This is a genomic window from Streptomyces sp. NPDC002076 (assembly GCF_053593835.1).
This window is the reverse complement of the sequence record NZ_JBSFDI010000009.1, coordinates 224,408-282,078: the sequence shown is the minus strand read 5'-3', so window position 1 is coordinate 282,078 and position 57,671 is coordinate 224,408. Positions and strand designations below refer to the sequence as shown.

Sequence of the window (57,671 nt, the reverse complement as noted above, 5' to 3'; positions counted from 1 at the left end):
TCGAGCACCCTCCGCCGGGAGCTGAATCACCGCAGACGGCGGCGAGGCGAGGATGTTCCACGTCGGAGACCGGCCGACGGAGATCCACCTCGCGCCGATCGAACTCGGCCCCGACCACTGAGGAAACGGCGTCGGCGGCCTGCGCATCCGCAGGCTCTGCTCACTTTTGGGCTGAATTCCCCCACTTGGCATGGCTCTCCGCCACGCAGGCGATAGGACTAGCAGTGAGTACGGCACTGTTGATCGGTGATCGAACTGTAGGGCGAATTCGCCTGGGTACTGAGCCGGCGGCCGGTGCCGCCGCGACCGCCGGTGGATTCCAGGCCTTGCGGTCTTCTCGGAGGCCATGAGCGCGCCGTGCGCGTGCATGGTCCGCCCACCCCCGGCAACGCGGGCCGTTCGGCGTGCCGTTCGCAGCGAGAGGGGACAGTCAAGACGAGAACTGAGCCCGCCGCTACGGGGGAAAGCGGCGGACCCAGCGAGCCACCACGATGGCACACCAGCAGCGGAGCTGCTGTTCGTGAAGCATAGGATGCGGCACCTCAGTTGATGCCGAGCCTGCTGAGAGCTGTGGTCCAGTCGGTGACGATGGCGTTCTGCGCGGCGGCAAGGGAGACCTTCCCGGAGCAGACGGCCGTGTGCAGCTTCGTCTCCACGGGGTCCTTCTTGTTGTTGATGCCGCTTCCTGGCCTGTGACCCGGATCGGCCGGCTCGACCCACAGGTTGCGGGCGTCGTTCGGGTCACCCCCGAGCTGCAGGGATAGGAGGTGGTCGTACTCAGAATCCTTGAGGCTGCCCTTGTAGCCGTACGAGGCGGCGTTCGCCGCCTTCTCCTTCCGCGTGATCGCCTCCGGCGGCCTGATGTTCTTGGTGTAGCCGCCCTTCCGACAGATCGTCGTGGGCAAGTTCGCCTGCGTGACCGCCGGTGAGGTCGCACCCGGCGTGCACGCCGGGTCCTCCAGAGGCTCGCCCTTCTCGTACCGGTAGTGGCAGCTACCCGCGGGCGGCTGCTGTTGCACCGTGTACGTCGTCTGCGGCCCCGCACCCACCGGGATCTTCGTCGTACCTGCTGATACGGCACTGCCCGGCGACCCTGCCGACGACGCTCCGCCCTTCCCCGATGTATCCGCCCCGGAGTGCGAGGCGGATGAACAACCTGTCAGCACCATGAACGAGAACAGCACCGGTGGCACCGCGCGGCGGATGAAACTCATAACTACCCCTTCACGGACGAGCGACAACTGCGCACATGCTCCCCCACCAAGACGCCCTCCTACCGCCCAGCATGGGCGCACGGGTGTGCGCCGGGCACGCTGAGACAGCGCGGCGTGCCCATGCGCCCCACGCCTGTTCGTTTTGGCGTCGACTGTGACCGCCACCGCCCGGCGCTGCGCACGACGGTTGGCCCTGCCGGTCCTTGAAGGGCAGCGCAGTTCAGGGCCCTGGGCCGTGAGCATCTTCGTCGATCGGGTATCGCGCCTTGCGCCGCGGCAGTTGCGATCACGGTGTCCGACGAGGCGACTACGGCACGGCCAAGGAGGTCAGTCTGGTTGGTCATCGGGGGTGTAGGTGAGGGGGTAGGTCGTGGTGTACTCGTCCACCGGTACGTTCATTTGCGCGGCGTACTCGGTCCGGGCCTGCCGGTCGGCGTCTGTGATCTCCGGGTGCATGCCGGGCGTCTGGGGAGCGCGCCAGAGCTGGACAAGGTGGCGTTCGCCGTGGTCCCCGATGCCCGGTTCGGGGTCGTCGGCGTGGCAGTACAGGCGCATCCGTACCCACTGTTCGCCCTCGTCGGAGGGCGGCACCTCGAGCGGGGGTTCGCCTTCTGGCCAGGCATCCCAGAACTCGCTCCTGATGACGGCGAGGCACAGGTCGGGGTAGTCGGCGCGCAGGCTGATTTCTTCCGGCGGCTCCCAGTCGTTGCCGTACTCGGGTGCCGGCGGGCCGTCGTGGACCTGGATGATCATATGCACGGGGCCGGTGTCGGTGGTGGGCATCACGATGGCGTTGCTGTCGGTGGCCGGGCCGCACCGCCAGCCGAACGGCATCTCCTTGGGCCAGTCGTAGTCGTCGTCGAATCCGATGAGGTAGCCGTTTTCTCCCACATCGACGGTGAACGTCGCTTCACGGACCAGCATGAGGCAAGCCTCCTTCAGCGGAGAAGGGTGCCCCCTTGCCCTGGCACAGAGGCGGGACAAGGGGGCACCCTGACTGGCGGGGAGTCTAGCGGCGCTCAGACGATGACGTAGAACGGGTCGCCGTCCATGACGTGCATCTTGCCGCGCCAGGCGGTGATGCGGCCGCCCTGGCTCCGGTTCTCCTGGATGTGCACCCAGGTGATCTCCCGCTGGTTGGCGGGCAGGTGGGTGCCGCCTTCCTTGGTCGAGGCGAACGGGTACTCGTCGCACGAGGTGCGGCCGGCGCGCTGCATGTCCGGCGGGGCCTTGGTCGGGCAGACCGCCTTGCGGTTGTTGTCCTCCTGCGTGGGGTTGATCATCCAGTGCAGGGGCTGGCCGCCGTAGGGGTCACCGTAGTGGCCGCCGCTGGACCGCAGCCTGCGGATCCCGTCGTCGATGTAGGGAATGCCGACCATGCTGACCGCGGTGGGCACTTCCGGAATAGCGCACCCGGACCGGCTGGCCCGACTGCTGCCGTAGTAGTTGTCGCACCGATAGACGACCGAGTCGTAGGAGACGCTGCCAGGGGTGTAGCCGGGCTTGGTGAAGGTGTACGTGTAGTGCGTTTTCGCCTTGCCGTTGACATGGCCCTTGGGGATCGCCCCGGTCTTGTAGTCGACGCTGCCGCTCGCCGCGCCGCTGCTGAGGATGTGACCCTGCGGGAAATGCACCGTGGCCTTCGTCCCGCCACCGGACGCAGCACCGATGTCGACGGCCACGCCCGAGCCCGCACGGGTGGTCCGCGCCTTGGAGACGGTGAACTGCTCCGACCAATTCGCGGAGTTCACCTTGAGGGTCATCTGGTGCTTGACGTCGAAGTCAACGGTGCCTTCGATTTCGGGCTTCCCGTCGATGACCTTGATGACGTCGACGTGGATAGTGACCCACTCACACTCGCTGTACCGGTTGATCGTGATCTTGTTGATCGTGCAGGTGGCATTGGACGCCGGACCGGCAGCGAGTCCGTTCACCTGGGACCGGGCCGGGCCGATGGTGACCCGCAGCTGTCCGGTACCGGACTGGTCGGCCAGGGCCGACGGAGCGGCTGTTCCCAACAGTCCCATCGCCACGGCCCCCGTGGCGAGCAGAGCTCTGATTTTCAACCTGTACCCCCTGTGTTGAAGCAGCCGACAGGGGTTCCAGCGGTCAACTCGGCGCTACCCCCGTCGCGTTGGCGGCATACAAGCACGCCGACCACACAGGGCGCATGCCTTTTTGGCCGGTTTCAGCCAAAGGTGAGCCCTAAACGAAAGGGCAGAAAACGCTGTGACCAGCAGACAACCGTGGCCACCGAATAACCCCAGCCGCAACCAGGCCGCCACGGTCGGCCTGGAAACGCTGGTCAGATCGTCGGCGCCTGACTTTCCGCCCCGAGCCCGCCAAGAATCCCCGAGAGTCTGCAACGCTGCCAAAAGCCGTACCCGGCCCCCGCACGAGCGACACGACGGAATCGGGGACGCCACGCTGTGCCTCTCACGCCCGTGACGGCCCCTGCCTATCCCCTATTCGACTCTGGCGGGCAAGGATGTGTGACCTCGTGGAGCGGCCGGCACGCGCCTGTCCCGTTACGGCCTGTCCGACGGACCTTGGCGCAGATGCAGGGGCTGGCACGCCCATCTGCGGCGTTGTCGTCACTCGCCGACGCCGAACTCACCTAGCACACCAGGGAAGACCGACGCGAGGCGTCAGATGCTCATCGAGAGCGACGACTGCGGCAACGCACCCCGCTCTTCAACCTGACGACCCCGTTCGTCACACTGACGCCGTGCCTCGAATAGCCACCGCCACCTCGTCCCGGCAGGTCCGCCACCTCACCACGATGGCGTTTTTCGGTCCGCCGGTGATCGTCGGGCTGTCGTTGCTGGCCGCCAATCCGGACTGGAGCGGGCTCGGACTGGTCCTCGGGACCTTCGCGCTGATCGCGACTCTCTCGCTGATGATCATCGCAGCGCCGAACGGGTGGTTGATCGTCGGCGGGGTGATCGTGGGGATCGCCGCGCTGTCCGGGCCGGGGCCGGTGCTGCAGGCGGAGGTGATGGCGCACGACGGGCAGCGGGTGGAGGTGCGGGTTACCTCGGTGAAGACGTACCAGGGCAAGCACGGGCCGGAGTACACCTGCCTTCTGGGGCGGGTGGACGGCAAGCCGCTCAAGCACGCCGAGCTGGGCAACGACTCCTGCGACGGGCCGATGGAAGTCGGGCAGACGGAGGACGTGCTCGTCGACCCGCACGGCTGGACGGCGCCGGAGCTGGCCGAGACGGACTACAGCGGGATCGACATCGCCGCGTGGGCCCTGCCGGTGGTACTGGTGCTCTTCGAGGTGCTGGTCTGGCTGTCCCGGCGGGTCGGGCTGCGCCGGTTCGAGGGCCGCTGATGGCGCTGCCCGCGCGGCCAGGGCGCGGGCCAGCCAGGCGTCGACGTCGGCTGGACGTACGGCCCGGCACGGCGGGTGAGCTCGTCGCGGGCGGATTCGTCGCCCTCGCGGGGCTCGGCCTGTTCCAGCGTGCGCAGATGGTGCTGCTGTCCGCGCAGGGCCTGTGCCCCAACGCTGCGGCACCGCGGCGGACGCATCGCACGTGACCACCTTGCGCAGGGAAAAGAAGCTCAGACCTCTTAGTTCACACTTCGGACCTGCTGTTTGAAGTCGTCGATGTTGTTACTCATCCGATGGACTGCATCGGCACGTGCTCGCGGGATGCGCGCCTGGAAGATGTCTCTTTCTACTTCCAGGTACGGCAGGTTCTCTTCGGTGATGTTCACTGAGTCCGGTGGCGAGAGTTGCCGGATGCGTTCGCCGAGCCCCTCTACGGCAGGGATTGCTGGTGCCAGATACCTGTCGATGACTTGGGCTACCTCGAAGCAGTCCCTGCGGCCGTCACGTTGGCGGGCGAGGAGTTGCTTGCGGATGCCTGGCAGGAAGTCGAACACGATCCGGTCGTAGGGTGCGCTGCCGGGGTCGGTCGTCCCGACGACCTGGATAAGGCCGCTGCTGAGAATTTCGGCGAGGTGTTCCGGGCCCGTGTGGGGCATGAGGTGAGTTGCGACGAGCTGCATGATGTGCCGGTTGAGCGGTGCGGCGGCCAGGAGCACGGTCAGGTGGGCAGTATCGGTGAGGGCCTTCTCCAAGAACTCCACCACGAGTTCTTCCGCGCTCGGGGGATCCGCCTCTTGCCGGGGCCGAGGAACTCGAGCAGCGGAGGCTGCGGGCGCTGCTCCAGGAAGAGGCTCTGTGTGGTCCGGCGGCTGAGCTTCAGCAGCTTGGGGGAGCACTATGGCTTGCTGGCGCACCCACTTGCTGGAGGTGAGCAGGCGGCACCACTGTTCGATCCAGCGTTTACTCATTTCCATGACCGGGATGACGACGCACTTGTCGGGCAGCGGCTCTGCCGGCAGGAGGGCTTCGACGTCCGGGACCTGGGTTTCGAAGGTGGTGTTCGGTCCCCCGAGTTCCGTAGAGCGGAGGTTGAGTGCCCGGGTGCTCAGGGCTGATCGGTCCCAGTGGGGGTGTGGCTGCACGTGGAGGACGGCCAGGGGGTGTGTGCGGGCCCAGCTTGCAAGCTGTCGCTTAAGGGGTTGGCGCTCCCAGGCTGGGCCCACTGCGTCAGTGATGACGAGGATGATCTTTTTCCGCCCTCGATCGCCGATGCCGGCGCGGCCCACCTCGACGGGATCGAAGATGGCGCGTGTGGGGTCGAAGCCCTGGCTGTGGAGGCTGACTACTGGCACGTCCGCGAAGTGGCCTAGTTTGTACGAGCTTTCGACGAAGGCGTTGATGCTCTCGTACCAGGCCGCCATGGAGGCGCCCGTGTCGATGATGAGGACCAGATCCCATGCCGGGGGTCTCACTGGCGGGTGCGGGTTGGCACCGGGGACGTTGGGAAGCGCGGGTGCGCTGGCCTGTTGCGTGGGATCCAGGGCCTCCAGGGCCCGCAGGGCACTTGCTGCTGCCGGCACTGCGGGGACGGGTGCCGGCCGCGGCCAGTCGTCCGGGGGCTCAGAGAACAGATGCGGCGGCGGGAAAGGCCTGGCAGGTAAGTGGAACAGCTGGGTCCGGTTGTCCTGAGGGGTGCTGGTGATGAGCCAGCTGCTGGCGGCGGGCGGCGTCACAGTGACCTGGCCTCACTGGGAGCCACCAATGTGTGCAAGGTGGGAAGTGTGTGATGCGGGTCGTCCCACAGCAGCGTGATGTCGCTGACGGCGTCGTCCGAGGCGGCTGAAGGACGGTGTCCGGCGCGCAGCGCGCTGATACGGTCCGGCAATTCGTGCAGTGGTCCTGCGCCGATCAGCTGCAGGGCAGCGTTCTGGAACGCTGGCGAGCAGTCCCGGCGGTGCCACAGGATGGCTGGGGCTCCACTGCGAAGTGCCGCGAGGAATTGCCGACGCCCTTTCCCGTCGCTGGGTGGGCTGTCCAGGATGACGGGATCCCGCCCGGGTGAGAGCGGTGCGGGCTCACGCTCGCTCGGCCCCGGGCGTGTCCTGGCGGCGCGCTGGTCGGTGGGCGAGATGCCCTCCTCCTCGGATGTGCCTTCCATGAGGCTTTCCCAGCGGGCGCGCCAAGCCGACTGAATGGTGGGGATCTGCAGGCGGTCCAGGCTGCGGATCAGCACCTTGCGTGCTGGGTCGACGTCCCTGCACCATTCCAGGACGGGTTCGTTGACCAACGACAGGGGAAGCCAGAACTCGATGGACCAGTTGTCCATGGTGGTGTTCTTGGTTTCCCGCACCCACTGGCGTAGTCGCTGGGCGACGGTTCGGGCGAGCTCGCTGTGGCTGACAGCCTGTGTGTCTTCGTCCCTCAGCGCTGGCGTTGCTTGGGCTCCGTCGCGGTGCCACATGCGCAGCGTGTAGTAGTCCTTCTGCAGCCCGTCGGGCAGGAGGACGAACATGACCCGGGCCGGGGTGGGTTTTGGCAGCTGGAAGCTTGCCGCGGCCGCACGGCACTCCCGGAGTTCCTCTGTGACGTCCCATTGCGCGGCCAGCTTGTCCGCCCATGCCTGTAATGCGCTTCGCTGGGTTTCTCTGGCTGCTGCGAGGTATTCAACGAAGGCCAGCAAGGGGGGCAGGCCACTGGGGAGCATATTTCGACGCAACAGGTGCAGGGCGGTCGGCCAGGTCCCGGTGCAGTGCTGGGGCAGGTCAGCTGACAGTGCCGGTAGGCATGCCTGGGCGACGGTCGCGGCCTGGCGGCTGGGAACGTCCGTCAAGAGGTCGCTGAGTTCCTCGAGTTCGGCGTCGGAGAGCAGAGTGCGGGCCGTGAGCCAGTCGGCGACCTTGCGCATCGGCAGCGAGATGTCCGGATCGCCAGTGGCGTGGTCGAGAGCGTCAGCCAGGGCTTCGGCTGCTTCTAGCTGGGTGCTGCATACCCTGAGAAGTTCGCGGATCCGGATGGCCGGAGATTCGCTTGCATGGATCTGGGCGAGGCTGGCGCCGTGGTGCCGGGCCAGACGCGCGGCCAGGACGCGCCAGCCGGACTCGCTAGTCAGGAGCGGGTTGCGGTCGAGCTGTTGAGCTATGGCGTGCTGAAGGTCGTCGACCGTTCGGCCGACTGAGCCGGCCGCCGGAGGCGGTGTGGCTGCGGAATCCGTCATAGCTGGTCACTCCTGCGATGCCGGTGGCGTCATGGATGCTTCGTCGGTTGACCGGTGCGGGGTGCCGTGCCGGTCCATGGTCTGGGATGGCAGTAGGGCCCGGCTAGAGCGCGCGGGCGCATTTAAGGTGATTCTCCGTGATCTGCCGTACGCGATGCGTGTCACAGGGAGAATGAGCGTTCTATGGACGCGAGTGGGTTGGCGGCTTGGGCCGCGGCAGTGACGAGCTTGGCGACACTGGTCGTCACAACGGTGGTCGGTGGCCGACGTGAGCGTCACCGGTGGGCACGAGATGCCCTGACCGATGCGTTTGTCGCCTTTCTTGAGGCGAGTTGGCGGCATTCCGATATAGCTGCGCAGGCGGCCAGTGCGGACGCGCACGCGGAGGCGCTGCTGGCCGAGTACAGGGAAATGCGTAGTCAGCTGACGCGGATGCGGCTGCTTGCTGCGGACGGCGTGGTGGATGCGGGGCAGTCGCTGTTGCGTCAGCAGCAGCAGGTGCACGACGTCCCTGCTGGACTGGAGCGGGACGCTGCACTGGCGGCCGCATCGTCTGCTCGGCGTGCGGTGATCGCAGCGGCCAAGAAGGAGATGGGGCTGCTGTGAGGCAGGCAACACCTGAGGGAATTTACCGGACATAGCGCCTCAGCTGGGTCTCGGCGCTGTCGCGGATTTGAACGAGCACCGCCCGTGTGGGGGACGCGATGTCTTTGTGCCGCAGTCTCTCGCTGATCCAACGGGCCACGCCGACGAGGTGGTTCTTCTCGTCCGTGTGAGGGGAGCACGGGCCCGGCACCCAGTGCATGACGATGTTTCTGGCGGCATGATGCATGACCGGGTCCTCGGGCTCCAGGTTCTCAAGGATTTCCATCCAGTCGCCGAGAAAGCCCATGCCCACCAAGCGCGCTCGCCTGAGGCTGGGGTCTGCGCCATCCAGGGTGGCGATCATCCGTGTCAGGTCTTTGTACGCTGTGAAGGCCACGTGGCCGGCCGAGGAGTGTTCCTTGGCCGCCAGCAGGCTGAGGTAACCAATCGCGGCCACGGCGTGGGCCGCCGGCACAACGGGCACGACGCCGTGCAGCGGGTGCGAGTGCAAGACAGTGCTGCTTCGTTCTTGGTTGGCGGGCTGTTGTGCGGCGTCCCGCACGAAACTCAGTGACCGGTGCAGACCCGTACTGGCCGCCAGCATGATGAAGCGGTGAGCGTCCAAACTGGTGGGATCGTCAGGCTGTAACTGCTCGAGTCGATCGCGGCGCTCGTCGCTGAGGGGTACGGGGTCGAAGGGCGGCGCATCCAGCAGGACGTCTGTGGTGCTGAGCAGCTTGAGGATTTCGCTGTCGTCCAGATGCGGTGCCTGTACGAACAGCTCGATCTCAGAGCGATCTGGGACGCTGTCGCGCCACGCGGTGGCCCACGGCCAGTACAGGCTTGGTTGGCGGCCCGGCTTTCGGGCGGCGTCATCAACGAGCAGTGCTGCTCTCGGTCGGGCCTCCAAGTCGTGATTGCTTACGGCGCCCACGAGCGCGGACAGCGGCTCAAGGTAGCCCTCGTCCAGTCGGCTTGCGTAGGAGCGCACGATTTCATCTACGGCCGACATGTCGTCGCCGTTCAGTGTGTGCACGAACCCGGCGAGGGCGAGCAGCCGTGCAGGGGCAGCGGTAGCCGCAAGCTGTTGCACCTGCTCCACGTGCAGTGTTTCGCCGCGGTGCAGCAGCATGTGGCAGGCCAGTAGTGCCTTGGAGTCGTCATCCCCTTCCAGCAGCTGCCGCCAGTGGGTGACGTCCTCGTGAAGTAGCAGGTGAGCCAGGCCGCTGTCGGTGCTGCACTGTTCTGCTGCGGTGATGAGCAGCTGGTGCCAGGTGGCGTCGTCCGCCAGTCCGGTCCGGAAGCGGTACTCCAACAGGGCGGCCAGGTGTCCGTGCCCGGCCAGAACAGTCAGGATCTCCCGCTGTTCCAGGTGCAGTTGACGGACGGCGGTGGCATCAGCGCTGCCGGCTAGTTCTTCCATGGTCTGCGGCAGTCTTCGTATGCAGGCCGCGACGTACGTCTGCTGCAGAGCTCTGCTGGGGCGGACCTCCATCTGGGCCAGCGCCTTCCATGCCTGGCGCATGACCGGCCAGGGCGTGCCCTCGCGGATCCGGTCCCACACATACCCGACCAGTCGATGCAGTCCCGTTGTGGCGATCGAGCGGACCGCCCGTACGGTCAGGTCCTCATCCAACTGGTCTGGCTGGGCGTCCAGCAGAGAGCTGAGTACTTCAGTGAGAACCTGCTCGGCCTCCGGTACGAACCACTGGTGCATCATCACCAGGCCGTCCAGCGCTTCTGCTGCAGCAGGGGCTTCGCTGCCCCGCATGGCTGTCGCCTTCAACGCCTGCAGAGCCTGGGGCGTGCCGTACTTAGCGAAGCCATAGGCCGCCTGCCGCCACGCCGGCTGCCCGCTGTCCTTGGCCTCCAGCTGTGTGGTGAGGGTTGTCAGCAGCCGGTCTCTAAGATCACCGAATTTGTTCGGTGGGGCGGCCTGCAAGAGCCACGCCCCGTACACAAGGTTGGCATCCAAGGCGGTTTGCAGGATGTCTCTGACGGTGCTCTCAGGCGTCTGCGGATTCGCCACGAGCAGCTGTGCGGCTTCGCGCCAGTGGAACTGCAGGATGCGGTCGGCGACCTTCTCCGCGTCTTCGTCCTGGGCCAGGACTGTCGCGGCGAAATAGGCGTGGATGATGGGGTTGTCGAAGGTGACCCACCGGCGGGACGGATCGGTGACGATGGCAGTGGTGCGCAGCAGCGCTTCTAGTGTCTCCAGCGCGTTGGGAGGCCTCAGCCGCTCGAGCGATTTCACGGCATCGTCGTAGCGGATGGCTGCGCCCAGTTCATCCATGTCGCCTGCCAGATGCGCCAACAACCTCATGCGGCGCTCGATCTCTGTGTCGTCTGCGTCCTTGATCAGGCCTCTTGTGTACTCCTCTACGAGCTTGCCGGGATTGGTGGTGCTGAATGTGCGTTCCTTCAGGTAGTGATCGACCATGATGCTGAGGAACAGCGGCTTGGTCGCGAGATCGCGCAGGCCACCGGCTTCCGCGTCCCCGAAGATCGCTTGATACAGGACTTTCACCCGCGAACGCCAGGTGCCTTGATCGTCCTGGCGCAGCCGGTCTTCGATGTACTCACGTGCTTGAGGGGCCCTGACCTTGTGCAAGGCAATGGCCGGCCACCTGAGCACATCAGGCTGATAGTCCCCGGCGCGCTGACACACCGTGATCCGTGCGGCGGGGTACTCGTCACTGCACTGCTTGATCCATGCCAGGACGTACGGCTTCTCACTGGCGTCGACCTTGTGAAGATCGTCCAACACCAAATGGACGGCGCCGAGGCGAAGCATCAACGCCACCACGGGCTCAGCGACATCCTGCAGGTCGGCACAGCTACGTATCAGCTGCACAGATGTCGGCTCCCCCGGTGCTGCCGGTACGTCCTGGGCGGCCTTTGGGGAGCAAGTCCGCCCGGTCCGGAGGTACTCACTGATCCGCAACGCACTCAGCTCAAGCGGCCAGCACAGCGGCAGATTGTCCTCGGCATGATGCTGCGGTTCCACGCCACCTCGCAGCAGCCGGGCCTGCAGCTCCCGGGTGGTCGCAGTCTTACCGCCACCACAGTCGCCGACCAGGACGCACCGCCGCGCGTCCCACAGCAGTTCCATGGCAGGGCTGGGCCCCATGGCCAGTGCGCCCTCACCCTGCTGTATCAGCGGCTCGCCAGGGCGCAGAACGCGTCCGGTCAGCGTGATGAACGGGGCCAGAGGCCGCCGTTCATCACGTTGCTTGCTCAAACGGGGGCGCAACGGACCGTGGAAAACGGCCTGCACCAGTTGTGGGTCGGCCTCTGTGGCTTTCTCTCCCGCCGCCCAGCTCGCCTCGCGGGCGCTGATCAGCAGGTCGATGGCGCCAGGCCGGTGGGCCTGCCCGGAGTCCAAGAGCGCTTGGATGAACGCGGTGACCTGGCCAGGTTCCCACGTCTCGAACAGAACCGAGGGCGCCTCGTCGAGCGCCTCGGCTGCCACCCCGGCCGCCGTGGCGCATACGGCAACTCGGTGTGGACTTTGCTCTTCCTCTGGGAACTTCAGCGGCCGCAGCGCTGCCAGCGTGAGGTACTCGAAGAGATGGCGCTGCGCGTCCTCGGGTGCGGAGTGTTGTTGCTCCAAAGCCAGAGCAGCGTGCCGGATCTCCCACAGCAGGGCGAGACACCTGCCGAGGTGAGCCGGGCAGGTGTCGACCACTGCTCCGAGGATCTTGTCCAGGCAGTCACCGTCGATGGAAACCGACAATTTACTCAAGACAGCCAGCTGTCGCTGAAGACAGACCAGGTCACGCCAGGTCATCCCCGCACTCTCGAGCTCACGCAAGGAACAGATCTCAAGCCAGGCATAGTCCGTAAGCGTCAGGCCAGCCGGACGCGCAGCCGCGAAGTCGATCAGATAGGTGCGACCGTCGCGGACCAGGACATTGCGCGGATTGAGGTCGCCGTGCACAGCGCTGACCACGCGCGGCTCCATACCCACGGACACGACGCCGTACAGCCTGCGCAGTGGATGGGCGACGGACACCTTGTCACACGCCAGGTCGTCCTCGGTCTCCTCAACGTGCCCGAACGCCGCGAGCGCCGTCTTCAGCAGGTGGGAGCGGAGTTCGGCTCGCGTGTGGACGACGTTCGCACTGACCTGGAGCCGGTCAGTGCCGCCCAGTTCGGTCTTGAGGTCTTTCTTGAGAGCGTTGCCTCGCGCTACGGCCTCTACATGGGCGCGGCCGATACACCCGGTGACCTTGTCGTGATGCAGGGTCGGCTCGTCGATGGCAAGGGTCACCCGGCGTCCTGCGGACAGCTTGCGGCGCGTGCCAGGAGGCGAGCAGGAACTCAGGAGTACCTCGTCGCTGGTGCATCGTTCGGCTTCGACTTCGTCCCGGCTCGGAGCGGTGATCCCCAAGTCCAGATGAACATCCTCGTCGTCCCGAGGTTTGACCCGTTCGAATTGCAGCTGCAGGTCCGTTCCCAGGGTCTGGTTCAGGGAAGCCAGTGAGAGGGTCTCGCTCTGTAACGGGCGGTGGAACTGGCAGGCTAAGTCCTGCATCACCTGCCGTAGCGATGTACACGCGGACTCCATGTGCGCCTCGTCGGCAACACCGTGCGCGATGACTTCTTCTAGGGCCTGGGTCTGACCTCGGGCCCCGTGCCGGTCCTCCAGATGCTGGTAAACGACCACCTGGCGGCCTTGGGCATAGGCGCTCGTCTCGCTGGCGTCCAGCACTCCTCTGCTCGCTGCGACGATGCTCAGATGCATCGTGAAGCGTTCGGGCTTGGTCACCGAAGCAGTGGCTTGGTATTCCTTGATCGCTTGCTTGCGGTTGGACAGCTTGGCCACGTGGAGGTGGCTGTCGCCATCGTTTAGCAGCAACCGGACCTCGATGACCTCTGAGCCACTTCGCCCGCCGGCGAGTCGGCGCAGCACGCGCACTTCTTGCAGGTCGCCCGGCCAGTGTCCTTGCTGGGACGGATCACTACCGCACGGAATGTTCCGCAGGGCATCCCGGATCTCACCCTGGTCTGACGCTTCGATACCGCACGCCGGATCGAATTCGACAGCCCAGTCCCGTTCGCGCACGCTCTCCCCCTCAACCGACCGGCAAGACACGCCGTGTATCGGCCCTATCACAGGCGGCGAGTGTAGCGGCTCGCCGCATATGCCTCCCCCGCTTGCACACGAATTGACGAAAGCGGCCGGCGCACGGTTGCGTCCATGGAGATGGTGTACGGGTTCGACCTGATCCGGGGGTTTGCTCCGGCGTCGGGATGATGCCCGCATAGACGAACGGCCACCGGCTGATCTTCGAGGTGTCGAAGCCCGAAGGAGATCAGCACGATAACCGCACCCGACAGTCTGCCCCTGCACGCTCTCGCGGAAGACAACCTCGCCGCGGCGAGTCCCGATCTGCTGCGCGCGATGGTCAAGACGTTCGCCGACGCACTCATGTCCGCCGAGGCCGACGCCCTCTGTAACGCCGAATACGGCCAGGTCAGCGACGAAAGAGTCAACCACCGCAACGGATATCGCCCGCGCGAGTGGGACACCCGCGCTGGCACCGTTGAACTCGCCATCCCCAAGCTCAGGTCCGGCAGTTACTTCCCGCACTGGCTACTGGAACGACGACGCCGGGCCGAGCAGGCCCTGGTCTCGGTGGTCGCCACCGCCTACCTGCTCGGTGTCTCAACCCGCCGCGTCGAGAAACTTGCCGAGTCCCTCGGCGTCACGCAGCTGTCGAAGTCCCAGGTGTCCGCGATGGCCAAGCACCTGGACGAGCAGGTCGCCGCCTTCCGTAACCGGCCACTGGAGGTCGGACCCTACTCATTCGTTTGGGTCGACGCGCTGACCCAGAAGGTCCGTGAGGGCGGCCGCATCATCAACGTCCACGCCCTGATCGCGGTCGGCGTCAACGCCGACGGGCACCGCGAGATCCTCGGCCTGGACGTCGCCACCGCCGAGGACGGCGCCGGCTGGCTGGCATTCCTGCGCTCGCTGATCGCCCGCGGTCTGACCGGCGTCCAGCTCGTCATCTCCGACGCTCACGCCGGCCTGGTGGACGCCATCGGCGCCGTGTTGCCCGGTGCCTCGTGGCAGAGATGCCGCACCCATTACGCCCGCAACCTGCTCTGCCAGGTTCCCAAGTCCGCCCAGCCCTGGGTCGCCACGCTGCTGCGGACCGTCTTCGAACAACCCGACTCCGATGCGGTCCAGGCCCAGATGAGGCACGTCCTCGAGGCCCTGGAGGCCAAGTTCCCCAAGGCCGCCGAACACCTCGACACCGCCCAGCACGAACTGCTGGCCTTCACCGCCTTCCCTCGCGAGATCTGGCGGCAGATCTGGTCGAACAACCCGCAAGAGCGGCTGAACAAGGAGATCCGCCGCCGCACCGACGTGGTCGGGATCTTCCCCGACCGCTCCGCCGTGATCCGCCTGGTCGGCGCGGTGCTGGCCGAGCAGAACGACGAGTGGACCGAGGCCCGCCGCTACATGGGACTCGACCTGCTGGCCAAGGCCCGCCTCCACCCGATCGAGTCAGAAACCGACGAGGCCGTCCTGCCCACCGAAATCACCGCATAGCCTCAACACGAGATCACCGAGTGGCCGTCGATACACCACTCCAGCGGACGTGACCCCTGGCGGATCTGGGCTGGTTGCGGTGCGTGCTCGTCTTTCTTCCAGGACGGGCAACTTCCGGGTCGTGATTGCCAGACGATCCGGGAGGCCACGGTGAAGTGCTGCGGGGTAGCCGTGGCGGGGCCGCGGGGGTATAGCCGGGTGCCTACTCCGACGAGCGATCAATCAGTGAACACGGGAACCTCCCCGGCTTCGCCTGCCGTCCGAGCCGCCAGCACGGACGAGTTGGGCTGGGCACACCGTCTGCCGAGCAGGCCGTGGGAGGGGCGGAGCCGCCGTAGTACTCCGAGCCGGGGAGAGCCCGGCACATGGGGAAGGGCGGCAGCGAGATCGCAAGGGAGGTACTGCAATGTCCGAAGAATCCGGGGTGGATACCCCGGTCGCGTGGCCAGCGGCCGAATTCGCTGAACTACGGGTACGGAGAATGCAGATCAAACTGCACCGCTGGGCGGTAGCCGATCACGGCTTCCGGTTCGACGATGTGTTCAACTTCGTCTGCGACCCAGCCGTCTTGGTGATGGCCTTCGAACGGGTTGCGGGCAACAAGGGAGCCCGGACAGCGGGCGTCGACGGCCAACGCGCCGCCGACGTCCAGGAGTCCGGGGTGACAGCGCACCTGAACCGCATCCGTTCGGCGCTGAAGGCTGGGACCTTTCGGCCCCTGCCGGTGCGGGAGCGGATGATCCCCAAGTCCGGTGGGAAACTGCGCCGGGTGGGGATCCCGACCGTCACCGACCGGGTGGTGCAGGCCCCGCTGAAGCTGGTCCTGGAACCGATCTTCGAGGCGGATTTCCGTCCGTGTTCGTATGGGTTCCGGCCCAACCGGCGTGCGCACGACGCGATCGCTGAGATTCACCTGTTCGGTTCCCAGGGATATCGCTGGGTGCTGGACGCTGACATCGAGGCGTGCTTCGACCGCATCGAACACGCGGCCCTGATGGACCGTGTCCGAGCGCGGGTGAAGGACAAGCGAGTGCTGGCGCTGGTGAAGGCGTTCCTCAAAGCCGGGATCATGACCGAGCTCGGCGAACGGAACGAGACCACCTCCGGAACACCGCAAGGAGGCATCCTCTCGCCCCTGCTGGCCAACATCGCGCTGTCCGCGCTCGACGACTTCGCCGCCGAGCAATGGTCAAGCGTGATGACGACCCGGCGGGATCGCGAACGACGACGGCACCGGGGCCTGCCGACCTGGCGACTGGTCCGCTACGCGGACGACTTCGTCATCATGGTCCACGGCACGAAGGAGCACGTCGAAGAGCTTCGCGAACAGGTGAGTGCGGTCCTGGCGCCGATGGGCCTGGTCCTGTCACCGGCCAAGACCCGGATCGTCCATCTTGCGGACGGGTTCGACTTGCTCGGTTTCCGCATCGTTTGGATGCGGAAGCGGGGGACGGACAAGTGGCAAGTCTATACCTTCATCGCAGACAAGCCGGTCGCGTCGCTGAAGCGGAAGATCAAGGCACTGACCCAGAGGTTGTCGCATCTCGATTACAAGATGGCGCTGATCCGGATCAACCAGATCCTGCGCGGCTGGGCCAACTACTTCAAACACGCGGTCGCCAAGCACACCATGGCCCGCCTGCACACCTTCGTCTGGTGGCGGCTGGTCCGCTGGGTGATGCACCGGCACCGCATGACGTGGACGGCCATCCGGCGATGGCTCCGAGGCCCGCAAGGGCGTTGGAAGCTCATCGAGTTGGACGGGATCACGCTGTTCCACCTCGGCAAGGTGCCGATCACTCGGTATCGCTACCGGGGCAACAGCATCCCCTGCCCTTGGCCGGACGCCCTGTCCGACCCGATCCCAACGACATGATCTCGTGGAGAGCCCGGTGCTCGGAGACGGGCACGCCGGGTTCGGCGGGCGGGCCGGGGAAACCCACCGGGAGCAATCCCGGCAGGGCGCCCCGGTCCGACCCAACAACCTGGCCGAGGCCGTCGAGAAGACCGTCGTCCGCCACCGCGCCCTACTCCGCGAGCCGGGCCACAAGGCCACGCCCATGGCGCCACCGACGGACCGGGCGGAGCTGGAGGAGAAGTCGCTGGCCGAGCCGCGCACCTCAGGACGCCTGTCCGATCGGGTGCGGCGGCAGCACGCCACCGTTCATCAACTGCTAGATAAAGGCATGGCGTTACGGGCCATCGCCTGCGAGCTCAGACTGAGCCGCACCACGGTCCGCCGTCTTGCGCACGCGACCACCCAGACGAGCTGCTGGTCGGTCAATGGACGGGCCGCACCAGCATCCTGGACCCCTACAAGCCCTAACCTCCACCAGCGCTGGGCCGAGGGACGCACGAATGCCACCCGTCTCTTCGGCGAACTCCAAGAGCGCGGCTACCGCGGTGGCATCACCATCGTCCGCGAATACGTCCGGCGGCTCCGAGATGTCTTCCCGCACGACGACCCGCCCCGCAAGGATCCGTCCGTGCGCGACGCGACCGCGTAGATCACCCGCCGCCCCGAGAATCTCGATTACGACCAGGCCCAGCAGCTCAAGGAGATCCTCGCCCGCTGCCCGGAGCTCGACCGGACCACCGAACACGTGCGGGAGTTCGCAGAGTTGATGAACAACCGCCAGGGCCGGAACCTCGGCCAGTGGATCGAGCGCGTCCAGGCCGACGACCTGCCCGTCCTTCACAGCTTCGTCAGCGGCCTCGGCCAGGACCTCGACGCGGCTGTCGCCGGGCTCAGCCTGAGCTACAGCTCCGGCGCCGTCGAGGGACACAACAACAAGATCAAGATGCTCAAACGCCAGGTGTTCGGCCGCGCCAACTTCGACTTCCTCCGCAAGCGGGTTCTTCTCGCGGCATGAGGGCCGTTCATGATCGCGCTTGTGATGACCATCCGTGGCTCCGGCACTGAAAGTGATCCACAACCGACAACCGCACCCTCGACGAACGGCTCAAGGCCGCCCGCGCCAAACTCCGCTTCCAAGACCGCCGCGTCGCAGACCTCGAAGCCCAACTCGCCTCTCCCGACGGGTGATCACACCCAAGCCGATGCCTCGTGGCGGATGGCGGCATCGGCCGGCTGTCCCGGCTCAAAGATCGGCACCACCACGCAGAGCTCGGGGGTGAGGGCGCGGCTTCGACAACCTTGATCATCGGGGGTCGCGCTCGTCGCCTCCAGCCCGGACACCTCGTATTGCCTCAGTACTCACGCGCATGATCAGCCCATCTCGCCGAGCGGGAACCATCGACCCTGGTGACGCACCCACCAGCCATCGTCACGCGCCCGTGACCAGCACATCTACAATGATCAACCCGACTTTGAAATCGCCCTGCCAGCGGGGGAACTTCAGTTTCGAGCTGCAGAGTTGGCGGTGGTGATCTCGGGTTTCACGGGGTGAGTTGTTTGGCGATCCTCAGGAGTTCGGCTTCGTGGAGGTCCTGATCCGTGGTGTTCACGATGAATGTGTAGGTCCCGTTCGTCCATGTCACGCTGCTATTGGAGTCCGGGGTGAGCCCACCGATCCACCCGTGGATGGACTCCGGAGTGCCTGCGGCACTCACTGTGAGAGTTCCGGCGATTTGCGTGATACTCAAAGACGCCTTCTCCGAGGCGCGGTGGTAGAAACGGGTCCAGGCGGAGCCCGAGCTCCGGGTCCGAATGAATGATGGCAGCAGGTCATGCTGGCTGAAGTCGCTCCACTGCACGTGAGTGGCCGGCGAATAGCCTGGCGGGAGATACCGCGCGTTGGCCAGCCGCTTCTGGTCGAAGGGAGCAATGCTCCAACCGTTACCGGCGTCTACCAGCCGTCGTGTCCCTAGCGGAGACTGCAGCGTCGTGGTGATCTGCTCGTCGATCCTGTTGCACTGACGCCGGAGATCGACATCGCCTTCCTTCAGTTCCAAGGTGACGGAATCGCGGGATTCGCTCGCCACCAGTTGGGGCGGGTCCTGCTGGCATGGGGCCCGGCTCTCCAGGGTGGTGATGGTGCGGCCGTCACCACTCACCAGTATTTCACCCAAGGACCCCTCGCCATGCCTGTGATCTTTCGTGATCCATGAAGTCACGACAAGGGCGAGAGCAGCCCCTACGGCAACGGCGCACATGATGCGTAGGGTCCGATTGAGCCTTTTCAGGTTCACGGTCGCGCTCCAAGTGGGTGAGTGAGCCAGCTCCCTGGCTTCATTCGATGGGTCGTGCAGCCCTCGGGGCGACACCCCAGCTTCGCGTCATACAGGTTCAACGGCTCATCCAAGTCGAGATAGAGGAGGGGACGGCTCACCAAGGTGCTCCTCCTCTCAACCAGGCCGTACGGGGTGCGATGAGCGTAGCCCGGTTCACCGCCACGGGACCCTCTGTCTCTCACGTGACCTCGACTGATCATTCACGCGTGACATCAATGACGGCGCACGGAGGTGGATCCCGGTGACCGTCCACAGATTGAGGAAGGCAAGGATTCGCCCCGAAGTCCAAGAACCCAACCAGCCCACAAGGGGCGGGTCGTCTTGTGTACTCCGCCGCATGACTTTGGGGCCATCACTGAGCCGTCCCAGGCATACCAAGGCCGAAAACCGATGCCCGGCGGTCCCGCTCTGTCCGACCTGATGCCTTGTCCTAGTCGAGCGGCAGAGTCCTGCACCCGCAGGGCTGCCATCACCCAGCCGGGGGTTCTACGGCCACGACCTGAATCCGGTCACCGAATTCCGCGCCCAGCTCGCGCTTGGCCCGTTCCAGGTCGCCGTTAACACCGACCTCCACGACCCCACGGGTGAATGCGAGCTCATCCCCTCCGCTGCTGACCCTGACGATGCGGTAACCGGTGGTGTGACCCACAAGCGGCACCAGGCGGTCATGTGTCGCCCGCATCTCCTTCCTGGACCGCGGTGCGTCCTGGAGATCGACGTGCACCCCCAGTCCGAGCCTGGCGAGGGCAGCATCGAAGCGCGCCTCCGCTTTGCGGTAAACGATGACGCGGTCGCCAGCAGTGTCGACCTCCACCCCGGTATAGGTGTCCGGGAAGGAGCCACCCAGTTGTTCGATCGAGTCCGCGGCCCGATGGAGTGCCGCTTCGTTAGCCGGCCCGGATTTCCCCATGGACGGGTGGGCGACGGGGCTCGAGCCAGTAGACGGGGTGCCGGTCCGCGGAAGTACGGACGGTGCGGCAGACACCATGCTCGCGGGGGCGCCGGCGGACTGCCGACTATGCTGCCCACAGGCAGCCGTGAGCAGGACAGTCATCGCGGCCAGACTTATTCCGATCGCGCGCACGGATGCATGGGCGTGTGGCATGGGCGGGCCCTTACTTCGACAGGTCAGGGAATAACGCTGGTTGACGTCGGGAGTTGTGAGATTTCACCGCGCTTCCGGAGGCACCCGGATCGATGGCGACGCGGAGATTCCGGCGATCGTACCGTTCGGTCCACGCGCTGATCGCACGCTCCCTATCGGTCAAGGGCGGCCCGGAATGCCGGGGTGGGACGGGAGGTGTCGACACGGTCGAGCAGAGCAGCGGCGACGACACACCCCGGGCCGATCCAAACCTTCGCGCGACGTGGCAGGCACGCCACGTGCCCGTTGAGACGCAAGTTCTCTCCCTCGTGCTGGTTCGTCGCCACGGTGCCAGACGACTCAGGACCAGCGCAACAGGCCTCAGCCATCGCCGTGCTGGTAGTCCGTACGGAGGGAAGCGTGCCACGTCGTGCCACGTGGCTGGGCCGGGTCCTGCGGGGAACCGATGCGACAGCGCTGGGCGCACGGGCGGAAGTGGGGCCACCGCCAACGAGGGTGAGCCAATTACCGGCGGATGCGTCTCGGGCCCGCCCGCGCCTGACTGATCGGACCGTCTCTGGGCCGCGCGAGCGAGCCAATGCCATTCCCACGTTGCCAGGCGACGATACGGACTAAACCGACCCTAGACCGCCGCTTCGCCTCAAATGATTTTGCAATAGATTAAGTTGCTTATTTTCGACACACATTTTCGACGCTCACCATTTCCTTACTTACGAGCCCTGCGGGTGCCTGATAGCGTGCGCCAAGATCGATTGCGAATCATGTAATCGAGCTTGGTGAACCATCTCTCCCAGGGGGGAAATCATGAGTGGTAGAACCGCCAAACGCCGGATACGAGGAGGTCTCGCTGTCTCGCTGCTGGCAGCAATCCCGCTCGTGGTCACGAACTTCGCCGACGCCTCTCCGTCTGCAATCCCCGGGGAAGCGGCCAAGGTTGCCGCCAATCAGACTGCTGATGGTCCCCCGCCAGGGACATCTCTCCAAGACATCCAGCTGATGAACAACCAAGTGGTCCTCCACAAGATTGCCGACCAGATCACAGAGGGAAAGGGCGAGGTCGACGCAGCTCAAATCCCAGGGTACACGGATATCGAGGTCATTCCGGCGCAGATGCACATTCGCCTGCATTGGAAAGGCGAGGTACCAGCCTACGTCAAGAAGATCCTCTCGTCGCTTCCGTCCGGCGTTACCGCTGAGGTCGTACCCGCCAAGTATTCCAAAGCAGAGCTTCACGCGGCTCGGGAAAAACTGATCGCGAACGGCAAACTCAAGAATATCGCTTCGCACTTGACTTCGGCCCCCAGTCGCATCACCAGCATCGCGCCCGCCGTCGACGGAAGTGGGCTGGACATCGGCTACGACGAAGACCGGGGAGTCGGTAAGCGCGACGACCACGATCCTCTCGCGCCCACCGCGCGGCAGGACAAAACCCGTGAGGTCAAGGCCGCAGCCGACAGTGAAACCGGCGTGGAAACGCACGTCCAGTACCAACCTCTGGCCATCGATGCCTCGACCCGCCAGGTGGACGCCTCGCCTTGGTGGGGAGGAGCGGGCCTTCAGACGCCAGGCGGCACCATCTGCTCCACGGGGTTCGGCGTGACGACGGCGGGTGGGCGGAAGCTCATCACGACCGCCTATCACTGCGGTAATGGGAGCTTCCACACCTGGGGGTACGGCGGAAACGGCCCACATAATTACGTCGGCTCGACGAACATGGGGGACCAGTCGGACATCTACGACGTTTCTGGCCTCACTCCCGGAAGTGGCTTGTCCGGTGCCCACGTCTATGACGGCGCCTGGGACGACACGAGCGGTTACTCGAAGGCCGTCTCGGGATGGGAGCACAACTACGTAAATGAGCAAGTATGCACATCCGGTGCCAACGGAGGTGTGCACTGCGGCGTCTACATCTCGCAGACAGACATAGGTGTCACGGGCAGTAATGGCATCTACCGGCCGGATGTCGATTTGGCGTACTCGGGAAGCGCCGGCGGCATCGCCGCGGTCAACGGGGACAGTGGCGGTCCAGTGTTCAGCGGCATCTCAAGTGGCTGGAAAACCGACGCAGCTCGGGGCACGATCACCGCTCTCGACACCACAACGAACTGCAATGGTCAGAGCACTGCGGACTCCTGGCAGCGCACCGCGTGGTGCTTTCACGGGGTGTATTACGTGCCCATCTCCGTGACCCTGTCCGTCATGAACTGGACGATCAACACCAGCACCAGCTGATCCACAAGGCTTCACGGCCCGTCACCGAGGTTCGTCACTCGATGGCGGGCCACCTGCGTCGCCCAGCCCCTCCGACAGGGAAAGGCGACTTCAAAATCGAGTTGATCTTGTAGATGTGCTGGTCACGGGTGCGTGACGGTGGCCGGTAGGCGCGTCACGCACGCAACGAAGCCCCCGTTGAGGACGGATCACCTTCCCAAGTCACCGTTCACAACGGAGCTTCGAAGCCGTCAGTTTCCCAACATCTGCCCGGTCAAGTCGCCCAATCGTCCGGCTCAGTGCCCGCGTCACCACGGGGTTCAGCGCCCGGCTCGCACCGAGCGGAGCGACCATCCGGAGCCTGATCATCCGCATCTGCCCCGGTGACCTGGCCGACCTGGAGCACGACCCAGCGGGCGCCAGCTCGCCTGCCATCGACGGTAAGACGGCACGCGGCTCGCCCACCAGCGACAGCCCGGCCTCCACCAGCACCGCACACCGAGCGATAGCGACCCTCCGCACCCACACCATCGGCCTCATCCGCCAGGCCGGACGAACATCACCGCCGCCACACCACTAGCATCCGCGAGTCGACCACGCACTCCAACTACTCGATCTCGAAGCCTGAGAACACATCCGTCCTGGTAGACGGGCCGCTCCCTGAGACCACTCGGACGAGCTACGACAGCGATCCCAACTTCCCGTCGCTGACATGTAATCTGTGCATCGTCGCAGTTCCGAGCCGGTATTCGAGCTCCTGCGGTCGGTAGTCGAGGTTAAACAACTCGGTTGGGTAGACAGGGCACCGCTGTGTCGCGGCCGAAGGTCGCGGGCAGTGGCCCGGCCGGGGCAGCTTGCTGCGCAGGTCGCCCGGGGCTCGTTCACTTCACGTCGCAGCCCCGGCGGGAAACCGCAGATACACCGGGAACGGACAGCTGCGGGGCGGCGATGGGGGCCGTGTCTTGCCTCGCAATAATGCAGAGTCCAATTATGATTATGCATGTAGAGACTCTGCTATCTACTGGTCTGCTTCCTCAACTCGACACAACGGTGGCACCGCGGCAGGCAGAGCGGATGGTGGGAGAGTGGCTGCATGTGCGGCCGATACGCTTCCACCCGCAAGCCCGAGGACCTGGTCCAGCTCTTCCACGTCACCGACTGGCGTGCGGAAGAGACGCTCGCGCCGAACTGGAATGTGGCCCCGACGAACGACGTGTGGGCCGTTCTTGAACGCACTCCACGCGACAGCGACGAGTCCGGGGAGGTGGGCAGGGAGCTGCGGCCGTTGCGCTGGGGCCTCGTGCCGTCGTGGGCGAAGGACATGAAGATCGGCGCGCGGATGATCAACGCCCGTGTGGAGACCTTGCACGAGAAGCCCGCCTTCCGCCGCGCATTCGTCAAGCGCCGCTGCCTGCTGCCAGCCGACGGCTTCTACGAGTGGCACCAGATCAAAGACCCGGCAACCGATAAGATCCGCAAGCAGCCGTACTTCATCCATCCTGAGGACGATCGGGTGATGGCGCTCGCCGGGTTGTACGAGTACTGGCGCAACCCAGAGGTCGACCACGACGACGACCCCACGGCCTGGCTGATGACCTGCACCATCATCACCACCGAGGCAACCGACGCCGCCGGCCGCGTGCACCCTCGCATGCCGCTCGCGCTCACCCCCGACCACTACGATGCCTGGCTCGACCCCTGTCACCAGGACCCCGACGACCTACGTGCCCTCCTGGACCAGCCCGCAGGCGGCCACCTTGACGCTCGCCCCGTCTCCACGGCCGTCAACAACGTCCGCACCAACGGCCCTGAGCTACTCGAAGAGGTCCATCAGTAGCGACCGCCGAGCTGCGCGGCGCCTCCACGTAGAACCCGCTGCTCGCGCCTCACGGCTTGTGGCCTGCCCGGGACGACGTGCGCTGGGTCCCGGACAGGCTCCGCTCCCACTCTGCGGGGAAGCGCGGCTCGGCGCTCGCCGGTGGGCTCATGTGGCGTACTGGTGCTGGCCGGTGTGGCGCAGGCGGCCGCGGCCCGAGTGACGACAATCAGATCTGCAGCCCGGGCTGCGATCAGGCGGCCTCTTCCTTCCAGGGCCGCCAGCCGCGCAGGTCCAGGTCGGTATCAAGGACGGCATCCAGGCGCGCGCCAACGGTCAGCCACATGCCGGGCAGATCCGCTCGGGGAGCAACCGGGTGTGTAGGTTCCTCTTGATCATTAGCACTGGGCCCTGCGGGAACGCCAGAATCCGGGCTTCGTGAGCAGCGGCTGTGTCGGCTAGTTGTGAGCAATTCGGACCCGACGACTGCGGAGGGTGATTACTTTGGGCGCTGCGGGCCTCCGCCGTGTGTGGGCAGGAGTAGGTGAGCGCGCGCCTGGTGGGGGTTGCCGGTGGTGCGGCGGGTGGGGTGGTGGTAGCGGGGTGGTGTCCGTGCTGGGTGCGGCCTCGGGATCCGTGCGTCACGGGGCGCGCCTGCCTGGGAGCAAGGGCCTGGTTTGGGCGATGAGGAGGGCGACGTCGTCGTGGTCGTCGGGGTGCCGCAGGGCCTGCACGAGCCACCGGCAGGTGTCCTCCAGCGGGCGATCGAGTCCGGCGAGGGTGCGCAGGAGGGTATCCAGGCGTTCGTCGATGGGGTGGTGGCGGGTTTCGACGAGGCCGTCGGTGTAGAGGACGAGCCGGTCACCGGCGTTCAGGTCGAAGGTGGTGGTGTGGAACGGGAATCCGCCGACGCCGAGGGGCGTCCCGGTGGGCAGATCGAGGAGTTCGGGAGGTTGGCTGGTGCGGATGAGGACGGGCGGCAGGTGTCCGGCGTTGGCGATGCGGCACTGGTGGCGTTGCGGGTCGTAGATGGCGTAGATGCAGGTGGCGATGTAGTGCTCGAGTCCGCGGGTGATCTTGTCGAGGTGCTGGAGGACTTCGTCGGGGGCCAGGTCGAGGTCGGCGAAGGCGCAGGTGGCGGTGCGCAGGCGGCCCATGGTCGCGGCGGCGTCGATGCCGTTGCCCATGACGTCGCCGACTACCAGGGCGGCCTTGTCGTCGGTCAGGGGGATGACGTCGTACCAGTCGCCGCCGACCTCGGCGGATGCCTGGGCGGGCTGGTAGTGGGAGGCGATGTCCAGGCCCGCAAGCTGCGGCGGGCGTCCGGGCAGGAGGCTGCGTTGGAGGGTCTCGGCGGCGTTGCGGATGCTCTGGTGCCAGCGGGCGTTGTCGATGGCGACGGCGGCGCGGGCGGCCAGTTCGCCGGCAAGGATGACGTCTTCGTTGTCAAACGGGAGCGGGTTGCGAGCGCGCAGCAGATCGAGCGCGCCCAAGACCTCGTTGCGGGCGATCAACGGTACGGCGAGGTAGGAGTGGACTCCGGCGCGGGCGAAGGTGGCCGCGGCGCCGGGGGTGCGGGCGATGTGCTGGAGATCTTTCTCCCCGGCGTGGGCGACGATGACGGGCTGCCCGGTGTGAACGCATTGGGTGATCAGGCGGTCGGCGCCGTATGCGGCCAGGTCGCCGGCTTTCAGGTAGGTGGTGGCCGGGGTCGGGTAGGCGGCGGCCACGGCGAGTGCGCGGAACAGTTCCGGGCCCTCGTCGGGGGATCGGGCGGTGCGGTGGAAGGCGAGGATGGCGTCGAGGACGTCGACCGCGGCGATGTCAGCGAGATCGGGGACGGCGACCTGCGCCAACTCCTCGGCGGTCTGCTCTACGTCCAGCGTCGCGCCGATGCGGGAGGAGGCGTCGGCGATCACGGTCAGGCGCCGGGCGGCCCGGTCGGCTTTGATCGAGGCCCAGTGACGTTCGCTGACGTCGACGAGCGATGTCGCGACCCCGATCACCCGCCCGCTGGGTGTTTCGAGCCGGTAGTACGACACCGACCAGGCGTGATCGTTGCCCGGGTCGGCGGGGGTGCGGCCGACGGTGTACTGGTCGATCAGCGGCGTCCCGGTGACGAGGACATGGCGCATCGCGGACTCGATGGTCTCCACATCGAGGAACGGCAGGATGTCGTGGGGGTGGCGGCCGATGTGGTCGGCGGCGGGGATGCCGTTGATGGCTTCCAGGGCTGGGTTGACGAGGAGGTAGCGCAGGTCGGTGTCCAGCAGGGCGATGCCGATGGGCGCCTGGGAGACGAGGCGCTCGGACAGGGCCAGCTCGGTCTCGAACCGCTCCAGGGTGGTGTGGTCGGCGGCGATGCCCAGGGCGTAGATGTCGCCGCGGTCGTCGAGGAGGCGCATGTTGCGGAACTCCACCAGACGCGTGCTGCCGTCCTTGTGCCGGATGGGGAATGCGCCGGCCCAGCTCGCTCCGGTGCCCATCACCTCGGCGAACAGCTTGATCACCAGGTCCCGGTGCTCCTCGTTGACCAGTAGCCGGGCCGCGTACTTTCCCAGGGCCTCCTCGGCGGTGTAACCGAACACCTCCTTGGCCTGCGGGCTCCAGAACACGCACCGCCCTTCGGCATCCAGGACGACCGCGGCCACACTGAGCAGATCGAGCAGCCCTGCCGGCGGCGACGGCCCTGCCTCGCGGTCCCGCTTGGTGTCCCGGAGCCGATCCTGTGCACCCATCTGTGAACGGTCCCTTCGTCCGGAGCCCGGGGCTACGCCTACCGAGAGCCTGTCCCTCCATGCTGCGCCCCGAATCCAGCGGTGACGATGCCGGAGCCGGCGGAGGCTCACGGACACGCTTCCCGTCCGGCACTGGCCCGCTCGCGGCCGACTAGGGATCAGGAGGAACACGGTCCCAGCACCGTGCCGGTCGGGGCGGTCGGGTCATGGCGTCCAGGCGGACGACGGCCATGGCGATGTCGTTGCCTGCGCTGCCGGTGAGGTCCAGGCCGGCAAGGAGGGCGTCGGCGAGGTGCTCCGCACCGAATCGGTGCAGATGCCCAGCGTCGAGGTGAGGCGGGTCAGGCCGGCGTCGATGTCTCACCGCGGCGTTCGATCAGGCCGTCGGATTGTGCGTTTGTGAATCACGGAGGTGTCTGTGCACGTGGCGCAGGGGCACGGGGCGGCTGCACCGCTGGGAGGACGGTGCAGCCGGGCGGGCTGTCCCGCAAGCCGCGCAGGACCCGCGGGCGCGGGCGCCGCCGGAGAATCGAGCCCGCCGCACCGCCCGTCCGGGCGGTCATCCTGCGGCCCATCCGGCCGCTGGCTGGCTGCGGCACGCCAGCTCCGCACCACCGGTTCCCCGAACAGCTCATAGACTCACCTGGGCAGATCCCGCACCGCGACGGACACCACCGCGAGGATCACGGTGGCCACCGCGATGGCGACTATCACCGCCCGTCCGTTCCACGACGCCAGCCGCTTCGTCGCGTCTTCATGCATGCCGGCATCGATGTGACTGTCCGACCAGGGCGGGAGCCAGTACACATCCAGCGAGGCCGTAAAGGGCTCCGGATCAGCGTTGTGAGCATCCACGCACTGCCAACGAACGATCCGGCTCGTAGGCTTCGGCCATGACCAAGATCAACACCCCGACGCCCCACGACGCCTTCGAGTTGTTGTTGGCCGGCAACGAGCGCTTCGTCGCCGGCACGCCCGAGCACCCGAACCAGGACGCCACCCGCCGAGCCGAGATCGCACCGTCCCAGCAGCCCTTCGCCGTGCTGTTCGGATGCTCCGACTCCCGACTGGCCGCCGAGATCATCTTCGACCGCGGCCTGGGCGACCTGTTCGTGGTCCGCACCGCCGGCCACGTCGTGGGCCCGGAGGTGCTGGGCAGCATCGAATACGGCGTGGACATTCTGGGCTGTCCGCTGGTGATCGTGCTCGGTCACGACTCGTGCGGGGCGGTCGGCGCGGCCTGCGCCGCCCTGGAGGACGGCATGACACCGGCCGGATACATCCGGGACGTCGTCGAGCGGGTCACCCCCAGCGTCCTGGCCGCACGCGCCGCCGGACGGGTCGAGCCACAGGAGATCCTCGCCGAGCACATAAGGCACACCGTCGACCTGCTCCTGGACCGCTCCCGGGTCCTCGCAGAGAAGGTCACCGCCGGCCACGCCGCCGGGGTGGGCCTGTGCTACCGCCTGGCCGACGGCAGCGCACAACTCGTCGCCGCCCAAGGCCTCGACGCGGCGGTCCCTGCCGCGTCCTGACCACCCCGGCCGGAGCCGCGCTGCGGCTGCGCTGGTGCCGGTCACACGGTGGACCGGGGCCCTGCGGCGCGGCGGAGCCGGTTGGCGATCGCCAGTCCCAGCCCCTCCTCCACCGGCAAGGAGGCGACGATGAGGCCGCACCCCTGCTGGTCGAGTTCGCGCAGGAACCCGTACAGCCCACGCGCGTAGTCGGCCGGCGAAGCGGGGATCGCCACGACGGCGTGCGCCTTCACCGGAGCGTCGGCGAAGGAAGAGGGAAGAAAGACACCCACCACGCGCTACCCCATGTGATCAAGGAATCACGGAACATTAGGTTTCACGAGGTGTCAGGTCGGGACCGCCCTATGACCGCTCCAGCCCATGTAGAGGCCGGGACAAGAGGCAGCAGAGGTGAAGTGCCCGGTTTTCCTTGCAATCCCCACCGCGACCCCGTCATATGGATGCAGGACGCTTCGGTGTCGCCCTTCCATCCGGAAGAGGCGCCCCCCGTGCCGATAACCAAAGGGGTGCGCGCCAGACCGTACCCGCCTGGCCTGAGCTGAAGGCCAGGCGGGAACGGAGCGTCCGAACGGACGCAACGACCGTAACGCAGGGCACCGACAACGCCCCGCTGCGCACAGGCGCCGTCAATCCCGGCCGTAGGACACGCCGTATCAGAGCGGTGATCCAATCGGTCGGCAGGCGGTGCCGGTAGGCGTCCACTCGTGATCACCTCGCGCTCGTGGGGGCGTCTGGCCGCCACCGCATCGTCTGGCCATCGCCTCAGCACCAGCGAGTTCCGTCAGGGACACATCAGTCCCCTGTCAGCGACCCCTGTCACTCTCTTTCACGTGAACGGCCCGGGACTCCACTGGGGGCCGGGAACGGGAGAGGTGCCCGGAGTGGTTGATCGGGGACCAGCGAGCACGCCTCGAGGTCGGACCCCTTCACGGGTCCACGCAGGTTCGAATCCTGCCCTCTCCGCCCCAATTCAGGGCCGCGCTCACCGACCAACTGCCCGGTGAGCGCGGCTGATGCCGAGGACGGGTCAGTTGGTGCAGGTGTCGAGCATCGAGGACAGCGCCGTCTTCTCCTTGTCGGTGGTGGTCAGCTTCCAGATGGACTTGATGTGGGTGTAGTCCTCGGCGTACGTGCACCAGAAGGCGTGGTTGGTGGGCTTCCAGTCGGCCGGCCCGCTGTCCGACTTCGAGGAGTTCGCGGACTCCGACGCGATGAGCAGCTGGGGGTCTTTGAGGTCGTTGCCGAAGGCCTTGCGCTGATCCGGAGTCCAGGTGTCGGCGCCGGAGCGCCAGGCTTCGGCGAGGGGGACCATGTGGTCGATGGTGGCTTTGGCGACGTCGGTGACGGTGGTGTCGTCGTAAACGGAGTACCAGGTGCCGGAGGCGGGCTGGCAGTGGTCGGGTTTGTCCTCGACGTTCTTGCCGTCGCGGGCGAGGACGTCCTGGCGGGTGGTGCAGCCGTCGGGCTGGGTGGACCAGATGTCGAACTTGTCGCGGGCGTAGCCGTTCATCGAATGGGGTGGGGCGAGGGTGAGCGCGGCCAGCTCGCTGCGTGCCGTCTGCAGCGGCGGCGGTGCGGGCGGATCGGCGAGGGCCGGGGCGGCACTGACACCGACCAGGAGCAGGCCGGTTGTGGGCAGGCCGACGAGGATGCGGCGCATGAACTCTCCATGGTGAGTGGGGGGTTGGAAATGCGCATACGAGATAACCGCAGTCAGTCAACAGTTCGCTACGCGCGTGGACTGGATGCGACAACTCCCCCACGCCGCCTTCACCCCCACCTCACGGCTCCAGGATGGGCAGGGAGCGCAGTGCACGGGAGGCGGAGGGGGTAGATCCCCGGTCAAAGACCGGCGGGCGGACGTAACCGGCGCGGGTGGTGGGCGTTGCGTCCTGTATGGACGAACTTCTTGATCCCGCCTTCGCTGTGCCGGAGTTGTACGAGCCGCGTCTGCCACTGCTCACTCTTAACGGAGGCTCACCGGCTGCTGGACGTCCTGTAGCGCTTCGGCACGACGGATCACGACTGGAGCGCCCAGGCTCGCCACTTCGCCGCCGAACTGGCAGTCCGTGTCCCGTCACGCGACGCCTAACGGTTGGACCACCCTGCTCTTTGAGGAGACGCGTCGCGACAGCTCCGGTCGGGGCCGCGCCAGCTCCGCAGCCCGCCGCCGCATCCAGCAATCCAATACGGCACGTAAGCGGTTGAAATCAGGATAGAGTCCCCCTGCATTTGCTCGACTCCAAAGTGGGGGTTCCTTTGCGTGCTCGTCTTGCCGTCTCAGCGGTGGCTGTCGCCGTGGCCGGTGTCTTCTTCAGTGCACCGGCCGCGTTCGCGGCGACCTTGCCGTCGATCAACACCGCTCACCACTGCATCCACCACACCATCGGCGTGTGCGGCTGGACGCACCACCAAAAGCCCCGGGACAAGTACGAGACCGCGAAGTGCGTGGACACCTCGCTGTCCTACTCGCGGCACTCGCAGGGCACCTGCTCCCACCACCATGGCGTCCGCTACTGGTTCAAGTAGACGGCCACGCACCGCAGGTCGCCTCCTCCGCACCCGGAGAAGCCGCCCTTCGCACTGTGGGCCCGGCCTATAAGCCAGCCGGCCAGCTACCGTCGGGGGTTCGGTGGCCACCGCGGCGATCGCGATCGCCACCACGAGGGTCACCGCGATCGTCGCGGTCGCGGCCCAGAAGACGACCGAATCCGTCAGCTGTCCGCTGTGAGTCACAGCGACTATCGACCGCGGTTCTGGTAGCGGTAGTTGTAGTAGTCCTTGCTGCCGACCAAGACAGAGGCGACGTACCTCGGAAGACCGTCGGAATCCCGCTCGACCTCCTGTGAGGTCTGCCGGGTGAAGCCCAGCGACACCCCGGGGATCACCGGGTACTCGGGCTGCGACCTATCGACCGTCCAGCCCCGCTCGGCGGCCCGCTGGAAGAGTTCCTCGGCAGGGGTGGTGAACACTTCGTCCCCCTCGAGAAGCACGCGTGTGGTGGACGTGCGGCCCTCACCGGGCCACCACAGCTCGATCGCGGTGACCTGGGTCCCGCCCTCGGCCAGGGCCTTTACGCCGAGGTGGTCGAGGGTCCAGGACGCCTTCGCCGAGTTCCGGCTCGGGCGCCGCAGTACCCGGGGCTCGGCCCAGTCGGGCATCGCGACGAGCGCCTCGTCGAGCGTCATGCCCAGCAGGATCGGCGCGACTCCGCGCGGCGGGTCGAGTACCAGATCCATCGCTTAGTCCCTCAGCCCTTCACGGCGTAGTAGGCCAGGACATCCTGGCCCTGCCCGCTGAGCCGGGCCACCCACACAACCGGCCCGCCTTCGTACACGGACAACTCCGCGCGTGACTGCTTTCGCAGCCGGGCGGGCGCCGAACCGCCTCACCGAGGGAGGCAAATGAGTGAAGGCATGCTGATTCTTCAGTCCCGTAGTCCCGTCAGCCCCTTGGATCCTGCCCAGAGCACTCTCAGCGGCGAGGAGTCAGCTCGATGAAGGTTGGGTCAGGATGCCCCCGCGGCGACGGCCTGTGTGTTCCTTCAGTCCGCTTGCGGCTCTCTCGACAGGTCAGTCCCGTCAGTCCCGTTGTGCGCGGCCATGTCGATGTCGTTCACCGTCCGGCTGGTGCTATCTCCGTAGTCCGGCCCTTCTGCGACTGCAGGGTCTTGGCACCTACCTTGCCCGGCTGGACGTACGGCAGCGGCCGGAGCCGCTGGCGCTTCGGCCGCCGAGGCAGGAGCGGGCACAGGCGTGGGCCCACTGAATGCTTCCGGCACCGGCCCCGAGTCCCGTCTTGTCGAGGTGGCCGTACACCGTCGACCTTGGCACGCCGAACATGGCGGCGATCTGCTGGACGGTCTTCTACCGCTCGTCGTAGAGACGTTGGGCGAGCGGGGCTTGGTCCTCGGTGAGCTTCGGTCGGCGCCCGCCGACCCGGCCGCGGGCCTGTGCGGAGGCGAGCCCGTCATTGGTGTTCGCCACGATCAGCTCGCGCTGGAGCCCTGCCAGTACGGACAGCATCCCGAGCATGGCGCCGATCGCGGCACCGATCCCCATCGGCTCGCGGCCACGCCGGACCACCTGGGTCGTGCGCGGCTTCGGCTGCGCCGTCGCGGCACGGTCGCCGCCGTTCTTTGCGCCGCCACCTTGGCAGCGCGCAGGGCAACGTGGGCCAGGTCGACGCCGCTGAGCTGCGGGTTCTCGGTCATCACGCCGCCTACCGGGCTGAGCAGAGCCCGGGCCGGTCGCTTGGCCGGCGGTCGGCGACGTATCTGTTCTGGATGTGGGCCCGGCGGGGGCGGCGCCCTGTGTGCGGATCAGCGGGCGATCGAGATCGCGAAGGGCGCGAATCCGCTGGACCGAATCACGTGCGGTACGAACAGTATCGCGGCCTCTGTGGCGCGGGCGGTCTGGATCCCGCCGAGATCAGTGATCCACTCCTTGCGCCAGCCGAGGTTGATGAGCAGTTCACGGACGGTCTGCTTGGCCTGCGGGTCGTCGCCGGAGAGGAAGGCGTCGGGCGCCTGGGTGAGCGTGGCCGGTGCGGTCATCACCGGGAAGAGCATGGTGTTGAGTGCTTTGACGACGCGCGTTTCGGGGAGCGCGTCTTGGAGTTGCTCGGCGAGGCTCGAGCCGGGGTAGATCAGGTCGGCGGGCAGTCCGTCCGGTCCGTCGACGGTGGCGTTGGAGACGTCGACGAGGATCTTGTCGCGCAGTTCCTCGCGCAGAACTGCGAGCCGGTCCAGTGAGCCGGCTCCCGGGGTGGCGTTGATGACGATGCGGGCCGTCCGTGCAGCGTCGGCGGCGGCGCCCGGCGTGCGGTCCGCCACGGTCACCTCATGCCCTTCCCGGGTGAGGGCTGTGGCCAGGTTGCCGCCGACGCGGCCGTTTCCGAGAACTGCGATCGTGGTCATGCTGATCTGGTCCTTCCGTGCGTGCAGGTTGTGGTGCGTGGTCAGCGTGAGAGTGTGGCGACGGCCTCGGCGTGGACGCCGGGCGCGGCCGCCAGGAGGCTCTCGCTCTGCGGGGTCCAGGGGCGGCCCTCGGCGTCGGAGATCTGTCCGCCGGCCTCGGTGACGAGCAGCGCCCCGGGCAGCAGGTCCGCGCGGGCGCCGGCGAACTGCCAGAAGGCGTCGATCCGGCCGGCGGCCACGTTCAGCAGGTGCAGGGTCGCGGGCACGGCGGTGCGGACGACGAGCGCGTCGAAGAGCATCGCGGTGATCGAGGAGCCGACGCGCCGCACGACCTTCTCGTCCTCGTCCGGCCGGGCCTGGCTGGTGGCCACGATGCTCAGGCCGAGGTCCGCGGTCTGGGAGACGTGCAGCGGCCGGCCGTCGAGGTAGGCGCCCCCGCCGGTGAGCGCGGTGTAGGTCTCGCCGGTCAACGGCAGGTGGACCGCGGTGAGCACCGGCTGGTTCTCACGCACGAGGGTGGCGGTCACCGCCCACTCTGGCAGGGCGTGCAGGTGGTTGACGTTGCCTTCGGCCGGATCCACGACCCACCATTCGCCTGGCGGCAGCGCCCCGCCGTCCAGTTCGTCCTCCACCCAGCCGGCGTCCGGGCGTAGGCGCGTGAGGCGGGGGCGCAGGATGTCGAGGGCCGTGGCGTCGTTGGCGGCGAGCGCGCGCATCAGCTCTTCGCGGGTCTGGTAGCGGACCACATCGCCGAAGCGCTCGCGCAGCACCGAACCGGCCGCGCGCACGGCGATCTCCGTCTGGCCGAGCAGGTCGGCGTCGGAGGCGGCGACGTCAGTGGTCTGAAGCATTTCGGACATGGTGAACTCCCTTTTGAGAAGGAGGTGATGGGCCGTTCGAGCCGAACTGTGCGCTCTGGTCTCGAAGGTATACAGCCCCTTGATTAACTTCAAATGCATGTAAAGCACGACTAGGATTACTCACATGCAATTGGATTTGAACCTGCTGGCCGCGCTCGACGCACTGCTGGAGGAGGGCAGTGTGGCCGGGGCGGCCGCACGTCTGCATGTCACCGCCCCCGCGATGAGCCGGAGCCTGGGCCGAATCCGGCGCACGACCGGGGATCAGATCCTGGTGCGCACCGGCCGCACGATGACCCCGACGCCGTACGCGATCGCCGTCCGGGAACAGGTGCACGAGCTGCTGCACCAGGTCCAAGGGGTGCTGGCACCGAGCCGTGAACTCGATCTGGCAACGTTGGAGCGCACCTTCACACTCCGCTGGCACGATTCCCTGGTCGCCTTGAGCGGCCCCACACTGCTCTCGGCCGTGCGTGAAGAGGCGCCAGGCGTGCGATTGCGCTTCATCGCGGAATCCAGCATCGACACCCCCGAGTTGCGGCGCGGCGAGGTCGACCTGGAGGCGAACGCCCACCGCCCGAGCGCACCGGACATCCGTGCCGAGAACGTGGGCGAGACCCGTCTCGTCATCGTCGTGAGGCAGGGGCACCCCCTCACTCGCGTCAGGACCGTCACCGCAAAGCAGTACGCCGCCGCTGAGCACGTCACCGTCTCGCGACGTGGAAACCTCAGCAACGCCCTCGACGACGCCCTCGCGCGGCTCGGCCTCACCCGCCGCGTGGTGGCGACCGCGCCCACAGAAGCGGCCGCGCTGGAGTTCGCGCGCGGCTCCGATCTCCTGATCAGCGTCCCCGAAGCCACCACACGGTCAGCAGTCGCCGACCTCGGCCTGGTCGTGCTCCCCCTCCCGCTCGAACTGCCGTCGGCACCGATATACCTGTCATGGCATCAGCGCTACGACACCGACCACGCCCACGCCTGGCTGCGCGGGCTGGCGCGAACCGCGCTGGCCATGGGCGGAGCGTCGTCGTAGTCGGCGCCGTCCGGCCGCTTCACCCCTTCAACGTCAGCAGCGGCTTGTCCGTGCGGGTGCTGGCCGTGAGGGCGGCCAGACCGACGCCTGCGGCTCACGATCGCGGATCTGTGGGCTCTGCTCACTCGGTCGGCTCTTGGCCGGTGAGCAGGTTGAGCAAGCCGGCGGGGCGTTGTCGCCGAAGATGAGCTGGTGGTTGTTGTCGGATTCGGCGGCGAACCGGGCGCTGCGGGAAAAGAGAGCCTGCTCGTACTCCGCAAGGGCGGCTTCGAGGTCGTCGGGGTGTGCGGCGATGACTTTGCCGGCGCACTGACCGTTGACCCGTTTCAAGAGCCGCCCAGGTCGTCGCCCCTCAGATGCACCGTGTAGTCGACCCCGTACTCCTCAGTCTGGCGTGCCATGGCGGTGGCGTACTCGGTGCGTGCCTGGAGGTCTTCGTCGCTGATGGGCGGGTGTACAGGGTCGGTGGGCTGGGCGGGCCACAGCTGGATCAGGTGGCGCTCGCCGCGGTCCCCGATGCCGGGCTCGTGGTCGTCTGCGTGGCAGTACATCCGCATCCTCACCCACTGCTGTGGGTCAGGTGAGGGCGGCATCCGGATAGCGGGCTGGTCCTCGGGCCATGCGTCCGTAACGTTGCCGGGGTCGAGGAGCTCCAGGTGGATGGGCTCGCCATCGCACAGCAGGCTGACCTCTTCCGCGGGCTCCCACTGGTTGCCGGCTTCCGGTTCGGGACGGCTGTCATGGACCTGGACTGTCATCTGCAAGGGGCCTGTGTCGGTGGTCGTCAGGACCACAACACTGGAGTTGTCGACGGGTCCGCAGCGCCACCCGTACGGCATCTGGGCCGGGTAGCCGTCGTGCTCGGCGAACCCGAAGATGTAGCCGTCTTCACCGAGGTCGACGGTGAACACCGACTCCTGCACCAGCATCAATCGCCCCCTACTTTGAGCACCGAGAGGTGCCCCTCCCCTTATGCCCGGGGAAGGACACCCCACGGTGTAGCACACCCAGTGGCCAGGGTCAGACGATCACGTAGAAGGGGTCGTGATCCATGACGTGGAACTGGCGGCGCCAGGTGGTGATGGCACCACCCTGGCTGTTGTTCTCCTGCTTGTTCACCCACGTGATCGTGCGCTGGCTCGCCGGCAGGTTCGTGCCGCCCTCGTAGGTCGAGGCGAAAGGGTACTCATCGCACGAGGTACGGCCGGCGCGCTTCATGTCCGGCGGGACAGTCAGGTTGCACACGGCGCCGCGGTTCTTGGCCTTCTGCTTGTCGTTGATCATCCAGTGCAGAGGCTTGCCGCCGTTCGGGTCGCCGTAGTGACCGCCGCGGGCGCGCAGCGCGCGGATACCCTCGTTGATACGCGGCTGTTCGAGCAGGGCGAGACCGGTCGGCACCTCGGGGATGGCGCATCCGGTGGTGGTGCCGAAGAAGTTGTCGCACCGGTAGACGACGGAGTCGTAGCCGGTGGTGCCCGGGGTGTAGCCGGGCTTGGTGAAGGTGTACGTGTAGTGGGTCTTCGCCTTGGGATTGATCTTCTTCTTGGCGATCGGGCCGGTCGTGTAGTTGACGCTGCCGTTCGCCGGGCCGCTGCTGAGGATGTGGCCCTGCGAGAAGTGGACCGTAGCCTTGGTGCCGCCACCGGAAGCGGCCGCGATGTCGACGGCCACGCCCGCGCCGGCCCGGGTGGTCTTCGCCTTGGAGACAGTGAACTTCTCCGACCAGTTGGCCGACTTCGCGTTCAGGGCCATCTGGTGCTTGACGTCGAAGTCGACGGTGCCTTCGATTTCAGGCTTACCGTCGATGACCTTGATGACGTCGACGTGGATGGTGACCCACTCGCACTCGCTGTACCGGTTGATCGTGATCTTGTTGACGGTACAGGTGGCGTTGGACCCCGGTCGGGCGAGACCGTTCACCTGGGACTGGGCCGAGCCGACGGTCACCCGAAGCTGTCCGGCACCACCGGGCTGGTCAGCCACGGCAGACGGAGCAGCCGTTCCCAGCAGCCCCAGCGCCACAGCCCCGGTCGTGAGCAGCGCTCTGAATTTCAAGTTGTACCCCCTGTGTTGAACGCAGTCGACAGGGGGCTGCTATGGCAACTCCACGCCACCCCCGTCGCGTTGGCGGCATACAAGCACGCCCGACACAGAGGATGCATCCCAATTTGATCCAAATCAGCCAGAGATAGCACCTGGTTCGACCGTGAAGCAACGCTGCGACCAGCGGCAAGCGTCACCGCACGAACACGCCCAGCCACTTCCAGGCCGATCTGATCGGCCTGGAAACGTCCGTCAGGCCGTCGGCTCCGCTTCCCTGCCACAAGCCGCCATAGCCTGCGCACGCCGGAGCGGCCCCTGCGGACGGAAACCGCCGCCTCAGCCGAGCCCGAGCCGACTAAGCGCGGTGGTCCAGTCGGTGGCGATGGCTTGCTGTGCCGCGACGAGGGAGACCTTCGGTCGGGCCTCGCTTCCCGCGTCCCCAGTGGAGGAACAGGGCCAGCGCGGCCAGGACCTTGCCCATGCCGGGGGCGAAGAGGCCACCCGCCAGTGGTGGCACACCCTGGTCACCGCCCGCCGCGAGTACCTGTCACGGGTGTAGACGTTCAGCTGGCCGCGAGCGCACCAGGGCCCGACGAGAACAAGTTATTGAGAATTCGAGGTAACGATCGGGCAGGGTGGAGGGATGCCTGAGTCGTCCTTGCCGGGAGGTTTCGTCAATGCCGTCGTGCGTGTCGGGGACACAGTGCACCGTCCGGCCTCTGCTCGCACGAGGTTTGTGGGTGATCTGCTGAGGTCGCTCGAAGCCGGTGGCTGGAGCGGAGCTCCGCGGGACCTCGGCGTGGACAAGAAGGGCCGCGAAGTGCTCAGTTACCTTGCTGGCCATGTGGCGTGCGAGCCGCGACAGCCTGCCGCCGTGTCGTCGGACGAGAGTCTGGTGGCGGTCGCCCGGCTGGTGCGCGAGTTTCACGACCTGACTGCCGGCACTGCTCTGGCTGGAGAGCACGAGGTCGTGTGTCACAACGACCTGTCGCCCAAGAACACGGTCTATCGGCTGGTCAGTGGCTCGCTTCGGCCGGTGGCGTTCATCGACTGGGACCTGGCAGCGCCGGGCGCCCGGATCCATGACGTCGCTCATTTCTGCTGGCAGTACCTCGGTCTCGGCCCTGCCGTGGTCGATGTCGGGGAGGCGGCCCGGCGCATGAGGCTGATTGTTGACAGCTACGAAGTGTCGGACCGGCACCGTCTTGTGTCCACGGACTTATGGTGGCAGGACCGGTGCTGGCGGGGCATCGAGGCCGAGGCCGACGCGGGTGACGTCGCCATGATCCGGCTTCGTGATGCCGGGGTGGTGAGGGAAGTCCAAAGGGCGTATCAGTGGGTTTCCGATCACCAGGGTGCTTTGGAACGCCTACTGCAGTGAGCGCGTGACGGTAGTCGGGCCTTGACCCCTGATCTTGGACACACGAGACACTGGATCCTGAGGATCTGAGAACGGACATCTCGTGGTCATGAAGAACTATCCGCCGGAGTTCAAGGCGGACGCGGTCGCGCTGTACCAGTCGCGGCCCGACGCGACGATCAGGCAGGTTGCTGCCGATCTGGGGATCAACCCCGAAACCCTGCGGAACTGGGTCCGGGCGGCTGGCGCGAGCCGGCCCCGGGGGCGGCAGGCGGAGGCGCCCGCCGAGCCGCCCACGCCGCTGGAGGCAGAGAACGCCGCTCTGCGGAAGAAGGTCCGTGAACTGGAGGAGGAGCGCGAAATCCTGCGGAAGGCTGCGAAGTATTTCGCCGGGGAGACGCGCTGGTGAACCGCTTCCAGTTCGTCGTCGACCACCAGCGCCGTTACGGCGTGAAGCGGCTGTGCGCCATCCTGGGCATCGCCCGCTCCAGCTTCTACTACTGGCGCCGGACGGCCGAAGACCGGGCGGCCCGGCAGGCAGCCGACGCCCGCCTGGCCGCCCGGATACGGGCCGTGCACCGCGAGTCGGACGGCACCTACGGCGTCCCCCGGATTACCGCCGAGCTCCGCGGGGATGGCGAGCGGGTCAACCACAAGCGGGTCGCGCGTGTGATGGGGAGCATCGGCCTGGCGGGCGTGCGGTTGCGTCGCAGGCACCGCACCACGGTTGCGGACCCGGCCGCGGTGAAGGCGCCGGACCTGATCGGCCGCGACTTCACCGCCAGTGAACCGAACACCAAGTACGTCGGCGACATCACCTATCTCCCTGTGGACGGCGGGAAGTTCCTCTACCTGGCCACCGTCATCGACCTCGCCTCGCGCCGCCTGGCCGGCTGGGCGATCGCGGATCACATGCGCACCGGTCTCGTCACCGACGCCCTGGCCGCCGCCGAACGCACCCGCGGCAGCCTCGCCGGAGCGGTCTTGCACACCGACCACGGAGCCCAATACACCAGCCGGGCATTCTCCGACGCCTGCCGCAGGGCCGGCGTCCTGCAGTCGATGAGCGCGATCGGCTCCAGCGCTGACAACGCACTCGCCGAGTCATTCAACGCGACGTTCAAACGCGAGACGCTCCAGGGCCGCAAGACCTGGTCCAGCGAGCGCGAGGCCCACCTCGACGCGTTCCGCTGGCTACACCGCTACAACACCCGACGCCGTCACTCCAGCCTCGGACACCGCAGCCCGATCGCCTACGAAACCGCCTCCCGAACAGCACCAACTACGCTGACACCAGCCGCATAGCCCGTGTCCAAGATTCGGGGTCAACGCCCGTCAGTCCGGGCCGTGGGACGGCTTCCTGTTCCACCCGTCAAGGTACGGGCGAGCGTCCGACGGTCTGACCTTACGGCCCGCGCGGGTGACACAGTGGTGAACGCCCCCGCAGCCGGCCTCATGGAGCCGCTACGGTGATCACGACCGCTGTTGTGGTCTTCGAGAGGAAGCCGCTTTGCGTCTCACCCACCCGGTGCGGACGATGCTGGCCGTCCTGTCCGCGCTTGCCGCCCTGGCTTCCAGGCCGCGATCTGGAACTGGTGGTACTGCACGGGCACGGGCTTGCGGCCCGTCGGTGTACCGGCCAGGGTCACTCGGTCCCGGCAGATGCCAGGTGTTGACGAAAGACGGCCTCGATCTCGGACGCGCTACCCGTCGCAGGCAGCGCAGAGGGAGTCTCCACCCCGTTGGCCATGACGAAGCTGCTCAGGAACCGCACACTGGCCGGTGAGGGCACGAAGGAGTCACGAAGCCACTGGGCGAACAAGGCCGCCTCGCCGACGGTCACGTCGATGAGGGTGATGTGCGCGTAGTCGGGTGCGGGCATGGCTGCCGTACCGGCTACGAAGACGCCCGGCGCCGCCTCGATCTCAAAATCGAGGACAGGCACGCTCCGCAAGGAGGACACCGTAGCTTCCAGGAAGGCCCCAGGAAACGCTCGGTGCAGTGCGTCGCGGAACATCTCCAGGTTGGCCTGCCACGCTCCGGGATTGTTCTCGGGGGGAGCGAAGACGAAGTTCGACCTCGGGCTGTACTCGTCTGCCACGGGAAATCCTTCAAGCTCAGGGTACGTATCGTGCGGACCCGGTGACGCCGGTCATAGCCATCATCGACTCCCAGTACGCCGCGTTGTCCTTGCCATTGGTCACGATCTCAAGGCCGCGGACCTCCCGGTTCGCGGGATTGTCCATCGCGCTCTGGTACCGCCGGAGTTCTGTCTCGTCACCCCGGTACATGCCGTCGACCACCGGGTCCCACTTCACGTTGCCCTTGTCATCGACCTTGACTGGCTTGGCCAGAGTCTCGTTGACCCGCTCGATGCTACGGAAGCTGCGCTTCGCGCAGTCGGGGTCCTGTACGTGTTTCGCCTCCACCAGGTAGCCGTCCGCGGGACGTATGCCGTCCACCATCAGCCCGCGCGTGCGTCCGGGCAGGGGGACTTCCCTCTCGGGATACCCTGCGGTACGCAGTTGGTAGGCGTTGTTCGGATTGGCCGGGCCTCCGCCGCCGGCGAAGCCTCCGGTGTTCAGCGAGTTCATCCAGGTTCGGAACTGCGTCTGCTCGGCCGGGGTGAGCAGACGAGTGGTGCCGGGTTCCGGTGGAATCGGGTCCTGGGCAGGGATGGCCGGGTCGACCCGGTTGACCATGGGCAGGATGCCGGGGATCTGCCCGGGATATGAGGCGATCGTGACCGGCACAGGGTTCGGCACCGGTACCGGGAGCAGTGGCGGCCCGCCGGGCCAGCCCGGCGGTTGGTCCTGGCCGTGCGGCAGCTTGACCCGCTTCTGTGATGTGTCGAGAGCGTGGGCGACGTCGCCGAGGCGGTGGATCCACGGGTCGTCCAGCACCAGGTTCAGCAGCCCGCCGTCGTCTCCGTTGCCGCCGAACATCGGTGAGTCCCACGGCATGTCGACGTGGAAGATGTTGGCCTTGTCGTCGAGGATCTGCCTCTGGGCGCGCTCGACGTGGTCGGCGTACTGGTCACAGGCCTTGGCGAGCTGGTTGCAGGCGGCCACGAGGTTGGCGACCAGCGTCTCATCAGGGCTGGCCTGCTCCGGCGGGGCCGCGAAGCCGACGAAGTTCTTGAAGTACCAGCGGAAGGCGTCCGCGGCCTGCCCCGAATGCGCCTTGTCCGCGGTGTGGGCGTAGACCTGCGCGTCCTCCAGGAAGCGCAGCATCATCTTCCCGCCGGCCCGCCACGAGGTGGCGACATCGCGCAGCTTGTCCGGCGAGCCTCGAAACCGGTCGCTCATCCCTGCTGGGGCGTACTGGTCGTACCAGGCCGTGTCACCGACCACCTCGGGCAGATCCTGCCCCCGGTCGATGAAGCTCTCAGGGCAGTCCGCCCCCGGATCTCCCATGCCGGCGGTCAGATCCACCTGCTTGCCCAGGATCGCGGAGGCGACGCTGCTCTCCCGGGCCATGAACTCACGCGCGTTGCGCATCAGGCCCTTGCCGGTCTCGCCCATCACGTAGGCGCTGAAGCCCATCTTGTCCAGCGTCGTGGCCGCCGCGGGCTTGTACACCTTGGCGAACGCATGGCTGGCGTCGTCGTCCCCGGCCATGCCGTGCTGCCGGTCCAACTCATGGAAGAGAGCGATCGTGGTGTCCCGGGCACCGATCATGACCGTCGTCACCATGCCCATCGAGGCCTTGATCATCCCTTCGGCGATGACCTTCAGGTCCGGCGGCATCCCCACACGCATCTCCCCCTGCCTAGACATGACCGTCCACGATCACATGGATTCCGTTCTACCGCATAGTGATCACCCAAGCCCAGCTCGGCACTGCTGTCACGGCCCGCCACGTGCGGCGGCCAGTCAGGAGCAGCCGCTGGCAGCTCTGTTAGACCAGATCCAGGGTGGTCAGCACGCCCGGATTCGGCTCCTGTGACCGGAAACTGTGGCCTCAGCCGAGCCCCAGCCGACTGAGCGCAGTGGTCCAGTCGCTGACAATGGCCTGCTGCGCGGCTTGGAGGGTCACCTTGCCGGAGCAGACCGCGGTGTGCAGCTTGGTCTCCACCGGGTCCTTTTTGTTGTTGATGCCGCTGCCCGGCTTGTGGCCCGGATCGGCCGGCTCTACCCAGAGATTGCGGGCGTCGTTCGGGTCGCCGCCGAGCTGAAGCGAAAGAAGATGATCATACTCGGCGTCCCCAAGGCTGCCCTTGTAGCCGTAGGAGGCGGCGTTGGCCGCCTTCTCCTTGCGGGTGATCACCTCCGGCGGCCGGATGTTCTTGGTGTAGCCGCCCTTGCGGCAGATCGTCGACGCCAGGTTCGCCTGCGTCACCGCCGGCGAGATCGCACCCGGCGTGCACGACCGGTCTTCGAGGGGCTCGCCCTTCTCGTACCGGTAGTGACAGCTGCCTGCGGGCGGCTGCTGCTGCACCGTGTACGTGGTCTGCGGCCCCGCACCCACCGGGATCTTCCCCGTACCGGCGGGCACGCCACTACCCGCCGGCCCCGCCGCCGACGCTCCGCCCTTGTTCGAGGTGTCCGGCCCGGAGTGTGAACCGGATGAACAACCCGCCAGCAGCACAAAGGAGAGCAGCACCGGCGGCACGGCGCGGCGGATGGAACCCATGACGTCTCCTCACGAACGAGCGACAACTGGGCACATGCTGCCCCACCTGGAGGTCCTCCTACCGCCCACCCCCGGGCGTACGGAGGCTCGGAGACTGGCGCACCCGTGCCCACCGCCTCCGCTCCGCCTGCACCCTGACGCACCTTGAGATCGCGGCTCCGGAGCCGTCTTGAAGCTGAATCACAGCATGCGGACATGAGGTCGGTGCGCGATGATCGCCATGTCTGAGACGGGAGTGAGCGTCCGGTTGGCCGCTGTGGATCGTGTCGGATGAGCAGTACGCCCCGGCCCGACCCAAGGTCCGGGTGCACCTCTACCTTGAGCCCAACGCCGCGCAGCTTGTCCAGATGGCGAAGCAGGTCGCCGCGGGAACCCTGAAACTCGCACCGGAACCCCTGCCGCTGAGTGAGGGACCGGCTGCGTTCGCCCGGGTGGTTACGGACGGGCCGGCGGTAAGAAGATCGTGCTCACCCTGCCGTGACCCGACCGGGCATCGCCCGATCCCGATGCTGGGCCACGGTGTCCGTCAGGCGCCTGACCAGCACGTACGGCGGCCCGCGAACACACCAGGGTGCGGTGATCTTGTCTGGGAGGTGCGGCTGTTGCTCGTGGGCGTCGACGCTCCCTGCCCGGGAGAAAGACTGCGCGCTCTGCCCTCTCAGCCGTTTTGGCGCTTCGTCCGCGGCTGTCGAGCGACGTTGTGGGCCGTCATCTGCGCCACCACCTTGTCGTGCAGCTCGCGCAACACCTCCAGCTCGGCCGGCAGTGGCAGCGTCACCGCGGTGTAGCCCTTGCGGCGGGCGAGGATGGGCCAGTTCACCGCTGTGTTTCTCCCATATCCGCACGCTCAGCGAGGCCCGGCTGGTGTGCACGGGGCCGCCGGCGGCCTCCCGTTCGGCGATCACGCGGGTGGGGTTGCCGTAGAGGCGCTGCAGCGGGCCAGCCTCGGTGGGCAGCGGCACATGCCGCACGGATGCTTCGGGGCGGGTTTGTGTGTCGGCGGCGTGCAGGCCTTGTCCGTCCATCTCGCGATCATGGCCGAGTCGAGCCTGCCGACTTCGCGCCGCCTTGACTCCCGCAGCCACCAGTGGCAGACCTAGTGGATCATTCCTGAGGCGATGGGGGCAAGGTGTCTCAACAGCGGCCACTGCGGTGGGCCTGGGGCATAGCGATGTCCTTGATGGTCGTGTGGGGGGCGGCAGGGTGTTCATCGGCGGCGCCTGTCAGTACCCGGGCCGTCATCGACGTGGACGCGCCAGTAGCCCTGGCCGATCAACCCATACACATAAGGATCACGGACCTCGCACCGCATGACCAGGTCGCCGTGGGCTCCTCAGCGACCGCGTACAACGGCCAGGTCTGGGGAGCAAAGGCAACCTTCACCGCGGACGACGGCGGTGTCGTCGACCTCACCACGTCGCGGCCGGCGTCGGGGACCTACAACAGGGTCGACGGCATGGGTGTGTTCTGGTCGATGAAGCCGCCCTCCAGCGATCCCGATCTATCATTCTTCGCCCCCCTGTACCCCGATCTCGCTCCCTCGTACAAGGTGCGGATCAGCGTCACCGCGCACGGGCGCTCGCTGGCGGGCCGTACCCTCACCCGCGAATGGGCAAGGCCGGGGGTCCACAGCAAGGACCTGTCCCTGCCGCACGACAAAGTACTCGGGAAGCTGTTTCTGCCCCCTCCGGGTACCCCGCGCCATCCGGCGGTGCTGGCCTTCGGCGGATCGGAAGGCGGAATCGGCATGCAGTTCGAGGCCGCTCTGCTGGCCTCCCACGGCTACCCCACGCTGGCGCTGGGCTACTTCCGCGCGCCGGGGCTCCCGGCAACTTTGCAGGACATCCCGCTGGAGTACTTCGCGACCGCTGCGCACCTGCTGGCATCCCAGCCTTCCACGGATCCTGCCCACATCATCGCGATGGGCTATTCGCGCGGCACCGAAGCCGCCCTGCTCCTGGCCGAGACCTACCCCCATCTCGTCCATGGAGCTGTCGTGTACTCGCCCTCTTCCACCGTCGTCTCAGGCATCCCGGACGGTAACGCTTGGACTTACCAAGGGAAGCCGATCTTCCAGAGCACAATCCCCCTGGACCATCTCAGTGGGCCGCTGCTGTCCATCGCCGGCGCTGACGACGCCTTGTGGGCGTCCCCCGCCTTCGCCAAAGCGATCGCTGCCCAGCTGAACGACAACCACGACCATCACCCTCATCAGACCCTCATATACCCAGGGGCAGGGCATCAGGTAGGGACCTTTCCCTACCTTGCAACGGGCATCACCGCGGTCGACCCCCGCACCGGCCGGGCCCTCAATCTCGGCGGGAGCCGCGCCGCTGACGCCGCCGCACAGGAGCAGGGTTGGCCCAAGGTTCTCGCGCTCCTCGCCAGCGCCCAACGATGACGACGATTCGACCGCAGCGATCCAGGCAGGAGACGCACTGCGGTTGTTGCTCAGCCATCGGCGGAGTTGACGGCAACGACCGCACACCGGTGCCGAACCGCGCTGTGTCCGCGCATGCAGATGGGCCCGCCCTGGGCAGCGTCTTCCTCATCGAAATTGGCCAGCCGTGGAAGCCCACTCCCCCCAATCGTCAGCCGACATGAGGCCAGCAGGCCGGACATCAGCCTGGCTGGATGGTTCCCGGACCGCGCGCAGCGCCGCGCTCACCCGAAAGACACGTTCAAGCGGCGCAGACTGGATCTTCGTCGTAACGTCACAGTGCCTTGCGCTTACGACAGGACGGCCAGGGCCTGGGCGGCCCCCATTCACCGCGCCCTGGGCAAGGGGGCCGCCCCTCTCCTCGCGTCCACCGCCACCGGCTACTTCGGCCCGATCTCGTCACTGCGAGGCTTGGGGCTGAGCCGGTTGCGAGGCAACCCCCCGCTTCAGGGCGCCAGCTCGGACTGACCGTGGTTTTGCATGACGAGCTGATCCCCGCACCGTGCCGCCGTAGTGGTCGTGGGCCAGTACGAGCCAGCCGCTCTGGTTAAAAGCTGTCCCGTAAATGATCTATGACGTGCCAGGTGGCCTGCTGATTTCTGCGTCACCCGGCAATGACGAGGTTGTGCAGGCGGGCGATGCCGAGCATGGCGTGGTGGACGCCGTCGCCCTTGAGGCGGCAGTCACGCAGGATCTTCCAGGTCTTCATGCGGGCGAAGGCGTGCTCGACGCGGGCGCGGACTTTGCGGTGTGAGGCGTTGTGTTCCTCCTTCCAGGCCGGGAGTTCACTCGTCAGGCAGCAAACCTGTGTCTTCTCCCCAGGACTTGAGACCACGGCCGGCGATGAAGCGGTACGAGCGGTTGTCGCTGCAGACGAACACATCACGGACCAGCGGCGTAAGAAGGGCGCGCTGCTGAACGAGCTCCGGGGCGTCCAGGAGCGAAACAGCCGCAGCAATGGCCGCTTCCTGAACAGCAAGGTCCGGTGCGTGGAGGAATGCAGAGACAGCCTGGAAGAGCCCGGGACGCAGTGCCCGGACCTGGACGGACTCTGGATACTCCTCCAGGCAAAACCCCGCGCCTGCCATGTGCGCCTCTGCCTCGCTGTCGACCTCGATGGCCACCGACGTCACCCAGTCCAGCAAGGCAGCGCGCAGCGGCAGGGCTCGGCCGTCACCGTCGACCACAACGGTGCCCGTGCTCGGGTCGCTGAGGATCGCCGCCACATACGCTGCCGCAGGCACGGCCGCGGAGCAGATCGTGTTCTGGTGATGCACCGGGTCGTTGAGGTGCTGCAGTGCCCTGGCCTGTGTGCCAGCGTCGTCCGCCAACAGTCCGGCCAGCCGAGCAGGGGTTCCTACGGCCGATCCACGTGCATGTTCGAGTGAAGCCCAGTCGGCCCCCGCCAACAGATCCCATGGGTCTGGCAGCACATCGTCCACATCCGTGATCGTCACACGTCGAGTATGGCGGTTGCTCCCACGCCTACCCCTGCCACCTCATGCGCATTGCGGGACAGCTTTTAGCGGGGCTTCGACGGCTTATTCATTGGTTTGGCCGATGCCACATATCGCAGCTACCTGTTGGACCTTTTGCCGCAGGTCGCCATAGCGTTCACAACCACCATCTCAATTCGTTCCGACGGCGGGTTACCGCTGTCGATCACAGGCTGCGTTCGCCGAAGAACTATGGAGGTGAAAGCAATGGAGCTGTCACTCCAGCAGGGCCGATGCGAAGGGTACGGGCTCTGCGAGGAAGCTGCGCCCACCGTCTACCGGCTGCCGGACGACTCCGACGTCGAACTGCTCTACACCACGGTGCCCGAGGAGCTCGCCACCGAGGCAGCTGCCGGCGCGCGGGCGTGTCCCGTCGCGGCGATCAAGCTGAGTCGGTGACCGCCACGAACGTGGTTGTAGTCGGCGCCTCCGCCGCGGGTACGGCCGCAGCCGAGGCGATCCGGAACGCCGGCCACGACGGACCGATCACCGTGATCGGGCAGGAGAGTGACCCGCCCTACACCCGCCCCGCCCTATCGAAGGCCTTGCTCCACGGCACGAGCACCGCGGAAGACGTGTCCTTGCCATCGCCTCGGGAGGGCATTGCGCTCCACCTGGGCGTGCGCGCGCTCGGGCTGGACCGGTCCAGGCGCGAGGTCCACCTGTCGGGTGGGGAGACTGTGTGCTACGACAAGCTCGTCATTGCCACCGGAGCCCGCGCCCGAACATTCAGGCCCGACGGACGGGGCGAGACCGTGCTGCGGTCGCTGTCCGACGCCCTGGTTCTACGAGAAACGCTCCATCGGATCAACTCCGTGGTGATCGTCGGGGGAGGCTTCATAGGGCTCGAGTTGGCCTCGGCGTGCGTGGCGGCCGGACTTAGTACGACCGTTCTCGCGCGCGAAAACGGTCTCGCGTCGGGCCTGGGCCCCGAGATGTCGGCGTTCCTGACCCGCGCCGCGAGAACGCATGGCGTCGATGTGCGGTGCTGCGTCGGTGAGGTCACGCTCGAGGGAGACCCGGTGCATGCAGTCCGCACGGCGGACGGTATTACGCTCGAGGCGGACCTGGTAGTCACTGCGATCGGGTGCCGCCCGAACACCGACTGGCTCACTGACTCGGGAATCCCTGTCGACGGGGGCGTCCTCGTCGATGGCCGATGCCGGGTGGATGCCGACATCTCGGCTGCCGGTGACGTTGTCCGCATGGGTGGCGGAGCCCGCACACCGTTCTGGACCGCCGCGTTGGACCAGGCCCGAGTTGCTGGCGCCGCGCTGATCCGGGGTGATGAGGTGGCGCCCTACACGTCGTCGGAGTTCGTTTGGACCGAGGCGTTTGGGATGACCGTCAATATCCTTGGCCCCCTCCCGGTGTACGGCACGGCCGAGGCCCTGGCCGGGGAGTTGGGGCAGCGCTCCGCGCTGCTGCGGTGGCGTCGAGGTGACCTGTGCACCGTCGCCGCGATTAATCATCGGATTTCGCGTCGCAAGCTGCGGAGCCTGATCGGCCAGGACGCGTAGCAACGGGCTAACAGCAAGCGTCCAAAGAAACGCAGCCACCGAAGAGCAAGAACCAAATTTCGTTTCTGGAGTCGAGCGTGACAATCAACGACGAGAAGACCAGACCCGTACCCGAGAGCGACGTCGATCTCTTCGCCGACGACGCCCTCGCTGATCCGTATCCCTTGCTGAGGGTTCTGCGTGATATCGGTCCGGTGGTGAAGCTGGCACGGTACGGGTTTGCCGCGCTTACTCGCTACGACGCGGTCCGCGCGGCACTCGAGGACTGGGAGACCTTCTCCTCCGCGTCCGGTGTCGCGCTCAATCCGGCGATCAATGCCGCGATGGCGGGGACCATCATCAACTCCGATCCACCACACCACACCTCGTTGCGCTCAGTGCTTAGCTCGCGGCTCGCTCCACGGGCGCTGGCGGAGCTACGGCCCGCGATCGCCGAGAAGGCCGACCGATTCGTCGGTGAGCTTGTCGCTCGGGGTAGGTTCGACGCCGTCACAGACCTGGCGCGAACCTTTCCCGTGTCAATTGTCCTCGATCTGCTTGGCTTCCCCGAGGAGGGACGCGAGCAGCTCCTGCGGTGGGGTTCCTCTACCTTCGACGCGATGGGCCCCGATAACGCCCGCAGTGCGCGGGCTCTGCCGGTTGCCGGTGAGATGTTCGCCTGGCTTGCTGAGTCGTGTACCCCCGATCGCATGCGTGCCGGCGGTTTTGCCACCGCGATCCATGATGCGGCCGCGCGCGGCGACATCCCTCGGGAGGCTGTAACCCCCTTGATGGCGGGGTACTCCATTCCCGCCTTCGATACCACGATCAGCACGCTCGCGAGCGCAGTCTGGCTCTTTGCCCGCTTTCCCGATCAATGGGAGGCGGTGCGCCGCGACCGTAGCCTGATCCAGTCCGCGATCAACGAGGTCCTGCGCGTCGAGGCGCCCATCCCGTTGTTCGCCCGCGTGCTCACGAGGCCGTATGTCCGTGAAGGTTACAGGCTCGAGGAGGGCGAGCGGGTACTGCTGCTGTTTGGGTCAGCCAACCACGACGAACGGCAGTACCCAGATCCAGACCGCTTCGATGTCCGACGTTACGCGGCTGATCACCTGAGCTTCGGCTACGGCATCCACGCGTGTGCGGGGCAGGGTCTAGCGAAGCTGGAGATTCACGCGGTCCTCGACGCCCTGGCCCGCCGCGTCAAGCACATCGAGCTTCAGGGCCCGCCTCGACGCGACGAGCTCAACAACATGACGCGGTCGCTTTCCTCATTGCCGGTCGCCGTGTCCTGATGCGCGTTCCCGGAGTAGGGTCGGGGGCTGGCGCGGTGGCCCGTGAGGGCTCCGTCTCCAGCCCCCGACCCTACTCAGGGCCCAGCGATTCGGTGATCTGCGCTTCCAGCGCGCGGCGTTGCTCATGGACGGCGGCCAGGTCCACAGCGATCAGCCCCGGCTGCTTTCTCGGGGGACTCCGCGACGTATTCAGGGGCAGAAACTGGCTGCCACCCGCAGCCCTGGCCTCACCCCGCCGGCTGGCGACCGCGCGGTCACCGGACACCCACAACCACTACTCACTCCAACTACGCTGAATGCTTACGTCGCGGTGATCGATCTCGTAAGTCGACGCCTCGCACGTGAATCCACCCCGAACTGACGGTGCACCTAACCCTGGAACCAAACACGACCGGCGGGAGAAAACGCTCTTGCTCTTTGGCCGCTCCTTCCGAAAGCGCCGGGACAACCACCGAAGATCACGCAGCGCGGCGATCAGGCCGTGGCCGGCCGTGGGCCAGGACTTCCCACGATTGCTTCGGACGACGTGGCTGAGAGCTCCCCGGCCGCGCTGAGCAGCTTGTCGCGCAACCAGGTATGGCCCGGGTCACCGGTATGCCGCGGGTTCCAGTACATCGCTTCGTTGATGTCGGGAACTGGAACCGGCGGCTCGACGAGCAACAGCCCCTCAAGAGAGTGAAGCCGAGCCGACCGTTCGAGTACCAAGCTGACCAGTTCGGTCCCCCGAATCAGCAGCGGCACCAGCAGGAAGCTCTCGAGCGTGACCTCGACTCGCCGGCTGAGCCCCTGGTTGACGAGGTGCCGGTCGGCGTGGTTGAGCTGCAGGCCCGGTCCGATCGAGTACAAGATGTGTGGTAGTGCAAGGAAGCTTGCGACGTCGATCGGCACATCCGGATCTGGCCGAACCGAGGCGTCCATGATGCACATCCAGCGGTCCTGAAACAGCACAGCGTTCGGCAGCGCGGTCTCCGCCATCAGCTCACGGGGCTCGATGGCAAGGTCGACGCGATCATCATGCAGCAGCGTGCGGACGTCGTCGGACCGCGGCCGCACGTTGATCGTTATGTGTGGAGCCTCCGTCGACAGAGTGCGCAGCATCGGCGCAAGCAAGACGGCGGTGGCGTAGTCCGAGGCGCTGATCGAGAACGTGCGATGGGCCGTCGCTGGATCAAATGCCTCGGTATCGGTAAGCACGTCCCGCACCTGGCTCAAGATCTCGCGGATCGGTTCGGCGAGGGCTTCCGCCCTCGTTGTGGGGGTGAGCTTCCGACCGTTGCGGACCAGCAACGGGTCGTCGAAGAGCTTGCGGAGTCGGGCGAGCGATCCGCTCATCGCGGACTGGCTCAAGTTCAGCTGACGCGCGGCGCTAGTGACGTTCCGCGTGGTGAGCAACGCATCGAGGTCGACCAGCAGGTTGAGGTCGATGGCGCGAAGGTCAGGCATTGAGACTCCTATCGGCGACACCGATGGCTCGCGCCGTCGGCAACTGGAGGACCGTATCCCGGAGCCGGCTTCGCTGTGTGGCACCCCGAAAGACGACCCGGGCCCACTGGCCGATGGGGGCGGTAGACGACAGCCGCGACCCGGAACTCACCACCGGCCTGCCGATCGGCATGTCGGTGACAAGCGGGCTCAACGCCCTCGCGCACGCCGTCGAATCACGGGAAGGGCCTGCTCGGCACTGGCGATGCGCGCAGCCGCACCCGCACCGCGATCGAGCGCACCATCCCCTTCCAACTTGCCTGCCAGAGCGTGTTCGTCGCAACTGGTCGCGCTGGAGACCTTCGTCCGTTCGTTGCCCCGCGTGGACGCTCCAGGAGCCTTCGTACAGCCCGCCTGGCCGTCCCGACGCCCCGCCGAGACCAGGTTCGCCGCCGTGCTCGGCGGGTTGATCCGCAATCGCGGCTTCGGCATTCACGAACTGCCGTTCATGGGACTGTCTCTCAGCACGCTGCACGGGATGGTGTGGCGTTGGGAGCCGAGTCCGCACCGGCGGCAGCAGCTATGTGCCATAGCCGGTCCGCTGGGCTGGACCCTGCCCGACCTCTTCGCGGTCGCCGATGAGCCGTACTCGCAGGAGTTCCGCCCGGTGCTGCACTGCCGCCACCTCGGGCGGCTCTTCGCTGCTGCTGTCCCCTTGACCACCGCTCAGCTGAGCGACACCGCCGAGGAGGCGGACCGGCTGAGTGTGCGTGAAGATCACGGCGCATGGCAGCCCGTCTCGCAGGGCTTTGCCGAGGAATGCCCGGACTTCCCCTGACAGCAAGAGCTACTTCGGTTCCTTCTGGAATGGACGGGCGCCTTCGCACGACGTCCGCGCCAGACAGCGGTAGCTCTCAGCCGGGCCCGCGCTAATCACTCAGCGCGAGCCCCATTGGACTCGGCCGCGAATACGCGACACCTGAACATGTGGGCCTACCAGTTTACCGACCCCAGTAGGTCATTACCCGACTTACCACAGGGCACGAATTGCGCCAGGGACCGGGCCGCGGCACCCGACGCCGTGGCCGGGCTTATGCTCGTCGGCGTTTGCCCTGGGAGAGGAAAAGCGGTGGGTTGGTGGGAGCGTCGGCGGCTGAACCGCCGACTGGAGGCGAGCGAGTACCTGTGCAGGCAGCGGCGCTGGGCGGACGCGGAGCCGGAACTGCGCGGGGTCCTGCAGGCCGCCGCGGGCGGGACGGGCCCGCTGGTGGCGTCGGCACGCACCCTGCTCGCGCAGGCGCTTCGCGCGCAGGGCCGCCTGCAGGAAGCGGAGGACGAGGCCAGGTCCGCGATCGACGCCCAGCCGGTGCCCGGCAGGTTCGACGGGCGTGACGGACACGATGTGCTGGCCCTTGTCCTCGGCGACCTGGGCCGCCACCGTGAGGCAGCCAACCTGCTGGCCGTCACGGCGGCGGCGCGCGCCCGCACCGCTCCCTCCGACTACTGGCTGGTCCTCAAGGGCCGCAGCGACCGTCTCCAGCACCTGGCATACCTCGGCCTGCACGAGGAAGTCGTCGCGGAAGCAGGCACCCTGAAGAGCGCCGCCCGCGGCACCGAAGGAATCCACCGGATCCTGCTGCCACTGGCCGTCACCAACGGCCTGGCCTTCAGCCTCTCACTCCACGGCTACTACGAACAGGCCGAGCACCTACTGCTCCCGGTGCTCGACGACGCACGCCGACAGCGCCAGGGCAGGTTCCTGATGGTGTTGCACCTCGGTGCGGCCCGGGCGCTGACCGGTCAGGGCCGGGCTCAGGAGGCGCTCGCCGCCGTCGATCAGGCGCAGGACATCTTCGACCAGGGTCCGGGCGCCGACGCGCTGGCGCACGATCTGAGCGCGATCCATCTGGCCAGAGCCGCGGCGCTGCTCGCCCTGGACCGGCCCGCCGACGCCGAACACGAGGTCCAACACTGCCTCAGCCAGTGCGAGCGCCGGCTCGGCCCCGCCCACCACCGCGCGCTGGAGGCCGCCACCATACTCGGGACCGCCCTGACAGTCCTGAACCGGAACGACGAGGCAGCCGAACTCCTGCACACCACCCACGACGCCTGGCGCACCCACTTCGGCCATGACCACCACGGCACCATCCGAGCCCGCCAGGCCTTGGCCACCCTCACCGACCAACCAGACTGACAACCCAGCCGGTCCAGGTGCGAGCGGGCGGCGCCCCAGGAGTGGGGCCCGCGGCTCGACGACTGCATGGAGCTGCTGGCATTGGACGCGCCGTCCGGCACAGCAGCCACTCGACCACGCTGCCGCGCGATGAGCCAGGGCTCGGTCCTGCGTTGTGGCGGCGTCTGCGCTGGATGGCCCCAGGCGATCACGTCGGGACAGCGGTCATGCCAACCTGCAACGCAGAGTGGCCGAGACGGGCGGCCGCCAGCGATTACGCGACACCTGAACATGCGCGCCTACCAGTCGAGGCTGTATACGAGAACAGGGCCTCGACGCGGAGCCGGAACGGCACCATGTGACCATGCCGATATGACATCTGGTCGGATCATCTTCCTCAATGGCACCTCCAGTTCAGGGAAGTCAAGCATCGCCCGGGAGCTTCTGGACATCCTGAATGACGGCGTCTTCTTCCACTTGGCGGTCGACAGCTTCAACGCGATGCGCAGCAAGCGGGAGCTCGGGGCGGAGGAGCTCGACGCCGCGCTGCGGCGGACCAGGATGGGCTTCCACCGCTCGATTGCGGCCATGGCCGAGGTGGGCAACGACATCGTGGTCGACCATGTGTTGAGCGAGCCGTGGCGACTGCTCGACTGCCTGACGGTGCTGCCGCCCGAGGACGTACTGTTTGTCGGCGTCCACTGCCCGCTGGACGAGCTGGCCCGCCGCGAGCTGGCCCGGGGCGACCGCCCGCCGGGCCTCGCGGCGCACCAATACGACTTGGTCCACGCCCACGGCGACTACGACGTGGAATGCGACACCAGCACGGCAAGCCCACGCGAATGCGCACAGCGCATCAAGGAACTCCTCCCGCACCGCCCCAGCCCCGCCGCCTTCACTCGCCTCCGACGACGCTATCTGACGGACAGCCAAGAACCGCCGACGGCGAAGCACAGCCTCTTCGGCTAGGCCATGGTTTAGAAGTCGGTGACCTGCTCGGATGGCCGTTCGCGGAAGTGACGGGCGGCCATCCAGATGGTGAGTTCGCGGGCGATGTCGTTGATGCTGGCCGAGGTGGTGACGTCGTGCTCGCGACGGCTGGCATCGCGACGAACGACCTCGTAGCCACCTGTGTCCAGGACCGCCACCGAGGCGAACCAGATGGGGTCGTCCTCATCGGGCTGGACGACAACGAAGGTGTTGTCGGAGTCGTTGAGGTCGCTGATCATCATGAACAGCGCATCCTCGGACGGGTCGTCGATGCGGTCGCCGTTCTCACTGTCAGCGCCGTAGTACCGGGCCCCCATCGGTGGTGTCTCCCCTCGCCCGCTCCACTGATCGCGGTCAGCATGGCATGCGAGGCAGACACCCCGGGCCTGTCACAGCCATTCACCGATCGCAGCGACCAGAAAGCAGCCGCCCTCATGGGACAGGTGCGCGTCTCCATACGCGCCATCGCCACCCACGAACCGGATCCCGCAGCCGTGCTGACGTGCATCAACGGGCTGCTCGTCAGGATGGGTGCGGCACGATTCGCCAGCTGTACCATGCTGCATCTCGACCCGCACGACGGACGGGGCACCGGCGCCAGCGCCGGCCATGTGCCGATGCTGTGCGCGCGCAAGGACGGCAGCTACAGCATCCACGAACTGCCGGGCGGGCCGGTCCTGGAGTCCTGTCCGATACCCAGTACTGTCAGGGGACCTTCACCCTGGACGAGGGCAGTGCGCTGGTCATGGTCACTGACGGAGTGGTCGAAGGACCGGGCCTCACGTTGGAAGCTGGACTGGAACGAGCCGGAACACTGGCCGGTGCGGCCCTCCACGACGGACTGAACACCGAGGAGACCGCCGACCGCATCCTCGACGCCGCGGTCGCGGTGGGTCACCTCGACGACGTGACCGTGCTGGTCATCCGACGTACGTGACTGCGTCAAGCCGACGGGGCGCCGTCAATCGTTCGATGACGACGCCCACGCTGGCACAGGCTTTGAGATCTAGCCTCATCCTTATCAGGTCGATCACCTGGGACCGTCGACGTCGGCCAACCGGTCCTTGCCCTCGGCAGATGGTCCAGTGAGGTCCGACGCCGACCGCTGATGTCCGCGCTTGTTGGTGTCAGTCGCTGGTGTCAACCGCCGTGAGTGGTCTTGACAAGTGCGGTTATCCCGTCGATCACCGCTTTCAGAATGGCGGGTCGTCGGAGTAGCCGTCCGCCCAGGGGTCGGGACCTGAGATCCGCGGGTCGGGTAGGGGGCCGGGCTCTACACCCCAGGTCACGAGGCACCGCTTGGCGAGGTATCGGTAACCCCGGTACTCGCTGGTGCTTAGCGTGCTGCGTACCAGTGGCACGAGCTTCGGGATGTGTACGGCCAGCTCGGGCGCGGCGAGCGTCATCGCAGCTGCGTGCACCGCAGCTTCCCGGATCAGAGGGTCCGTATCGGTAAGGTACGGCCGCGCCGCTTCGTAGATCAGCGGGAGGATGGCACGCACGGCGGCGACGTCGTCAGGTTCGCCAGGGCCGTCTTCGTCGTAGGTTGCGTCGTCAGCGAGGTCACCTAGCCATTGCAGGAGTGCCGCGCGCACAGGCCGACGGCGCTCCTCGTGGAAGTAGACCCCAAGGGTCATCGTTCGGGGGTGGCCGAGGATGGCGGTCACGAAGCGAGCGGCCGGGGCGGTGGCGCCATAGATGCTGTTCTGGTGGGTCACGGCCTGGCCGAGGTTGTGTACGGCGGTTCGTTGAACATCCTCGTCGTCATCCAGTAGCCCTGCCAGAATGACGGGGGTCGCCGGGGCTGTGTTAGGGCAACAGTGGTCGACGCTGCTCCAGTCCGTCTCCAGGAGGAGTGCCCAGGGGTCGATTGCCCCGCTGCCATCGTTGACGGTCACGGGTCCAAGTGTGGCCTGGGGGTCGTAGATTGGGGGCGTGGGGGGCCTGTTCCTTGCACTGATGGCCCTCTCGATGCGAACTATGGGCGGGAAATGCCGAGCAGAGAGCCTGCCAGCTCGGAAACGTGTCGGGCCTGGTCGGCGGACAGCCGTCGCGCCTCCCACAGCAGCGCCGCGGTGTCCACGACCTCAGGGGACGGAGAGGGTGGCTTCACAGGCAGAATGACGCCCGTTAGGGCGGCCAGTTCACTGGCGCCGATCCCCAGCACGGCAGCGAAGTCCGTCACCAAGCGCGGGGTCAGCTCCTTACGACCGGAGCCGATCACGCCGTACGTGGCCGCCGAGAGGTATGTAGGCGTCACGAACGCAAGCGTCTTCGCCATGCCCATCCAGTTCAGGTTGCGGTACTGAAGCATGCGGATCACCCAAGCGCCCGGTCCGCCGGCGAGGGGTATGAGCGGCTTCGGGGTGAAGCTGGATCGCCGTTCATCCTGCGGCAGTGAGCGGATCAGCCGCAGAAGTTCACGGCGTCTCGCCGCGGGGAGACGCACTGCATCCGTCACTGTGCTCGCCACCCAATTCGCGGCCGTGGCGTCCAACGGTGCCATATCTTCAGGGACCACCAACTCCGCGAGGATGAACAGATCGACGGCGTGGAAACCCAGTGCGGACGCAAGCCCTCGGAGCGGCCTCTCGCCTGGGCTCTCCCCTGAGAGCACCGCGTGGATCTCGTCTGCGGTCAACCCAGCCCGGTCGGCCAACTCCTGCACGCCAAGGTGTCTATCGTCCAGCAACCGCGCCAGCATCGCGCCGAAGCCAGGATGCTTCATCATGTCCGCAGCCTAGCCAGAAGCGCGGACCCCAACCCTGGCATGCCCACGCGGTCGGTGGAGTCTTAATGGCCCAGTCAAGCGCCGTGGGCCGGGTGCTTCAGCACCAGTCTGGAGATCGCGTATGCGGATGGTGTCTGGCCTGCGGCGTTGCTGACCTGCGCCGCAACTGGCCGTGATCTTGGTAGGAGCTCAGAGGTGCGGCATGCCGGCAGCGATCTCGAACCCGGAGGACTCGTCCCAAGGAACCGCCTCCCACAGGCTC

General features: G+C 66.9%; 48 protein-coding genes and 4 pseudogenes (2 of these 52 running past the window's edge). 22 read left to right on the top strand and 30 right to left on the bottom strand.

Annotated elements, in window-relative coordinates:
- The 4 genes from ACWCQS_RS21360 to ACWCQS_RS21345 form a co-directional block, all read right to left on the bottom strand.
- On the bottom strand, positions 1–8 hold the beginning of the coding sequence (locus ACWCQS_RS21360; RefSeq protein ID WP_451005871.1) for a M1 family aminopeptidase. Its footprint begins 487 nt before the window's first position; only the first 8 of its 495 coding nucleotides appear in the window; its start codon is at positions 6–8; its stop codon lies beyond the left edge, outside the window.
- Between the two features lie 534 nt (positions 9–542).
- Positions 543–1,049 carry a hypothetical protein gene (locus ACWCQS_RS21355; protein WP_451005870.1) on the bottom strand — a complete coding sequence of 169 codons (507 nt, stop codon included), beginning with the start codon at positions 1,047–1,049 and terminating at the stop codon, positions 543–545.
- Positions 1,050–1,541: 492 nt separating this feature from the next.
- Positions 1,542–2,138, bottom strand: coding sequence for a hypothetical protein (locus tag ACWCQS_RS21350; RefSeq protein ID WP_451005869.1), 597 nt, complete (start codon positions 2,136–2,138; stop codon positions 1,542–1,544).
- Positions 2,139–2,233: 95 nt separating this feature from the next.
- A complete protein-coding gene (locus ACWCQS_RS21345) occupies positions 2,234–3,280 on the bottom strand; it encodes a NucA/NucB deoxyribonuclease domain-containing protein (protein ID WP_451005868.1) in 1,047 nt (348 codons plus the stop codon).
- A 662-nt stretch (positions 3,281–3,942) separates the two neighbouring features.
- On the opposite strand from ACWCQS_RS21345, the gene ACWCQS_RS21340 reads away from it, so the two are divergent.
- A complete protein-coding gene (locus tag ACWCQS_RS21340) occupies positions 3,943–4,551 on the top strand; it encodes a hypothetical protein (RefSeq protein ID WP_451005867.1) in 609 nt (202 codons plus the stop codon).
- Between the two features lie 239 nt (positions 4,552–4,790).
- On the opposite strand, the gene ACWCQS_RS21335 is transcribed toward ACWCQS_RS21340, so the two are convergent.
- Entirely contained in the window at positions 4,791–6,131 is a 1,341-nt protein-coding gene (locus tag ACWCQS_RS21335; RefSeq protein ID WP_451005866.1) for an SAV_2336 N-terminal domain-related protein, read from the bottom strand.
- Between the two features lie 149 nt (positions 6,132–6,280).
- Entirely contained in the window at positions 6,281–7,765 is a 1,485-nt protein-coding gene (locus ACWCQS_RS21330) for a VMAP-C domain-containing protein (protein WP_451005865.1), read from the bottom strand.
- A gap of 228 nt (positions 7,766–7,993) precedes the next feature.
- Here ACWCQS_RS21330 and ACWCQS_RS21325 point away from each other — a divergent pair, with 228 nt between their 5' ends.
- A complete protein-coding gene (locus ACWCQS_RS21325) occupies positions 7,994–8,371 on the top strand; it encodes a hypothetical protein (RefSeq protein ID WP_451005864.1) in 378 nt (125 codons plus the stop codon).
- A gap of 22 nt (positions 8,372–8,393) precedes the next feature.
- Here ACWCQS_RS21325 and ACWCQS_RS21320 read toward each other — a convergent pair whose 3' ends face one another.
- Positions 8,394–13,418 carry a hypothetical protein gene (locus ACWCQS_RS21320; RefSeq protein ID WP_451005863.1) on the bottom strand — a complete coding sequence of 1,675 codons (5,025 nt, stop codon included), beginning with the start codon at positions 13,416–13,418 and terminating at the stop codon, positions 8,394–8,396.
- Between the two features lie 258 nt (positions 13,419–13,676).
- Here ACWCQS_RS21320 and ACWCQS_RS21315 point away from each other — a divergent pair, with 258 nt between their 5' ends.
- The 4 genes from ACWCQS_RS21315 (at position 13,677) to ACWCQS_RS21300 (ending at position 17,788) form a co-directional block, all read left to right on the top strand.
- A complete protein-coding gene (locus tag ACWCQS_RS21315) occupies positions 13,677–14,915 on the top strand; it encodes an IS256 family transposase (RefSeq protein WP_451005923.1) in 1,239 nt (412 codons plus the stop codon).
- A 406-nt stretch (positions 14,916–15,321) separates the two neighbouring features.
- The gene (gene ltrA, locus ACWCQS_RS21310; protein WP_451005862.1) at positions 15,322–16,791 is read left to right on the top strand and encodes a group II intron reverse transcriptase/maturase; all 1,470 of its coding nucleotides are present in this window, start codon (positions 15,322–15,324) and stop codon (positions 16,789–16,791) included.
- 16 nt (positions 16,792–16,807) lie between these two features.
- On the top strand, positions 16,808–17,422 hold the full coding sequence (locus ACWCQS_RS21305; protein WP_451005861.1) for a hypothetical protein: 615 nt from the start codon (positions 16,808–16,810) through the stop codon (positions 17,420–17,422).
- Positions 17,423–17,788: an ISL3 family transposase gene (locus tag ACWCQS_RS21300; RefSeq protein WP_451005922.1), complete on the top strand. Its 366-nt coding sequence runs from the start codon at positions 17,423–17,425 to the stop codon at positions 17,786–17,788.
- Positions 17,789–18,314: 526 nt separating this feature from the next.
- Here ACWCQS_RS21300 and ACWCQS_RS21295 read toward each other — a convergent pair.
- Both ACWCQS_RS21295 and ACWCQS_RS21290 read right to left on the bottom strand, forming a co-directional pair.
- Positions 18,315–19,031, bottom strand: coding sequence for a hypothetical protein (locus tag ACWCQS_RS21295; RefSeq protein ID WP_451005860.1), 717 nt, complete (start codon positions 19,029–19,031; stop codon positions 18,315–18,317).
- Between the two features lie 547 nt (positions 19,032–19,578).
- Complete coding sequence (locus tag ACWCQS_RS21290) at positions 19,579–20,019, bottom strand: hypothetical protein (protein WP_451005859.1); 441 nt, start codon at positions 20,017–20,019, stop codon at positions 19,579–19,581.
- 999 nt (positions 20,020–21,018) lie between these two features.
- On the opposite strand from ACWCQS_RS21290, the gene ACWCQS_RS21285 reads away from it, so the two are divergent.
- Positions 21,019–22,446 (top strand): S1 family peptidase, encoded by a 1,428-nt coding sequence (locus ACWCQS_RS21285; protein ID WP_451005858.1) that lies wholly within the window; start codon positions 21,019–21,021, stop codon positions 22,444–22,446.
- A 1,072-nt stretch (positions 22,447–23,518) separates the two neighbouring features.
- Positions 23,519–24,262 carry an SOS response-associated peptidase gene (locus tag ACWCQS_RS21280; RefSeq protein ID WP_451005857.1) on the top strand — a complete coding sequence of 248 codons (744 nt, stop codon included), beginning with the start codon at positions 23,519–23,521 and terminating at the stop codon, positions 24,260–24,262.
- A gap of 620 nt (positions 24,263–24,882) precedes the next feature.
- Here ACWCQS_RS21280 and ACWCQS_RS21275 read toward each other — a convergent pair.
- Together ACWCQS_RS21275 and ACWCQS_RS21270 are read right to left on the bottom strand one after the other, a co-directional pair.
- Positions 24,883–26,979, bottom strand: coding sequence for a SpoIIE family protein phosphatase (locus ACWCQS_RS21275; RefSeq protein WP_451005856.1), 2,097 nt, complete (start codon positions 26,977–26,979; stop codon positions 24,883–24,885).
- 639 nt (positions 26,980–27,618) lie between these two features.
- The gene (locus tag ACWCQS_RS21270; protein ID WP_450983481.1) at positions 27,619–27,741 is read right to left on the bottom strand and encodes a hypothetical protein; all 123 of its coding nucleotides are present in this window, start codon (positions 27,739–27,741) and stop codon (positions 27,619–27,621) included.
- Between the two features lie 131 nt (positions 27,742–27,872).
- Here ACWCQS_RS21270 and ACWCQS_RS21265 point away from each other — a divergent pair, with 131 nt between their 5' ends.
- A complete protein-coding gene (locus tag ACWCQS_RS21265; protein ID WP_451005855.1) occupies positions 27,873–28,514 on the top strand; it encodes a carbonic anhydrase in 642 nt (213 codons plus the stop codon).
- A 41-nt stretch (positions 28,515–28,555) separates the two neighbouring features.
- Here ACWCQS_RS21265 and ACWCQS_RS21260 read toward each other — a convergent pair.
- Positions 28,556–28,786 (bottom strand): annotated as a pseudogene (locus ACWCQS_RS21260) (Sua5 family C-terminal domain-containing protein); the annotation flags it as partial.
- Between the two features lie 594 nt (positions 28,787–29,380).
- Between ACWCQS_RS21260 and ACWCQS_RS21255 the strand changes: the two are divergent.
- Positions 29,381–29,477 (top strand): annotated as a pseudogene (locus tag ACWCQS_RS21255).
- Positions 29,478–29,541: 64 nt separating this feature from the next.
- Here ACWCQS_RS21255 and ACWCQS_RS21250 read toward each other — a convergent pair.
- Positions 29,542–30,174, bottom strand: coding sequence for an HNH endonuclease family protein (locus ACWCQS_RS21250; protein ID WP_451005854.1), 633 nt, complete (start codon positions 30,172–30,174; stop codon positions 29,542–29,544).
- Between the two features lie 626 nt (positions 30,175–30,800).
- On the opposite strand from ACWCQS_RS21250, the gene ACWCQS_RS21245 reads away from it, so the two are divergent.
- On the top strand, positions 30,801–31,043 hold the full coding sequence (locus tag ACWCQS_RS21245; RefSeq protein WP_451005853.1) for a DUF3761 domain-containing protein: 243 nt from the start codon (positions 30,801–30,803) through the stop codon (positions 31,041–31,043).
- 212 nt (positions 31,044–31,255) lie between these two features.
- Here ACWCQS_RS21245 and ACWCQS_RS21240 read toward each other — a convergent pair whose 3' ends face one another.
- The 4 genes from ACWCQS_RS21240 to ACWCQS_RS21225 all read right to left on the bottom strand — a co-directional run bounded on the left by ACWCQS_RS21240 (position 31,256) and on the right by ACWCQS_RS21225 (position 34,292).
- Complete coding sequence (locus ACWCQS_RS21240; protein WP_451005852.1) at positions 31,256–31,753, bottom strand: hypothetical protein; 498 nt, start codon at positions 31,751–31,753, stop codon at positions 31,256–31,258.
- Between the two features lie 627 nt (positions 31,754–32,380).
- Positions 32,381–32,575: a hypothetical protein gene (locus tag ACWCQS_RS21235; protein ID WP_451005851.1), complete on the bottom strand. Its 195-nt coding sequence runs from the start codon at positions 32,573–32,575 to the stop codon at positions 32,381–32,383.
- 260 nt (positions 32,576–32,835) lie between these two features.
- Positions 32,836–33,432: an NADPH-dependent F420 reductase gene (locus ACWCQS_RS21230; RefSeq protein ID WP_451005850.1), complete on the bottom strand. Its 597-nt coding sequence runs from the start codon at positions 33,430–33,432 to the stop codon at positions 32,836–32,838.
- A gap of 41 nt (positions 33,433–33,473) precedes the next feature.
- Entirely contained in the window at positions 33,474–34,292 is an 819-nt protein-coding gene (locus tag ACWCQS_RS21225) for an inositol monophosphatase family protein (RefSeq protein WP_451005849.1), read from the bottom strand.
- Positions 34,293–34,416: 124 nt separating this feature from the next.
- On the opposite strand from ACWCQS_RS21225, the gene ACWCQS_RS21220 reads away from it, so the two are divergent.
- A complete protein-coding gene (locus ACWCQS_RS21220; RefSeq protein WP_451005848.1) occupies positions 34,417–35,325 on the top strand; it encodes a LysR family transcriptional regulator in 909 nt (302 codons plus the stop codon).
- A gap of 326 nt (positions 35,326–35,651) precedes the next feature.
- Here ACWCQS_RS21220 and ACWCQS_RS21215 read toward each other — a convergent pair whose 3' ends face one another.
- Positions 35,652–36,254, bottom strand: a complete 603-nt coding sequence (locus ACWCQS_RS21215) for a hypothetical protein (RefSeq protein WP_450983488.1) — start codon at positions 36,252–36,254, stop codon at positions 35,652–35,654.
- A gap of 91 nt (positions 36,255–36,345) precedes the next feature.
- Entirely contained in the window at positions 36,346–37,308 is a 963-nt protein-coding gene (locus ACWCQS_RS21210) for a NucA/NucB deoxyribonuclease domain-containing protein (protein WP_451005847.1), read from the bottom strand.
- Positions 37,309–38,167: 859 nt separating this feature from the next.
- Here ACWCQS_RS21210 and ACWCQS_RS21205 point away from each other — a divergent pair.
- A complete protein-coding gene (locus ACWCQS_RS21205) occupies positions 38,168–38,749 on the top strand; it encodes a phosphotransferase (RefSeq protein WP_450983490.1) in 582 nt (193 codons plus the stop codon).
- Between the two features lie 82 nt (positions 38,750–38,831).
- Positions 38,832–40,033, top strand: a protein-coding gene (locus ACWCQS_RS21200; protein ID WP_451005846.1) for an IS3 family transposase whose coding sequence is annotated in 2 segments (ribosomal slippage) — positions 38,832–39,123 and positions 39,123–40,033 — 1,203 coding nt in all. Because the reading frame shifts where the segments join, the coding sequence is not laid out codon by codon here.
- A gap of 340 nt (positions 40,034–40,373) precedes the next feature.
- Here ACWCQS_RS21200 and ACWCQS_RS21195 read toward each other — a convergent pair.
- From ACWCQS_RS21195 to ACWCQS_RS21180, 4 genes are all read right to left on the bottom strand, one after another.
- On the bottom strand, positions 40,374–40,829 hold the full coding sequence (locus tag ACWCQS_RS21195; protein WP_450983491.1) for a hypothetical protein: 456 nt from the start codon (positions 40,827–40,829) through the stop codon (positions 40,374–40,376).
- Between the two features lie 16 nt (positions 40,830–40,845).
- Positions 40,846–42,507, bottom strand: coding sequence for a restriction endonuclease fold toxin-2 domain-containing protein (locus tag ACWCQS_RS21190; protein WP_451005845.1), 1,662 nt, complete (start codon positions 42,505–42,507; stop codon positions 40,846–40,848).
- Positions 42,508–42,691: 184 nt separating this feature from the next.
- Positions 42,692–43,363 (bottom strand): hypothetical protein, encoded by a 672-nt coding sequence (locus ACWCQS_RS21185; RefSeq protein WP_451005844.1) that lies wholly within the window; start codon positions 43,361–43,363, stop codon positions 42,692–42,694.
- A gap of 658 nt (positions 43,364–44,021) precedes the next feature.
- Positions 44,022–44,183 (bottom strand): hypothetical protein, encoded by a 162-nt coding sequence (locus tag ACWCQS_RS21180; RefSeq protein ID WP_451005843.1) that lies wholly within the window; start codon positions 44,181–44,183, stop codon positions 44,022–44,024.
- 351 nt (positions 44,184–44,534) lie between these two features.
- Between ACWCQS_RS21180 and ACWCQS_RS21175 the strand changes: the two genes are divergently transcribed.
- Positions 44,535–45,764: an acyl-CoA thioesterase/BAAT N-terminal domain-containing protein gene (locus ACWCQS_RS21175; RefSeq protein ID WP_451005842.1), complete on the top strand. Its 1,230-nt coding sequence runs from the start codon at positions 44,535–44,537 to the stop codon at positions 45,762–45,764.
- Between the two features lie 643 nt (positions 45,765–46,407).
- Here ACWCQS_RS21175 and ACWCQS_RS21170 read toward each other — a convergent pair.
- A pseudogene (locus ACWCQS_RS21170) lies at positions 46,408–46,593 on the bottom strand (transposase); the annotation flags it as partial.
- A complete protein-coding gene (locus tag ACWCQS_RS21165) occupies positions 46,589–47,260 on the bottom strand; it encodes a hypothetical protein (RefSeq protein WP_451005841.1) in 672 nt (223 codons plus the stop codon). The gene ACWCQS_RS21165 and the pseudogene ACWCQS_RS21170, both read right to left, overlap by 5 nt.
- Positions 47,261–47,506: 246 nt before the next feature.
- Between ACWCQS_RS21165 and ACWCQS_RS21160 the strand changes: the two genes are divergently transcribed.
- The 3 genes from ACWCQS_RS21160 (at position 47,507) to ACWCQS_RS21150 (ending at position 50,093) form a co-directional block, all read left to right on the top strand.
- Positions 47,507–47,698: a ferredoxin gene (locus ACWCQS_RS21160; RefSeq protein WP_153546330.1), complete on the top strand. Its 192-nt coding sequence runs from the start codon at positions 47,507–47,509 to the stop codon at positions 47,696–47,698.
- The gene (locus ACWCQS_RS21155; RefSeq protein WP_451005840.1) at positions 47,695–48,819 is read left to right on the top strand and encodes an NAD(P)/FAD-dependent oxidoreductase; all 1,125 of its coding nucleotides are present in this window, start codon (positions 47,695–47,697) and stop codon (positions 48,817–48,819) included. Before ACWCQS_RS21160 ends, ACWCQS_RS21155 begins: the two co-directional genes overlap by 4 nt.
- Before the next feature lie 77 nt (positions 48,820–48,896).
- Entirely contained in the window at positions 48,897–50,093 is a 1,197-nt protein-coding gene (locus ACWCQS_RS21150) for a cytochrome P450 (RefSeq protein ID WP_451005839.1), read from the top strand.
- Positions 50,094–50,567: 474 nt separating this feature from the next.
- On the opposite strand, the gene ACWCQS_RS21145 is transcribed toward ACWCQS_RS21150, so the two are convergent.
- Positions 50,568–51,536, bottom strand: a complete 969-nt coding sequence (locus tag ACWCQS_RS21145; RefSeq protein WP_451005838.1) for a LysR substrate-binding domain-containing protein — start codon at positions 51,534–51,536, stop codon at positions 50,568–50,570.
- Positions 51,537–51,897: 361 nt separating this feature from the next.
- On the opposite strand from ACWCQS_RS21145, the gene ACWCQS_RS21140 reads away from it, so the two are divergent.
- The 3 genes from ACWCQS_RS21140 to ACWCQS_RS21130 all read left to right on the top strand — a co-directional run bounded on the left by ACWCQS_RS21140 (position 51,898) and on the right by ACWCQS_RS21130 (position 54,657).
- Positions 51,898–52,353 (top strand): hypothetical protein, encoded by a 456-nt coding sequence (locus tag ACWCQS_RS21140; RefSeq protein ID WP_451005837.1) that lies wholly within the window; start codon positions 51,898–51,900, stop codon positions 52,351–52,353.
- Positions 52,354–52,644: 291 nt separating this feature from the next.
- Positions 52,645–53,709, top strand: a complete 1,065-nt coding sequence (locus tag ACWCQS_RS21135; RefSeq protein WP_451005836.1) for a tetratricopeptide repeat protein — start codon at positions 52,645–52,647, stop codon at positions 53,707–53,709.
- Positions 53,710–54,060: 351 nt separating this feature from the next.
- A complete protein-coding gene (locus tag ACWCQS_RS21130) occupies positions 54,061–54,657 on the top strand; it encodes a chloramphenicol phosphotransferase CPT family protein (RefSeq protein WP_451005835.1) in 597 nt (198 codons plus the stop codon).
- A gap of 8 nt (positions 54,658–54,665) precedes the next feature.
- On the opposite strand, the gene ACWCQS_RS21125 is transcribed toward ACWCQS_RS21130, so the two are convergent.
- Complete coding sequence (locus ACWCQS_RS21125; protein WP_451005834.1) at positions 54,666–54,995, bottom strand: hypothetical protein; 330 nt, start codon at positions 54,993–54,995, stop codon at positions 54,666–54,668.
- A gap of 42 nt (positions 54,996–55,037) precedes the next feature.
- On the opposite strand from ACWCQS_RS21125, the pseudogene ACWCQS_RS21120 reads away from it, so the two are divergent.
- A pseudogene (locus ACWCQS_RS21120) lies at positions 55,038–55,615 on the top strand (PP2C family protein-serine/threonine phosphatase).
- A 256-nt stretch (positions 55,616–55,871) separates the two neighbouring features.
- Here the strand turns inward: ACWCQS_RS21120 and ACWCQS_RS21115 are convergent.
- From ACWCQS_RS21115 to ACWCQS_RS21105, 3 genes are all read right to left on the bottom strand, one after another.
- Entirely contained in the window at positions 55,872–56,576 is a 705-nt protein-coding gene (locus tag ACWCQS_RS21115) for a hypothetical protein (protein ID WP_451005833.1), read from the bottom strand.
- Between the two features lie 80 nt (positions 56,577–56,656).
- Positions 56,657–57,409 (bottom strand): hypothetical protein, encoded by a 753-nt coding sequence (locus ACWCQS_RS21110; RefSeq protein ID WP_450984434.1) that lies wholly within the window; start codon positions 57,407–57,409, stop codon positions 56,657–56,659.
- A 189-nt stretch (positions 57,410–57,598) separates the two neighbouring features.
- A protein-coding gene (locus tag ACWCQS_RS21105; RefSeq protein ID WP_451005832.1) for a hypothetical protein crosses the window boundary here: on the bottom strand, positions 57,599–57,671 show its 3' end. Its footprint extends 452 nt past the window's final position; 73 of the gene's 525 nt are visible here — the last part of the coding sequence; its start codon lies off the right edge, out of view — the gene reads right to left on this strand; its stop codon occupies positions 57,599–57,601.

Bases quoted from the DNA above. Each gene is read 5' to 3' on its own strand.
- ACWCQS_RS21350 (WP_451005869.1), bottom strand. From the start codon at position 2,138: ATGCTGGTCCGTGAAGCGACGTTCACCGTCGATGTGGGAGAAAACGGC.
- ACWCQS_RS21330 (WP_451005865.1), bottom strand. From the start codon at position 7,765: ATGACGGATTCCGCAGCCACACCGCCTCCGGCGGCCGGCTCAGTCGGC.
- ltrA (WP_451005862.1), top strand. From the start codon at position 15,322: ATGTCCGAAGAATCCGGGGTGGATACCCCGGTCGCGTGGCCAGCGGCC.
- ACWCQS_RS21295 (WP_451005860.1), bottom strand. From the start codon at position 19,031: ATGTGCGCCGTTGCCGTAGGGGCTGCTCTCGCCCTTGTCGTGACTTCA.
- ACWCQS_RS21290 (WP_451005859.1), bottom strand. From the start codon at position 20,019: ATGGGGAAATCCGGGCCGGCTAACGAAGCGGCACTCCATCGGGCCGCG.
- ACWCQS_RS21285 (WP_451005858.1), top strand. From the start codon at position 21,019: ATGAGTGGTAGAACCGCCAAACGCCGGATACGAGGAGGTCTCGCTGTC.
- ACWCQS_RS21280 (WP_451005857.1), top strand. From the start codon at position 23,519: ATGTGCGGCCGATACGCTTCCACCCGCAAGCCCGAGGACCTGGTCCAG.
- ACWCQS_RS21275 (WP_451005856.1), bottom strand. From the start codon at position 26,979: ATGGGTGCACAGGATCGGCTCCGGGACACCAAGCGGGACCGCGAGGCA.
- ACWCQS_RS21270 (WP_450983481.1), bottom strand. From the start codon at position 27,741: ATGCATGAAGACGCGACGAAGCGGCTGGCGTCGTGGAACGGACGGGCG.
- ACWCQS_RS21265 (WP_451005855.1), top strand. From the start codon at position 27,873: ATGACCAAGATCAACACCCCGACGCCCCACGACGCCTTCGAGTTGTTG.
- ACWCQS_RS21250 (WP_451005854.1), bottom strand. From the start codon at position 30,174: ATGCGCCGCATCCTCGTCGGCCTGCCCACAACCGGCCTGCTCCTGGTC.
- ACWCQS_RS21240 (WP_451005852.1), bottom strand. From the start codon at position 31,753: ATGGATCTGGTACTCGACCCGCCGCGCGGAGTCGCGCCGATCCTGCTG.
- ACWCQS_RS21235 (WP_451005851.1), bottom strand. From the start codon at position 32,575: ATGGGGATCGGTGCCGCGATCGGCGCCATGCTCGGGATGCTGTCCGTA.
- ACWCQS_RS21230 (WP_451005850.1), bottom strand. From the start codon at position 33,432: ATGACCACGATCGCAGTTCTCGGAAACGGCCGCGTCGGCGGCAACCTG.
- ACWCQS_RS21225 (WP_451005849.1), bottom strand. From the start codon at position 34,292: ATGTCCGAAATGCTTCAGACCACTGACGTCGCCGCCTCCGACGCCGAC.
- ACWCQS_RS21220 (WP_451005848.1), top strand. From the start codon at position 34,417: ATGCAATTGGATTTGAACCTGCTGGCCGCGCTCGACGCACTGCTGGAG.
- ACWCQS_RS21215 (WP_450983488.1), bottom strand. From the start codon at position 36,254: ATGCTGGTGCAGGAGTCGGTGTTCACCGTCGACCTCGGTGAAGACGGC.
- ACWCQS_RS21190 (WP_451005845.1), bottom strand. From the start codon at position 42,507: ATGTCTAGGCAGGGGGAGATGCGTGTGGGGATGCCGCCGGACCTGAAG.
- ACWCQS_RS21185 (WP_451005844.1), bottom strand. From the start codon at position 43,363: ATGGGTTCCATCCGCCGCGCCGTGCCGCCGGTGCTGCTCTCCTTTGTG.
- ACWCQS_RS21175 (WP_451005842.1), top strand. From the start codon at position 44,535: ATGTCCTTGATGGTCGTGTGGGGGGCGGCAGGGTGTTCATCGGCGGCG.
- ACWCQS_RS21160 (WP_153546330.1), top strand. From the start codon at position 47,507: ATGGAGCTGTCACTCCAGCAGGGCCGATGCGAAGGGTACGGGCTCTGC.
- ACWCQS_RS21145 (WP_451005838.1), bottom strand. From the start codon at position 51,536: ATGCCTGACCTTCGCGCCATCGACCTCAACCTGCTGGTCGACCTCGAT.
- ACWCQS_RS21130 (WP_451005835.1), top strand. From the start codon at position 54,061: ATGACATCTGGTCGGATCATCTTCCTCAATGGCACCTCCAGTTCAGGG.
- ACWCQS_RS21125 (WP_451005834.1), bottom strand. From the start codon at position 54,995: ATGGGGGCCCGGTACTACGGCGCTGACAGTGAGAACGGCGACCGCATC.
- ACWCQS_RS21110 (WP_450984434.1), bottom strand. From the start codon at position 57,409: ATGATGAAGCATCCTGGCTTCGGCGCGATGCTGGCGCGGTTGCTGGAC.